General features: G+C 67.3%; 41 protein-coding genes and 2 pseudogenes (1 of these 43 running past the window's edge). 21 read left to right on the top strand and 22 right to left on the bottom strand.

All coding sequences use genetic code 11. The features are described 5' to 3' along the window. The 9 genes from ABZ910_RS31205 to ABZ910_RS31165 all read right to left on the bottom strand — a co-directional run. Nucleotides 1–2,405 carry the 5' portion of an ATP/GTP-binding protein gene (locus tag ABZ910_RS31205; RefSeq protein ID WP_361371632.1) on the bottom strand. 223 nt of this gene lie to the left of the window's left edge, so the window shows 2,405 of its 2,628 coding nt (coding positions 1–2,405); it begins with the start codon at nucleotides 2,403–2,405; its stop codon lies beyond the left edge, outside the window. Then, nucleotides 2,381–4,138 carry a bifunctional lytic transglycosylase/C40 family peptidase gene (locus ABZ910_RS31200; RefSeq protein WP_361371629.1) on the bottom strand — a complete coding sequence of 586 codons (1,758 nt, stop codon included), beginning with the start codon at nucleotides 4,136–4,138 and terminating at the stop codon, nucleotides 2,381–2,383. The genes ABZ910_RS31205 and ABZ910_RS31200 overlap by 25 nt, the downstream gene beginning before the upstream one ends. A gap of 35 nt (nucleotides 4,139–4,173) precedes the next feature. After that, a complete protein-coding gene (locus ABZ910_RS31195; RefSeq protein WP_361371626.1) occupies nucleotides 4,174–6,867 on the bottom strand; it encodes a hypothetical protein in 2,694 nt (897 codons plus the stop codon). Between the two features lies 1 nt (nucleotide 6,868). Then, nucleotides 6,869–7,213 carry a hypothetical protein gene (locus ABZ910_RS31190; RefSeq protein ID WP_361371623.1) on the bottom strand — a complete coding sequence of 115 codons (345 nt, stop codon included), beginning with the start codon at nucleotides 7,211–7,213 and terminating at the stop codon, nucleotides 6,869–6,871. Then, the gene (locus tag ABZ910_RS31185) at nucleotides 7,213–9,903 is read right to left on the bottom strand and encodes an ATP-binding protein (protein WP_361371620.1); all 2,691 of its coding nucleotides are present in this window, start codon (nucleotides 9,901–9,903) and stop codon (nucleotides 7,213–7,215) included. The genes ABZ910_RS31190 and ABZ910_RS31185 overlap by 1 nt, the downstream gene beginning before the upstream one ends. Then, complete coding sequence (locus ABZ910_RS31180; RefSeq protein ID WP_361371617.1) at nucleotides 9,900–10,484, bottom strand: hypothetical protein; 585 nt, start codon at nucleotides 10,482–10,484, stop codon at nucleotides 9,900–9,902. Before ABZ910_RS31180 ends, ABZ910_RS31185 begins: the two co-directional genes overlap by 4 nt. Further along, the gene (locus ABZ910_RS31175; RefSeq protein ID WP_361371614.1) at nucleotides 10,481–10,822 is read right to left on the bottom strand and encodes a hypothetical protein; all 342 of its coding nucleotides are present in this window, start codon (nucleotides 10,820–10,822) and stop codon (nucleotides 10,481–10,483) included. The genes ABZ910_RS31180 and ABZ910_RS31175 overlap by 4 nt, the downstream gene beginning before the upstream one ends. Next, on the bottom strand, nucleotides 10,819–11,751 hold the full coding sequence (locus ABZ910_RS31170; RefSeq protein WP_361371611.1) for a conjugal transfer protein: 933 nt from the start codon (nucleotides 11,749–11,751) through the stop codon (nucleotides 10,819–10,821). Before ABZ910_RS31170 ends, ABZ910_RS31175 begins: the two co-directional genes overlap by 4 nt. 801 nt (nucleotides 11,752–12,552) lie before the next feature. After that, nucleotides 12,553–12,693 carry a hypothetical protein gene (locus ABZ910_RS31165; protein WP_361371608.1) on the bottom strand — a complete coding sequence of 47 codons (141 nt, stop codon included), beginning with the start codon at nucleotides 12,691–12,693 and terminating at the stop codon, nucleotides 12,553–12,555. Between the two features lie 430 nt (nucleotides 12,694–13,123). On the opposite strand from ABZ910_RS31165, the pseudogene ABZ910_RS31160 reads away from it, so the two are divergent. Next, nucleotides 13,124–13,564: pseudogene (locus ABZ910_RS31160) on the top strand (transposase); the annotation flags it as partial. A gap of 277 nt (nucleotides 13,565–13,841) precedes the next feature. After that, nucleotides 13,842–14,081: a hypothetical protein gene (locus ABZ910_RS31155; protein WP_361371605.1), complete on the top strand. Its 240-nt coding sequence runs from the start codon at nucleotides 13,842–13,844 to the stop codon at nucleotides 14,079–14,081. A gap of 391 nt (nucleotides 14,082–14,472) precedes the next feature. Here the strand turns inward: ABZ910_RS31155 and ABZ910_RS31150 are convergent. The 5 genes and pseudogenes from ABZ910_RS31150 to queC form a co-directional block, all read right to left on the bottom strand. After that, nucleotides 14,473–14,640 (bottom strand): annotated as a pseudogene (locus ABZ910_RS31150) (DUF6233 domain-containing protein); the annotation flags it as partial. Nucleotides 14,641–14,985: 345 nt separating this feature from the next. After that, entirely contained in the window at nucleotides 14,986–15,759 is a 774-nt protein-coding gene (locus tag ABZ910_RS31145; protein ID WP_361371602.1) for a GTP cyclohydrolase, FolE2/MptA family, read from the bottom strand. Between the two features lie 6 nt (nucleotides 15,760–15,765). Continuing rightward, complete coding sequence (gene queD, locus ABZ910_RS31140; RefSeq protein ID WP_361371599.1) at nucleotides 15,766–16,125, bottom strand: 6-carboxytetrahydropterin synthase QueD; 360 nt, start codon at nucleotides 16,123–16,125, stop codon at nucleotides 15,766–15,768. After that, nucleotides 16,125–16,760 (bottom strand): 7-carboxy-7-deazaguanine synthase, encoded by a 636-nt coding sequence (gene queE / locus ABZ910_RS31135; protein WP_361371596.1) that lies wholly within the window; start codon nucleotides 16,758–16,760, stop codon nucleotides 16,125–16,127. The genes queD and queE overlap by 1 nt, the downstream gene beginning before the upstream one ends. A gap of 2 nt (nucleotides 16,761–16,762) precedes the next feature. Further along, nucleotides 16,763–17,458 (bottom strand): 7-cyano-7-deazaguanine synthase QueC, encoded by a 696-nt coding sequence (gene queC, locus ABZ910_RS31130; RefSeq protein WP_361371593.1) that lies wholly within the window; start codon nucleotides 17,456–17,458, stop codon nucleotides 16,763–16,765. A gap of 123 nt (nucleotides 17,459–17,581) precedes the next feature. Here queC and ABZ910_RS31125 point away from each other — a divergent pair, with 123 nt between their 5' ends. From ABZ910_RS31125 to dpdD, 12 genes are all read left to right on the top strand, one after another. After that, entirely contained in the window at nucleotides 17,582–18,478 is an 897-nt protein-coding gene (locus ABZ910_RS31125; protein ID WP_361371590.1) for a hypothetical protein, read from the top strand. Further along, nucleotides 18,475–19,608 carry a DGQHR domain-containing protein DpdB gene (gene dbpB, locus ABZ910_RS31120; RefSeq protein WP_361371587.1) on the top strand — a complete coding sequence of 378 codons (1,134 nt, stop codon included), beginning with the start codon at nucleotides 18,475–18,477 and terminating at the stop codon, nucleotides 19,606–19,608. Before ABZ910_RS31125 ends, dbpB (ABZ910_RS31120) begins: the two co-directional genes overlap by 4 nt. Nucleotides 19,609–19,637: 29 nt before the next feature. Further along, nucleotides 19,638–20,825, top strand: a complete 1,188-nt coding sequence (dpdA, locus tag ABZ910_RS31115) for a tRNA-guanine transglycosylase DpdA (RefSeq protein WP_361371584.1) — start codon at nucleotides 19,638–19,640, stop codon at nucleotides 20,823–20,825. 48 nt (nucleotides 20,826–20,873) lie between these two features. Then, nucleotides 20,874–21,974, top strand: a complete 1,101-nt coding sequence (dbpB, locus tag ABZ910_RS31110; RefSeq protein WP_361371581.1) for a DGQHR domain-containing protein DpdB — start codon at nucleotides 20,874–20,876, stop codon at nucleotides 21,972–21,974. A 793-nt stretch (nucleotides 21,975–22,767) separates the two neighbouring features. Continuing rightward, on the top strand, nucleotides 22,768–26,103 hold the full coding sequence (dpdE, locus tag ABZ910_RS31105; protein WP_361371578.1) for a protein DpdE: 3,336 nt from the start codon (nucleotides 22,768–22,770) through the stop codon (nucleotides 26,101–26,103). Continuing rightward, nucleotides 26,096–28,690, top strand: coding sequence for a protein DpdF (dpdF, locus tag ABZ910_RS31100; protein ID WP_361371575.1), 2,595 nt, complete (start codon nucleotides 26,096–26,098; stop codon nucleotides 28,688–28,690). The genes dpdE and dpdF overlap by 8 nt, the downstream gene beginning before the upstream one ends. Then, the gene (gene dpdG / locus ABZ910_RS31095; RefSeq protein WP_361371572.1) at nucleotides 28,690–29,580 is read left to right on the top strand and encodes a protein DpdG; all 891 of its coding nucleotides are present in this window, start codon (nucleotides 28,690–28,692) and stop codon (nucleotides 29,578–29,580) included. The genes dpdF and dpdG overlap by 1 nt, the downstream gene beginning before the upstream one ends. Continuing rightward, nucleotides 29,573–32,641, top strand: coding sequence for a protein DpdH (gene dpdH, locus ABZ910_RS31090; RefSeq protein ID WP_361371569.1), 3,069 nt, complete (start codon nucleotides 29,573–29,575; stop codon nucleotides 32,639–32,641). Before dpdG ends, dpdH begins: the two co-directional genes overlap by 8 nt. Beyond that, complete coding sequence (locus ABZ910_RS31085; RefSeq protein WP_361371566.1) at nucleotides 32,638–33,327, top strand: hypothetical protein; 690 nt, start codon at nucleotides 32,638–32,640, stop codon at nucleotides 33,325–33,327. Before dpdH ends, ABZ910_RS31085 begins: the two co-directional genes overlap by 4 nt. After that, entirely contained in the window at nucleotides 33,324–37,838 is a 4,515-nt protein-coding gene (dpdJ, locus tag ABZ910_RS31080; RefSeq protein WP_361371563.1) for a protein DpdJ, read from the top strand. The genes ABZ910_RS31085 and dpdJ overlap by 4 nt, the downstream gene beginning before the upstream one ends. Further along, on the top strand, nucleotides 37,799–38,356 hold the full coding sequence (dpdK, locus tag ABZ910_RS31075; RefSeq protein ID WP_361371560.1) for a phospholipase D-like domain-containing protein DpdK: 558 nt from the start codon (nucleotides 37,799–37,801) through the stop codon (nucleotides 38,354–38,356). The genes dpdJ and dpdK overlap by 40 nt, the downstream gene beginning before the upstream one ends. Continuing rightward, nucleotides 38,353–40,437, top strand: a complete 2,085-nt coding sequence (gene dpdD, locus ABZ910_RS31070) for a protein DpdD (RefSeq protein WP_361371557.1) — start codon at nucleotides 38,353–38,355, stop codon at nucleotides 40,435–40,437. The genes dpdK and dpdD overlap by 4 nt, the downstream gene beginning before the upstream one ends. A gap of 464 nt (nucleotides 40,438–40,901) precedes the next feature. Here dpdD and ABZ910_RS31065 read toward each other — a convergent pair whose 3' ends face one another. Further along, on the bottom strand, nucleotides 40,902–42,008 hold the full coding sequence (locus ABZ910_RS31065; RefSeq protein WP_361371554.1) for a hypothetical protein: 1,107 nt from the start codon (nucleotides 42,006–42,008) through the stop codon (nucleotides 40,902–40,904). 381 nt (nucleotides 42,009–42,389) lie between these two features. Between ABZ910_RS31065 and ABZ910_RS31060 the strand changes: the two genes are divergently transcribed. Then, complete coding sequence (locus ABZ910_RS31060; protein ID WP_361371551.1) at nucleotides 42,390–43,604, top strand: hypothetical protein; 1,215 nt, start codon at nucleotides 42,390–42,392, stop codon at nucleotides 43,602–43,604. Between the two features lie 257 nt (nucleotides 43,605–43,861). After that, complete coding sequence (locus ABZ910_RS31055) at nucleotides 43,862–49,126, top strand: hypothetical protein (RefSeq protein WP_361371548.1); 5,265 nt, start codon at nucleotides 43,862–43,864, stop codon at nucleotides 49,124–49,126. A gap of 660 nt (nucleotides 49,127–49,786) precedes the next feature. Here the strand turns inward: ABZ910_RS31055 and ABZ910_RS31050 are convergent. The 3 genes from ABZ910_RS31050 to ABZ910_RS31040 all read right to left on the bottom strand — a co-directional run bounded on the left by ABZ910_RS31050 (nucleotide 49,787) and on the right by ABZ910_RS31040 (nucleotide 51,490). Then, complete coding sequence (locus ABZ910_RS31050) at nucleotides 49,787–50,452, bottom strand: hypothetical protein (protein ID WP_361371545.1); 666 nt, start codon at nucleotides 50,450–50,452, stop codon at nucleotides 49,787–49,789. A gap of 274 nt (nucleotides 50,453–50,726) precedes the next feature. After that, the gene (locus ABZ910_RS31045; RefSeq protein WP_361371542.1) at nucleotides 50,727–51,167 is read right to left on the bottom strand and encodes a DUF6415 family natural product biosynthesis protein; all 441 of its coding nucleotides are present in this window, start codon (nucleotides 51,165–51,167) and stop codon (nucleotides 50,727–50,729) included. 50 nt (nucleotides 51,168–51,217) lie between these two features. Next, entirely contained in the window at nucleotides 51,218–51,490 is a 273-nt protein-coding gene (locus ABZ910_RS31040) for a hypothetical protein (protein WP_361371539.1), read from the bottom strand. A gap of 267 nt (nucleotides 51,491–51,757) precedes the next feature. On the opposite strand from ABZ910_RS31040, the gene ABZ910_RS31035 reads away from it, so the two are divergent. From ABZ910_RS31035 to ABZ910_RS31020, 4 genes are read left to right on the top strand one after another with little or no spacing between them, the layout of a single operon-like run. Next, nucleotides 51,758–52,159 (top strand): hypothetical protein, encoded by a 402-nt coding sequence (locus tag ABZ910_RS31035; protein WP_361371536.1) that lies wholly within the window; start codon nucleotides 51,758–51,760, stop codon nucleotides 52,157–52,159. After that, entirely contained in the window at nucleotides 52,137–52,661 is a 525-nt protein-coding gene (locus ABZ910_RS31030; RefSeq protein WP_361371533.1) for a DUF6879 family protein, read from the top strand. The genes ABZ910_RS31035 and ABZ910_RS31030 overlap by 23 nt, the downstream gene beginning before the upstream one ends. 6 nt (nucleotides 52,662–52,667) lie before the next feature. Further along, entirely contained in the window at nucleotides 52,668–53,522 is an 855-nt protein-coding gene (locus ABZ910_RS31025) for a helix-turn-helix transcriptional regulator (RefSeq protein ID WP_361371530.1), read from the top strand. Nucleotides 53,523–53,533: 11 nt separating this feature from the next. Then, nucleotides 53,534–53,716 (top strand): DUF397 domain-containing protein, encoded by a 183-nt coding sequence (locus ABZ910_RS31020; protein ID WP_361371527.1) that lies wholly within the window; start codon nucleotides 53,534–53,536, stop codon nucleotides 53,714–53,716. Between the two features lie 392 nt (nucleotides 53,717–54,108). On the opposite strand, the gene ABZ910_RS31015 is transcribed toward ABZ910_RS31020, so the two are convergent. Continuing rightward, on the bottom strand, nucleotides 54,109–54,264 hold the full coding sequence (locus ABZ910_RS31015) for a hypothetical protein (RefSeq protein ID WP_361371524.1): 156 nt from the start codon (nucleotides 54,262–54,264) through the stop codon (nucleotides 54,109–54,111). A gap of 80 nt (nucleotides 54,265–54,344) precedes the next feature. Continuing rightward, nucleotides 54,345–54,641 carry a restriction endonuclease gene (locus ABZ910_RS31010; RefSeq protein WP_361371681.1) on the bottom strand — a complete coding sequence of 99 codons (297 nt, stop codon included), beginning with the start codon at nucleotides 54,639–54,641 and terminating at the stop codon, nucleotides 54,345–54,347. Here ABZ910_RS31010 and ABZ910_RS31005 point away from each other — a divergent pair. Beyond that, a complete protein-coding gene (locus ABZ910_RS31005; protein WP_361371687.1) occupies nucleotides 54,543–54,815 on the top strand; it encodes a hypothetical protein in 273 nt (90 codons plus the stop codon). The two genes, ABZ910_RS31010 and ABZ910_RS31005, sit on opposite strands and share 99 nt — an antisense overlap. Before the next feature lie 1,055 nt (nucleotides 54,816–55,870). Here ABZ910_RS31005 and ABZ910_RS31000 read toward each other — a convergent pair. Both ABZ910_RS31000 and ABZ910_RS30995 read right to left on the bottom strand, forming a co-directional pair. Further along, nucleotides 55,871–56,776: a hypothetical protein gene (locus tag ABZ910_RS31000; protein WP_361371521.1), complete on the bottom strand. Its 906-nt coding sequence runs from the start codon at nucleotides 56,774–56,776 to the stop codon at nucleotides 55,871–55,873. Nucleotides 56,777–56,884: 108 nt separating this feature from the next. After that, on the bottom strand, nucleotides 56,885–57,238 hold the full coding sequence (locus ABZ910_RS30995; RefSeq protein WP_361371518.1) for a hypothetical protein: 354 nt from the start codon (nucleotides 57,236–57,238) through the stop codon (nucleotides 56,885–56,887). Between the last annotated feature and the right edge of the window lie 433 nt (nucleotides 57,239–57,671).

The raw sequence follows: 57,671 nt of genomic DNA, 5'->3' as shown, positions 1-57,671 counted from the left end.
CGGACGGGACCGACGCGACGGCCTTCGACGGTCAGCGACATGTAGTGCTCGAAGCGGTCCAGCGCGGCGACGACATCCGGACTGGGACGGTCGCCCCACTCCGCGGTGATCGGGGAGACCGCAGACTGCGAGCCCGCGGTGGACGCCAGGGTGGAGGCGTTCTGCAGCAGCGACAGCCGCACCGGGATGGGCAGGCGGGCCAGCAGCTGGGTCATGCCGTGGACGTGCACGCGGTATTTGCGGAAGTCCTCGAACATCGCGGCGATCGTCTCCGGGGCTGCGCCGGTGAGGGTGATCAGCTCGTCGAAGTACGGGCGGAACGGCACGCGCCGGCCTTCCGGGGTGTCCCTCCTCGAGCGCACGGCCCGCAGCAGGTCCCGGGCGAGCAGCGCGGTGATCAGCCGGTCGGTGGGCCCGTTCCCACCCGGGCACACCCACACGATCATCCGCGAGTCCATCGCGGCCCGAATGTTGTAGACGCCGGCCGGCTGCCCGAGGAAGGCACGGGTGACGGGGTTCGCGGCCAGGCGGGCGATCGGGTTGAGGACGACGGCAAACGCGTCGGTGGGCAGCGCCGGGAACACCGTCCGCCACCAGGAGCGGGTCTCCTCGTCCAGGCGCCCCTCGACCGCGGTGAGCGCAGTCGTACGGAACACTGGGTCGGTGAGCAGGGACCGCAGGTGAAAGACGGTGGCCTGGTCTTCCGGCTGCCCGGCCTGGCAGGCGGCCTCGTTGACGGCCACCAGCACCGCCAGACAGGCGGTGAGGATAGTGAGCGCACGGGGAGCGGTGGCGTCGTCCCAGCCGAGCACGGACGCGTAGGCGTCGGCGGTCGCTTCGACGACCTCGTGGGCCACCTGGCCTTGGTGCATGCCGATTGGGTTCCAACAACTGACCTGTGGGGCAGGCCCGTTGGCGTTGAGGTCGATGAGTGCGATCCGCTGCATCAGGTGGTCGTGGGCGAGGAACGGCAGGGCACGTGGCCAGGAGTCGCGGTGCGGGTCGACGAACATGATCCCGCCGCCGGCGTGCGCCCAGCCGATCGCCTGGGCGAGGGCGCGTTCGGTCTTGCCGCCGCCCGCCTTGCCCACCCCGACCTCGAACAGTGTCTCCTTGGCGTAGGTGGCGACCAGGCGTCGGCGGCCATCCGGGCCGCGGTAGATCCCCTGCAGCAACAGCTCCGGATTCTCGAACTCGAACGTCGGCAGGTCTGAGGCGAGCAGCGGCAGGCGGCAGTGCGCCGTGGGCGGCTTGAGCAGCCCGGTCAGCTCCTCCAAGCGGACCCAGTTCGCACGGGGCGGTTGGCAGTGCCCCAGGTCCCAGCGGCGTTCGAAGCCGCGCCGGGAGGGCCACCGGTCCGCCCCGAAACGCCACGGGCCCACCCTCCAGCCCCGCATCGCCCACCGGGAGCCACCGCCGAAAACATCGAGCGCGGCCTGGAGTTGAGCCAGCCTCGCCTCGGCGCGGCCCTCGGTGTTCGACGCGCACATCACCAGCAGCTGCACGCGCACGAGGTGGTCGTCCTCGGCCAGCTTGCCCAGCGCCTCCTCCGGGTCCACCCGGCGGGGGACTGGCGGCATGACCAGTCGGCGCCCGCCCCCGCCCTGTTTGCCGGTTACCAGTTGCTGCAGCTGCCAGGTCAGCGAGTCCTCGATGCCGGTGGCGTCCTGTCGCACCCATCGGGTGGCCCGCTGGGCTTCGCGCCGCTCCGCGCGGCGTGCGTTGGCCATCAGCTGCAGACGGCGTGCGCGCAGCGACCACTTGGGGGCGCGCTGGATGTCGAGCCGTATCTCGGCGAGGTCTCCAAGTTCGGCACGGAGGTCCGAGACGGCGTCGATCAGCGGCTGCAACGGGTCGGGGTTCAGCGGGACTTCACGCAGGGGTGCGGTCGGCTTGCCGCGCAGGATGAACTCCGCCCGCACCACGTGGTCACGGGCCTTGTCGATGAGGGGCCGGGCCCGGTTGACGGTGAGGGCCGGACCGAACGGCGTGATGGAGAGCAGGCGTTCTCCGCCGGCGGGGCCTTCGATGCGGTAGCGCAGCGGGCTGGAGCCGTCGGCACGCAGCCTGATCTGCACCGTCTTGGATCGGCGCGGCGCCCACCACGGCATACTCGTCGAGGCCCGGGCGAGCTGCACACCCCGGCGGAAGATCTCTTCCAGGTCGGGGTCGAAGTGCCGCGAGGGGACGAGCTCCAGGGCCATCCGCTCGGCGGAGGCCTTCCGCGCCAGGTGGCGTACGAGCGCCTCGCCCGCGGCCCAGAGGACGACGGCGGCCAGGGCCACCACCCACCAGTAGGTGATCACCCAGCCGACGGCGTGAACGATGGCAGAGACGAGGCCGAGTACCGGGCTGGATGCCGACGCGGACGCCTGGCCGGTCAGGTACGGGGCTGCGGTGTCCACGTGGACGCCCCCTTCTTGGTGATGGTGCGGGTGAAGTGCCAGTCGGTGATGCGCAGGTCGGTGAAGGTGCCGCCGCGGTCGGTGCCGGCCCACACCAAATGGACCACCGCCTTGTTGGGGCTGCCGTCGCGGCGGGCGATCGCGCCCTGGATGCGGAAGCGCGCGGTGGCGAACGCCGGAGCCACCGCCTGGCCCGAGTCGCCGAAGACGGTGGGCCACTTCGCGCGGCCGACTCCGGTGGCGTCGGCGCGCAGCAGAGCGCGACCGGCGGTGAGCAACGCCCGTTCGTCGGCGGTGGGAAGATCGGCCGGCCAAGCTGCCTCCAGGTTCCGCTGGATCGCCAGGTCGCCGGCCGTGCCCTCGCCGTGCGGTGGCAGAGCGGACTCGACGGCCGACGGTGTCGGTGTGGCGGGCGTCGCGGTGGCAGTCGTGCTCGGGGTCGGCTTGCTGTAGGGAGACAAAGCGGCCACCGAGGATGAATCTGTGGTCGCGCGCACGGTCGGCGCCGCCGCCGGTGCTGGTGGGTCCTGACCGTGCGACACGCCCAGCAGAGCGACACCGGCGACGGCGAGGATGGCAGTGTTCAGCAGCAGCAGGCGCGGTGAGCGGGGGTTGGTGGTCATAGCACTCGTACTCCCCCCCGCGTAGCCGGACATCGCGTTGACGGCGTCCAGCCGGACGACGGTGCCTGGGCGGGCGGCGTTGACCATCTGCCCGCTGCCCAGGTAGATCCCGACGTGATAGATCGTGGGATCGCGTCCGGGAGCGGTGGCGTAGAAGACGAGGTCACCCGGCTTGAGTGCGCCCGTGCCGAGGCTGGCCGGGATGCGCTGGCCGACGCCGGCCTGGGAGGCCGCGACGCGTGGCAGGGTGATGCCGGCCTTCGCGTACGCGTACTGGGTCAGCCCGGCGCAGTCGAAGCCCCGGATGCTGGCGCCGCTCTTACCGCTGGGCGAACAGCAGAACCCGTACGACGGGCCCTTGGTGCCGCCCCCACCCCACGAGTACGGCACCCCCCGCTGCGAGAGCGCCGCATCGATGACGGTGCGGGCCTTCCCGGAGACGTTCTTCAGGTCCAGGTCATTAGCGGCCGCTGTGTACTGGTCGATCCAACCCAGCACGTTGGCCACGTACTCGCTCGAGTGGTTGTACTGCAGGATCGCGGCCTTCAACTGCGAACGCTTCGTCAGGTCACGGCCCTTGCCGCACAGGTAGATGGCGGCACCGAGGGCGGCGTCCTCGGCGTTGTGCGGGTCGGCGATTTTGTCGCCGTTGGCGTCCTTGCCGGTCGACTCCCAGGTGGAGGGCATGAACTGGAACGGCCCGACGGCGCGTTCGCCGTTTGCGGTGCCATCCCACTTGCCGCCGTCGGTGTCCGGGAAGACGGTGGTGTTGCCGCCGGCGCCGGAGCCGTTGAGGAGCACCCCGTAGATCTTCGGGCGGATGTCGCCGTTGTCAGCGATGCTGTGGCCGATGGCGTGGTTGGACTCGACCTTGGCGATCCCGGCCAGGATCGGCCAGCGCATGCCCTCGCACTTCGGCACGTACTTCCCGGCCTGTTGGACGGCCTTCTTGTAGGCGGTCAGCATCCGGGGAGGGATGTCCGCGGCGCTGCCGCCCTCGGCGATTCCGCCGTTGTCCTGCTCGCCCGTCTTCAGCGCGACGTAGGCGCTGATCGCGTTCCCGACCGGCGCGGCGCAGCACACGGCAGCGAACATCAGCAGCGCCACCATGCATCCCCACCACCGGACACGGCGTCCCGGCGGCGTCACCCGTCCTCACCGTCCTCGTCCTCCCGCCACCGATCCCGCACCTTGCGCAGGCGGTTGAGCTGGTCAGCGTCGGGCTCGGTCCGCCGCAGCAGCTCCCGCATCCGGTCCCGTGCCTCGTCCCGCGCGTTCCCGCCTCCGGGACGAACCGGCCTGCCGAGATCGGACCGAGGCACTGGGGGTGGGCCCTGCCGAGGCGGGAGCGGTGCCAGCGGCGGAGCTGCGGGACGGTCCGCTGGGGGAGCGGGTCGTGCAGGCGCAGCCGGGCGTGGGGTGGCGGCCGGTGTGGCTGCGGCTGGCAGGCGGCGGTTGGCGAACGGACCGGGACCGCCGCTGTCGTCAGTGTGGTCCCGCAGGACCTGGGCCACGTGTCGCCCCGTGTCGCCCCAGGCTTGGCCGTCCTCGCGGACGGTGTTGCCCCATACCCGTACCTGCTGGCGGGCGTCCTGGGAGTAGCGCGAGCCCCCCGACCGCGCGCGGCGCACATTGGCTGGCAGACCGACGGTCGCCCCGTACGCGGCCCGGCCGCCTCGGTTGAGGATGCGGTAGCCGCGGAAACGGACCAGCCGGTTGTGGGCCCGGGTCGACAGCAGCGTGCGGTCGGTGTTTTGGTCGTGCAGCACCTGGCCGGTGTTGCGGTCGACGATCTGCCCGTCCTCGTGGCGGTACCGGTCGGGCGGGCCTGAGGGCCGACGCGGGCCTACGCCGCCGCCTGAACCGCCGTCCCCGCCGTCCGACGGGCCGCCCGTGTTTGGATCGCCGTCGGCGGTGGGCTTGCGCCACTTGGCCAACTGCTCCCGGTCGGGACGCCGTCCGGTCAGCAGCCAGCCGGCGCCCTGGACGCCGAGCCGTGCGCCCAGCCCGCCCACGGCCGCAGCCGCGGTCAACGGGGCCAGACCACGCCCGGCTTCGGCCGTGGCATCGCCGAGGATCCCACGGGTGTCCACCGGCATGCCCGCTCCGTCGAACAGCGAGGTGAGCGCGCCCATCAGCCGCTGCCGGGTGCCCAGCATCCCGAGCCTGCCGCCACCCCAGCCGGTGAAGGCGCGCAGCCCGCCGCCGTATCCGCCCATCGCGGCCGGGGAGTTCATGGCGAGCGCGGCGCCGAGCTCGGAAGTGTCGCCGGGCATGTGGGTGCCGCCGACCTTGGCGTAGCGCATGCGCATGGCCATGCGCCGGCCGAAGGAGGCGATGCCGGTCAGCAGTCTGCGGTGTCCGGCCGCGCCGGCGATGGCGAGGACGTCGATGAGCAGGATCCGCTCGACCATCAGGTCGGGTCCGTTGGTGATGGTGGCGTCGACGGCGATCCCGAAGAACGGGATGAACGCGCAGATCCCGACGACGGCCAGGACCGAGATGCCCCATATGGACAGCCACTTCCACACGCTCTGACGTGCGGGTCCGGGCAGCATGCCCGCGACGAAGGTGACGCCGCCGACGGCCGCGGCTCCAGCACAGATGCCCTGGGTGCCGAGCAGCACGATCGCGCTGGACAGCAGCATGCCGCAGATGAACAGCGCGGCGATCAGCAGCAGGAAGGCTCCGCCGACCCGCCACCAGGTGGGCTTCTCGGCGTAGGCGGCGCACGACGTGCCGACCGGGCCGGCCTTCTTCATGTCGGCGAGGAACGCGGCGAACGCCTGGTCCTCGTCGGTGACGACCGCGTTGGAGGCGTCGAGGAGCTCGCCGCCGGGTGTGAGCGCCGGGAGATCGTTGCTCGTGCCGCTCGGCGCCCCGTCGACGCCGCGCTGGCAGAACTCCTTGGCCGGCCCATGGACCAGGCTGCAGGCGCCCTTCGCCTTGTCCGTGGGGGTCGAGCTGGGCATATACCCGCCGGTGATCCACTTCAGGTGGACGGCATAGGCCTTGCGGTCGGAGTCCTTGGCGGGGTCGAGGATGCGCCCGTACTGAAGGAGCATGTACGGCTTGACGATCAGGGCGTTGGTGAGGGAGTCCTGGATCGGGCGCGCCACCTCGGCCGCGGAGACGGGCCCCTCACCTTCCCGCTCCTCGCACTTGAGTTCGGCGTTGCCGGCCACGCCGTCGCACGGCCCCTTGCTGGCGATCTTGCCGCCCCAGTCGTAGGAGTTGACGCTCTGCCGGGCGACCTCGGCAGCCACCTGCTGGGACTGCCCCAGCGGACCGTCCGGGCCGAGCAGGGTGTCGGGCCGGATGAGAGCCGAGGCGGCGATCGCTCCGATGAGCAGGGTGAGGAAGATTTCGCCCAGACCGCGGCCGACCCGGCCACGCACGATCATGAAACCGGCGAACACGAACGCCCAGGCGAGCAAGAGCCCCTTGATCCCGAGCGTGTCGACGACCACCGTGTCGTAGGTGTCGGCGACCTTTTGTGCCGGGCGGGTGAGGAGCTTCAGCAGCGGGAACCGGAAGGCCACCTCGATCGCCCACCCGGCCAGCCCGACCAGCAGCCGGATCAGCGTGAACAGCCCGGACAGGGCGAAGGCCAGGGTCTGGCTCTTGAAGGCGACGATGGAGCCGCCCTCGGCGTTCAGGTCGTACCCGTCGATCGGCACACCCTCGGACGAGTAGATGTTCAGCGGGGCGAGCAGGTCTCCGGTCTCGCTGTTGCTGCCAGCCGCGTAGACGACCTGCGTGTTCACCAGGAGGAACACGCCGGTGAGCAGTACGACGAAGCCGGCTGAACGCAGTCTCGCGCGGTCTGGACGGGACACGTCAGCGCCGCCTTTGCCCAGCGGCGCTGCGCAGCCGCCACACCACGAGAGCACCCACACCTGCACCGGCAGGCAGCAGCCTCCAGGCCCCGTCGGCCATCTCATGCTGGCCGGAGGCGGAGCTCGCGGCGTCGCGCTCGCAGTACGCCTTGGCCGGGCCCACGATCAGCGCGCAGGGATCCCGGTGGGCGGTGTCGGCGGCGAAGGCCCGTCCGGTGTGCGGCCAGCACGCGTCCGGCACGCCCGCCCCCAAGGCGAGCACGACCGCGGCAACCACGAAGGCGATCACGGTGAGGACGCTCGCGGCGGCGAGGCGCCGCGAGCGGTCCCAGGAAGAAGTAGTCATCAGAGGGTTTCCTTCGGACGGGTCTGTGCGGCTTCACCGGCGAGCGGCTCCGGCACGGAGGGGGAGACGGCGCTCGTGCGGCGTCCTGGCGTGGTGGTGATGGAGGTGGTGATGCGCGGGATTCGGGGGATGACGGCCTTGATGCGGCCGGTGTTCTGCCGCGGGCAGGTGAGTAGGAACTCGCCCTCCCGGCCCTTTTGGCCGACGGGGGACAGGCCGGTGGTCACCAGCCGCAGCAGTTCGCCGTCGTTCGGGTCGAGGCCGACGAACTCCAGGCCGCGGCGGGCGCGTTCGCGGTCGGCGGTGCGGGCGAGTGCGCGGTAGGCCATCAGTCCTCGGTCGGGGCCGAGTTCCTCGGCGTCGTGCGAACCGGCCAGGAGCCCGGCGCCGTGCTTGCGGCCGTCGTGGAGGATCTCGTGGACCAGGGCCGTGCCTTCGGCGGACGAGGTGAGCCAGTACAGCTCGTCCAGGACCACGGCGGTGAACCGCTCGGGGTCCTCGAACGCGGTCTGCCGGGCGATCGCGGCGATCAGGTAGAGCACCGCACGCCCGATCAGTGCCTCCAGCGGCTGCTGGTGCAGGATCTCCGGCTTGTCGAACGCGGCCTTCGGCGGCAGCTTCAGCCCTGTCGTGGTGATCACGATCATGTCGGAGGCGCTGGAGGCGTCCAGTCGCACCGGCGGCAGCGTCGGGTTGAAGACCATCGCCGCCAGCGAGTTGGTGGCGACGACGCGGATGAGGCCGGCGAGGGTAGCGGCCGCGTCCTGCCGCTTGCCCGCCTCGCTCGTGGCCATCTCCTCGAGGACTGCAACGACACGGTGCATGGACGGCTGCGTGCTGGCGGCGACCTGCTCGACTGCGTGATGCAGGACCTCACCACTGGTGCTCATCGGGCCGATGCCGAGCTGCAAGGTGAGGTAGGACAGGGCGTAGTGGCGGCCCTCCGGGCCGTCGAACATGCGCAGCGGGTCGATGGACACTTCGGCTTGGGCGGCGTCGATGATCTGGACGCGCCCCTTGGCTGCGGTGCGGGCGAAGGTGGCCCACTCGCGTACGGGGGTGCGGTCGATGCAGATTGCGCAGCCGCCGCGCGCCCACACCGCCTCCGCGATCAGCTTCTGCAGGACGCTCTTGCCCGCGCCGAGGTCCCCGACGATGCCCATCGAGGCGGACGCATCGACCTTGGGCGCATCCGCCACGTTGATCATGACGGGGCGGGTGGTGCCGCAGTCCAGGTCGATACCGAGGAACATGCCGCCTGGGTCGCCGACCTCCGCAGCGGTGAACGCCCCGGACAGCGCCCAGTCTTCGGAAACCTGGTGCTGGGTGAACTCCCGCACGACACCCGGCCTTACGGTGCCGGGCAGGCCGAGCGTGAACAGGGCCTCCTGCAGGCCGGCCGGGCGCACGGCCCGGTAGTCGGCGCCGCCGAGCAGCGCGGCCAGGGCGCGGGCCCGGGCGTCGCAGACGGCGGCGGTCGGACCCCACACCGTCAGCACCGTGACCGACTGCACCTCGACCTCGACCGACGTGCGGGACAGACGGGCGTCGAGCTCGCCCAGGTCGCGGGCGGCCTCGGTCAAGGAGGCGGGCATGCCGGTGGGGCGGGCGTCGTACTGGTCGGCCTGGTCGATCAGTTCGTTCTTCTTGCGGCGCACCTGGTCGCGGGCCTTCTCCGCGGGCACGAGCGTGAGGTCGACGGTGTAGTCGACGGGAAAGTCGAGCATCTCCAGCTGGGCGAACAGGTCGGCGGCGTCCTGGCCGACCGCGGGCGGGCACTCGGCCAGCGCCAACTGCGCCTGGTAGCCCACCCCGTTGTCGGACTCGACCTGCAGCCAGCGCCGCCCGAGCGGCGAGCCGGTGTTCAGCCGCCACCAGGTCGTGCGGCCCGACCGGGTGATCCGGCCGGCGCTCTTGAGCTCGTCGACGTCGTCGAGGTCGGGGTCGATGCCGCCTTCCTGCAGGCGGACCTGGCCGAGGTCGGCGTAGCTGGGGGAGCGCAGGACCCCGTCACGGAGCTGCCCGCCGTACATCTCACTGGTCTCGGCCTCGGCCAGCAGCGGCTCCGCGAGGCCGCGGTGGAGGGCGTGCTGGATCATCCACACGATCTCCGCCGGGCGGGCCGGGCGGAAAGCGATGCCACCGGCGAGCGCGGCCTGAACCCGCGAGGCCTGCTCGCGATACGCGCTCACCTCGCGCCGTGCCACCGGCGCCGGGCGCATGCCCAGCATCGGCGCGACCTCGGCCCACGCCGCGCCGAGCGACGCCGACACCTGCAGGCTGCCCGTTTCGGTCTGCAGGGGCACGGCCAGCCACAGGGTGCGGCGGTGCATCTCCTGGTCGTCCAGCAGATCCAGCGTGGCCTCGACGTTCTCCACCCACGGGTGCCGGCCCGCACCGGGTGCTTGCTCGGCTGGCTCGATGCCCTCGATCATGCGCAGGGCGATCTCGCCCGGGTCGACCTGGGCGCACATGCCGTACAGGCGCGGGGCCCCGGACAGGGAGCGCACCAAGTGGGTGATCTGTGCCAGTTGTTCGTCGCGGACGGCGGCGGGCACGTAGGTGCCCTGGACGGTCTCCTCGCGGCGTCCCTGCGCGTCCGGGCCGGGGTGCAGGCGGTAGATCGCCCACACACTGCCCTGCGTCGACCACACCAGGTGCCCGGCGATGTGACGGATCGCAACCCTCATCGCGCACCCCCTTGCTGGGCGAGCGCGAGCAGCTGCTGCACACCCGACACCGGCCCCGCTGCCACGGCGGGAGTAGCTGGCTGTGTGCGGCGGGGTGCGGACGAGCGGTCTGCGGCCGGGCGCGGGCTCGGGTGCGGCGCCCGGGCTGGACGCCGCTGAACCGCAGGGGAGGGTGCGGTCTGCGCTGCGGGGCCGGGCGCGGGCGTGTCCTCGATGGTGAAGCCGCCGAGCAGCGGGTGGGGAGCGCGGTCGCGGGCGGCCCGCCCGCCGATCCGCCCGCCTCGGGGCTGCCAGCCGAGCAGCACCCAGCCCAAAGCGGCCTGCATCGGCGCGCGGCCCCGGATCTTCGGCCGGCGCGCCATCCAGATGACCAGGACCCACCCGATCAGGGGGACCGGCCCCATCCACGACCACCAGCCGATGGTCTTGGCCAGAAGGAAGCCGCCGCCGACCGCGACCGCGATCTGCGCGGGCGTGTACGGGCCGAGCGGGATCTTCCAGTCGGCGACCTTGCCCAGCACCCAGGGATGGCGTCGGGCGGCGGTGTAGAAGCGGCCCACCCGCGCGGCGGCCGCGGTCACAGCCAGCCTCCGACACCCGGCGCGTGGTCACCAGAGGCCGGGAGTTCGGACCGGACGACCCCAGGAACGGCGGGCGCACCCTTGGACGGGTTCTTCACCTCGTCGGTGAACATGTTCGCCAGGTCGTTGCGCGAGTTGTACAACCCGAGCGCGATCACCATCAGCAGCAGGGCACCGATCCCCGCCTTGAGGCTGAACTTCTGGACCATGATGACGACGACGAGGCAGATCAGACCGGCCTGCAGGCCCTTGGTCGCCCAGTCCTTGAACATGTTGATCCACGAGTTGCCGAGGTCGTCCAGCTGCCCGGCGAGCACCAGCCCGTGCACGGTGTTCATCGGGCACCTCCGTTTCGGGCAGTCCCGGACTCCAGCGCGGCGACTTCCCACCGGCCCGAGCGGGCCTTGAGCGTGAGCTCGTAGGCGAGCGGCCACCGGCCGGCGGTGTCGCGGGCTTCCACCGAGGCGAGGACCCGCACCTTCGTGCCGTCGGCCGGGACGCGTTCGGCGGCCGCGGCATCCTCGACGGCGGACACCTGCTGGACGGCGACCGCTGTGTACGGGGCGGGGGAGACCGGAGCCAGCGTGACGCCAGGCGAGAGGTAGCGGTCGACCTCTCCGGCACCAGCCAGGTAGGAGGCGAGGAACTCCCCGACAGCGGAGGACAGATCACCGTCGGGGACGGTCACCCGGTACGGCGACCTCGCCACCTCGGCACGGGCCGGACCGGCCACCACGCCGGGCGCACCGGTCACCGAGAACGAGGCGCCATCGCGGGCGGCGGCCACCGGCACCGTGTAGTACCGCAACCGCCCGTCCGCGTACTGCGCAGCCACCGTCACCGACCACGCACCGCCGTCACGCTGCGCGCTGCGCACCGCCGTCACGGACTTGGGCGCCGACTGCGCATCGGAGGCCGTCTCGGGCAGGTCGACACCCGGCGCCATCGACTGCACAAGACGCGCCTGCGCACTCGTGGAGTCGTCGGCGCTGCTGCGCAGCCACGCGCCGATGAACAGCTGCGCATAGCCCGCCGGGTCGGCCGCGGCGGCTGCGGTGCGCACGGCCGTGGGCTTGGCCCCGGGGGCGGCCGCAACCGTGGTCGGGCCGGACATCACTGCAACGCCCAGGGCGACGGGCCCGGCCGCGATCGCGGTGAACAAGGCCAGACGCGACAGGCGCACGCGCCGGCGCATCTTCTCCAGCCGGGCGCCCGCGGCCATCGAACCAGCGGCCTCGCTCTCCAAGGCCTGCTTGCCAGGAGGCATGGTCAAACTCCCAGGTCAGAACGTGTACTTGCTGACCTTGAGAAAACCCGCAGGCCCCGACCCGACCACCGACCATGAAGGCCCGACCACGGTCACGATGGGGACACAAAACCCGTGGTCGGGCTCATGGTCGGGCCGACCACAGCCCCGACCACGCATCGGACACAGGGGCACGCCTGAGCCGACGGCCGGGACGGGGAATTGGTGCCCGAGCCAGCCAGGGCCGGCACAGACGACAAGCCGCCGACGGATCCGGGGCGCCCCCACCAGGAGGCAGCCGTGGCGGACCGGTTGGGCACGCTCTGCCGGGTGCGCAAACCCAGAGCCGACGGCGCCTACCCCTATGCGCAGTCGACTGCACATGCCGGCTGCGCAGGACGCCGGCGTCGTTGCGCAACCGCCTGCGCAATGAGCGCCGCCGTCGCTGAGCAACCGCGACTGCGCAACCTTCCCGAGCCCGGAGAAGTCCCGTGGTCGGCCCGACCATGAGCCCGACCACGCCAGCCCAGTACGCACGTTGCCGGATCGTGACCCGTGGTCGGGGACTGTGGCCGTCGGCCTGGTCGGGGGCGCCGGGTCAGCTGACGGGCATGGATCTCGCGCACGTCACCTCACTCCACGGCCCCGGCCACCGCACTCCCGCTCCAGGGCATCGGCGGCCGCACGCACACGGCGCGCGAGGGCCCTTCGCGTTACGGGAAAGACTCAGGTCACAGCCGCAAACCCAGTCCACCGCAACCAAGCCGTCCACAACTGGTCCACGGCCTGGCGGTGACAACCGCGCCAGGCCGGGCCGGGAGCTCAGAGCAAGAACCAGTAGTTGCCTCCAGCGACACCCACGGCAACAGCCAGGAGGGTGAGGAAGGCCGGCGAGACCGACACGGACATGGACAAGTTGAAGTGCTTGCCGACGGTCACGCGCACATATCGGGGCGTGCTCACGGGATGGACTCCGGGGTTGACCGGGCCATCCTGGCTCCCGTTGACAGACATGTCATGCTGGTGGTTCATGGGTAACCCCCTTCGTGGTGGGGCGTCGCCGCTCTCGCGGCCTAGGAACCTGATGACGGCGACGCTCCCGCCCACCCCTACTGCCTGTGCAGAAGAGGACATAAAAAGGGCTCCACCTTGGCAAGCCATGGTGGAGCCCCTTAACGCTACTGAGACGGTAGCGAGTTACCGATTGGTAGGTCAACTAGCCTTTTGGCGGGACAATTGGCGCCCTCTAAACGGCGAGACCGCTTCGTCTCGGGCGCCGGATGGCTTCGACCAGCCTCCTGGCGTGCCGTCCGGGCCCTGTAGCTCGCACGTGCTTTTGTCCACACAGCATCTGCCCCTTGGTGCGCTGTGCCGGTCGTAGCGACGATGCGGACGTCGAAATCCGGGGGCCCAGTTGAGAATCACGGACGCGGATGGCATGCGGATCACCTGCTTTGCCACCAATACCCCGGGCCGTCCGATCGCCGAGCTCGAGCTCCGTCACCGGCTGCGGGCCCGCGCGGAGGACCGGATCCGGGCCGCCCGGGCGACGGGCCTACGGAACCTGCCCCTGCACGACACTGTCCAGAACCAGGTCTGGCTGGAGATCGTCCAGATAGCACTCGATCTGCTGGCCTGGATGCCCATGCTCGCCCTGATCGGCCAGGCAAGGCTCTGGGAACCGCGTCGCCTGCGGTTCCGCCTGTTCTCCGCAGCCGGCTAGCTGGTCACCACCGGCCGCCGCCGGATCCTCCGCCTTGCCCGTCACTGGCCCTGGACCGGTGAGATCACCACCGCCCTCGAACGACTCGCACTCCTACCCAACCCAGGCTGACCAGCTGCTTCACCTGTCCTCACGAGAGAACGGTCCAGCCCGGAGCAGTGGAACCCGGCGTCCACCCGAGACGACACCCGGACCCTCAGCCTGCCCGACCCCGGCCACCGGCAACGAAAAGGGCCGTCGACTCTGTCGACGGCCCGTCAAGAAAGATCGAGGCTAGCCACGCGCCGCGATGGCCGGCCTGGAGTGTGGGCCGGGGCATCGCGGGCTCAGGACCACTGACGTGTGCGCACTGCTACCGTCAGTGTTCACTTCGCTGGCAGGAGTTCTCATGCCCACAGGCCCAAAGCACCAGCGCTTCGTCTTCGTCGAGTTCAACGAAGACGGGCAGGAGAGCGGCTATTGCGAGGATTGCCGTTGCATGATCGGCGAAGACCATGACGACGATGGAGGCAGCGAGTCGATAAGCGTGCATGACGCGGCGGACATCTGGCTGTCGAAGGGGATGGACGAGGACTACACGTTCGGCTACAGCGAATCTGAGTTGAGGCGCGCCGCCGGTCTCAGTTGACCTACGACTCGCTGCGCCGGCCTTCGGTCCCCCCACTGGCCTGCGTGCCGCTCCCATGCGGGCAGTCACCTGAGAACACTGCTTCGAGGCGAAGCCCCGTCCTCAATCACGGTGAGGATGTGCCTTCGTCATGTTTCTGATGAAATTAGCAATATGCCCGCCTCCAACGCGCGGTGGCGTGCGGCCCGGTGCTTAGAAGAGAGTGATCTTCTTGTGGGTGATCAAGCCTGTGGCCTGCGGTGGAGCGGGATGAGGGCCGTGTAGGCCAGTCAACGTCACCGCGTATTCACCGGAAGCGACCATTCCGCCGTCCCTGGGGTGTCTGATGTGGGAGCGCGGACGGCCGGATGGCTCGCGGGCGACGCACCCGTCAGGGGAAGCCGGGTTCCGTCTAGTCCTGCGTGATCCCGAGGGCGTTGTCTGGTCGGCAGTGTTCGCAGGAGCGGTGGAAGCCGCTGTCTTTGACGAGTGCGTGCTGGGCCGTGGTGGCGTCGAGGGCGGCGGCTGGGTGGTCGATCTTGGCGCAGTCGGCGACATGGATTGTCGCTCCCGTAGGTGGGCCGGCGCGGCACCCCGCTCACTGACGTAGCCGTCGGTCGCCCGCACTCGCCGCTCGCTCGTCGATACGGACTGCGAGCGACCCATGGCGGGTGGGCCCACTCGACCACGACGCCTGAAGCCTGTTTGCCGAAGAGGCAGGGCATCAAGGCTTCGATGCGTTCGCCAACTCTCGCCTGAGCTTCACACACGAACGCGCCGTCTGTGGTGAGCAACGCCGGATCGGGTGGTGTTAAGGGAGGTATTCCCAAAGTGGTGCTGCCTATATTTCGCTCGCATCGGGTGGAGCTCCCCGGCCCGCCCAAACCTGCAGCAGACCCAGCAGCCTTTCCTGGCCTGTTGTTACTCAGGGGGTGTAAATCAGGGTGGCGACGGCGTCGTGGCTGTGGATGCTTTCCAGGTTTTTCGCCCTGACTGTATGGTTAAGTCCCTTTTCTCGACAGGCAAGGCTTATGTCGCGGATGGTGTCTTCGACGAAAGCGGGGTGGTCATAGGCTTGCATGGTGACGACGCGCTCGTCGGGTCGCTTGATCAGGGGGATGACGGGAGCAGATCCGGCGGCACGCAGCAGGGCGACCATTTCGTGGACCGGCAGCGGGTAGGGGGCGTCGGCGGTGCCGGCGACCTGCAAGGTGATCTCACTGCGCTGGTTGTGGGCGCCGTAGTCGGAGATGGCCTTGGAACAGGGGCACAGGGTGGTGACGTCGGTGGTCACTGCGGTGGTGACGGTGCACCCGTCTCCAGCAATGCGGCCGGTGACGATGACGTCATGGGTCTGCCAGGAGGTCTGGCCGCTGGCAGGCGCGGTCTCGGACGTGGCGATGGGCAGCGCCAACGTCAGGGTCAAAGAGGGGGCGTCCAGCAAGGTGAGGCCTCGCTTGAGGGCGATGGGCAATTCCTGCGGAGTGAGCGTGGCGACCTCTTCATGGATGAGGGCGATCATGCGGCTCATATGGGTGCCGCGTCGCTGCGCCTGCAGGCCGACAGTGACGCTGATGTCGGCGATGCCTTGCTGGCGGGTGTGGCCGTCGTCGAAGGTGAGGGGGTAGCGCAGGTTGCTGATCCCGACCTCGTCGATGGCAATGCCGCGATGGTCGATCTCGTTTTGGATGTCGTGCATGGCCTTTTACTCGCCGCCTCGGTAGGTGCAGCCGGAGGTGCAGGTTTCGCGCACGGTGATCGCGGACAATTCGGAGAGTTCGTTGATCATCCGGTCCCAGATCCAGCGGGCCAGGTTCTCGCTGGTGGGGTTTTCAAGGCCTTCGATGTCGTTCAGGTAGTAATGGTCCAGTTGGGCATCAATGGGCTTAAAGGCCCGCTTGATGTCGCCGAAGTCCATCACCCAGCCCGCCTCTGTGTCGACGGGTGCTTCGACGTGGACCGTGACCTTGTAGGAGTGGCCGTGCAGGCGGGCGCACTTGTGGCCTTCGGGCACGCGCGGGAGGCGGTGGGCTGCTTCGAAGGTGAACTCGCGGAAGATTTCCATTACTGAATTCCCAGATACTTGTGCGTCTGGAGGGAGAGCGTCCAGCGCGGGTTCTTCATGCAGTACTCGACGGTGGCGCGGGTGTGGGCCTCGCGGTCGGCGTCATCCAGCGGTTGCAGGCGGAAGTGGCGAAAGTCGAGGTGTTCGAACTGGGCGGGGTCGCCGCCGGCCTGGGGGTAGACCAGTTTGAGTTCGTCGCCGCTGGTGAGGACGAGCGTGGAGCCGATCTTCGGGCTCACGCACAGCCAGTCGATACCGCGGGGAGCCGGCCGGGTGCCGTTGGTTTCCACCGCGATGTCGAAGCCGCGGCCGTGCAGGGCCTCGATGGCGGCCTCGTCCAACTGCAGCAGGGGTTCTCCGCCGGTGCACACCACGAACCGGTGCGCTTGGTCGGTGGTGGGCCAGGCGGCCTCGACGGCGTCCGCCAACTCCTCGGCGGTGCGAAAGCGGCCGCCGCCTTCGCCGTCGGTGCCCACGAAATCGGTGTCGCAGAACTGGCAGATCGCGCGGGCGCGATCTTGTTCCCGGCCGGTCCACAGGTTGCAGCGGGAAAACCGGCAAAACACCGCCGGGCGGCCGGCGTGGCCGCCTTCGCCCTGCAGCGTGTAGAAGATTTCCTTGATCAGGTAGGTCATGCTCAGGCGCTCTGGTACTGGACCGGGTCCTTCACGCCGGCTTCGGCGAAGCCTTTCAGGCGCAGCAGGCAGGTGTCGCACTTGCCGCAGGCCCGGCCCCGCTCGTCAGGGTCGTAGCAGGAGGAGGTCAGGGAGTAGTCCACGCCCAGGCGCAGGCCCGCGCGGACGATGTCGGCCTTGGACAGCGCGATCAGGGGGGAGTGCAGCGTGATCTTGGAGGTGCCTTCGGCGCCGGCCTTGGTCGCCAGGTTGGCCATGGTGGCAAACGCCTCCATGTACTCGGGGCGGCAGTCGGGGTAGCCGCTGTAGTCCACGGCTGTGACCCCGGTGAAGATGTCGCTGGCGCCGACGGTCTCGGCAAACGCCAACGCGAACGACAAAAAGATCGTGTTGCGGGCCGGCACGTAGGTGATCGGCACCCCCGCATCCTCCACGTCCGCGAGCGACTCGTGCTTGGGCACCTCGATGTCGGCCGTCAGAGCAGAGCCGCCGAAGACCCGCAGATCGATGTCGGCGATGACGTGCCGGGCCACCCCCTGGGCCTCGGCCACGCGCTGGGCCGCCTCCAACTCGATGGAGTGCCGCTGACCGTAGCGGAAGCTGAGCGCGTAGGGAGTGAATCCCTGGTCCTTGGCGATGGCCAGCACCGTGGTCGAGTCCAGGCCGCCGCTCAGCAACACGATCGCGGGACGGTCCATGCTGTCACTCCCTTATCTGAAGTCCAGTTGCCTCCGTTGAGGCAGTGGCAGCCTACCGTCTTAACTACCGGCTACAGTAACCACAATCAGAAACGAGTTACGGAAGCCAGAGGTCGAACCGCAGTGAACGAGTTGCCCATCGTGGTCACGTGCACGGACCGGAAGACCTCACCCCCCGAGGCCACCCTGCAAGCCCGCGCCCTGCCCGCAACGGACCTCGCCGAGCGGGCCGCGGAATGGGCCCGCCGCCTTCACGCCGCGCCAGGGCCGCGCATCGCGCTGGAGGACCTCTATCAGGGGGACCAGTGGCGGCGCGCGCAAGTCCTCACAAAAGCCGCATCTCGGGCTGGTTTTGTTCCCCGCCTCTATGTGGCCTCGGCCGGTCTGGGCCTGCGACCAGTCTCCAGTCTCGCCCCCTCGTATGCAGCGACTTTTCTGCCCCGACACGCAGATTCCGTGGCTTCCTCCAGCGCGCAGGCCACCGCCTGGTGGGATCATCTGCAACGCATGGACGAGGCCCATCCGTTGCCCCGGATCGCAGCCACCGCCGGCCGGGCGCTGGTGGTGCTGTCCGAGACCTATGCAGGGGCCATGCACCGCGACCTTGCCGTGCTGGCGGCCACGGGAGTCGAGGTGGTGCTGATCGGGGGAGCCTGCGATCTGGACGGCATCGTGCGCGTGCCAGCCAACGCCGCCCTGCGGCACGCCCTGGGCGGCACCCGCACCAGCTTGAACGTCCGCATGGCGGCCTCCTGGCTCGAGCACTGCACGCCCGGCCACCTCATCACCCCCCGCGCACAGGAGCGTTGGAAAGACTGGGCCGACCAGGTCGCCCGCCCCGAACGCTACGAGCGCCGGCCGATGACGGACGAAGCCGTGATCGACTTCATCGAACAGTCGAAGGGCAGCCACCCCAGCTACTCCCGCACCCGCCTGCTGCGCCTGCTGCGCGACCAGGGAATGGCCTGTGAACAAAAGCGCTTCGCGGACCTGTACACAGCGACGATTGGCCCTCGATGACCTCCCTCGTGCTTAAGCGCCGGGCCCTGCGGATCGAGCAGCACCCCACGATCCCCCTGTACGTGTTCACCCTGGCGGCAGAAGAGGTAAGCCAAGTCGCCGACGTGGCACGCATCTCGAGGGACGAGGCCGGCAAACTGATCGGCTACCAACGCCCCGAGAAGAAGCAGCACGTGAAACAGATCCTCGAGTACCTCGACGGCGAGGAGGTCCTGTTTCCCAACGGGCTGATCATGGCGCTGCCCTCGAGCGTACGGTTCAAGTCCAGCCCAGGCCCCGGCAGCAGCGATGGCCTATGCACCTCGGGCACGCTGGAGATCCCCCTGCCCGACGCCCCCGACGCCCCCCGGCCCGCCTGGATCGTCGACGGCCAGCAGCGCAGCCTCGCCCTGGCCCGCACCCGCAACACCCGCCTGGCCGTGACCATCGCTGGCTTCGTCGCCGAAGACCTGGAAACCCAACGCGACCAGTTCCTGCGCGTGAACACGGTCTCCCCGCTTCCCACCAACCTGGTCACCGAACTCCTCCCGGAAGTCGGCACCCTGCTGCCGACCAAGCTCTCTGCCCGCAAACTCCCCGCCGTCCTGGTCGAAGCCCTCAACCACGACAAAGACTCACCCTTTCGAGGCCTGGTGCGCCGCCCGTCCACCACGACCGAGCAGAAAACGGACGCCGTCGTCACGGACAACAGCCTCACCACGGCCATCCAGGAATCCCTCAACTCCCCGTCAGGCGCCTTCTTTCCCTACAAGAATCTGTCCAACGGCACGGTCGACACGGCCACCATCCGCCAGATCCTCGTCGTCTACTGGACCGCGGTGCGCGACACCTTCCCCGACGCATGGGGGCTGCCGCCGACCCGGTCACGGCTGATGCACGGCGTCGGCATCCGCTCCATGGGACGCCTGATGGACCGCGTCATGATGGCCATCGACCCCACCTCACCTCATGCCGTGGAGCTGGCGCGGGCCGAACTCGCCCTGATCGCCCCGCACTGCCGCTGGACCCAGGGACGCTGGCCCGACCTGAACACCCCCTGGAACGAACTCCAGAACAACCCCCGCCACATCAGCACCCTGTCGAACTACCTCCTCCGTATCTATGTGCAGGAAAAGGCAAAAGCCGCGTGAAATTCTATTTCCCTGACAGTCAGGACCTGGTGAGCCCCACCTACGACTTCATCAACGACGAGTACTCGCCCTACCGAGTCCGTCAGCGCGATGACGTCTACGCCCACCAGGCCGTGACGCCGATTCCCTACGACGGGATCCTCGTCAGCAAAGCGGTTGTCGACGGATCCATGAAGGGCGCAGGGAAATATTCCGCCCCGCAGCGTGAGCGCCTCTACCGCCTGGGCGTAAGGAACTTCTTCCGCCTCCCTGACGCATGCTCCACCATCGGCGACTGCGGCGCCTTCAACTACATCGACGAAGAACGCCCACCGTATGAGGTAGACGAAGTCCTCGATTTCTATGTGCGCTGCGAATTCGACGCCGGCATAAGCATCGACCACATCATCTTCGGCTACATCCCCGATGAATCCGATACCGAACCCGAACCTGCGTGGATCAACCGCCAGCAGATCTCCCTCGAACTGGCCGAAGACTTCCTAGGCGCCACCACCAAACAAGGCGCCCGGTTCGAACCCGTCGGCGCCGCCCAGGGATGGGGACCCCAAAGCTACGCCCACAGCGTCGCCCAACTGCAGAAAATGGGATATCGACGCATCGCCCTGGGCGGCATGGTCCCCCTCAAGTCCCACGAGATCCTGGCCTGCCTGCGCGCCATCGACGAAGTCCGCAACCCGGAAACCGGACTGCACCTGCTCGGTATCAACCGAGTCGACAGCATGGAACAGTTCGCCCGCCACGGAGTGACCAGCTTCGACAGCACCTCCGCCTTCCGCCAGGCCTTCATGGACGACCGCAACAACTACCACACCGCCACCGACGCCTATACCGCCATCCGCGTCCCTCAAGTCGACGGCAACCCCGCCCTCAAGCGGCTCATCCTCTCCGGCAGCGTCTCCCAAGCCGAAGCCATCATCGCCGAACGAGACTGCCTGCGCGCCCTCCGCGCCTACGACCGAAAAGAGACAGCACTCGAAGACGTCATGAGTGCCCTCGCCACCTACGAAGCCCTCGTACTCGGCCCGAAAAAGAAAAGCTACCTCGAGTACTACGAACGCACCCTGGCCGACGCACCCTGGCGCACCTGCCCTTGCGCCCTGTGTAAGAAGCACGGCATCGAAATCGCCATATTCCGCGGCAGTGAACGCAACAAGCGCCGCGGATTCCACAATCTCACCGTGCTCGAGGCGAAGATGAGACAACTCACCTTCGGATAAACTTCCACACCACATCTAGCTTTTTTAAAACCCCGTCAGGAGATACGAATGGCCGACCGATATGAGCTGAGGCTTCCCGCCCTCGAAGTACGCCAAGGCAACCGAAAAATCTACTGCTTTGCCGTCGACGGCAAGAAACTCCACAGCTTCGCCGCCGTCTCCCGCGTACGCCGCGACGACGCAAGCACCCTTCAGGGCTACCAACGCCCTGAGGTCCTCAGCCATATCCGGGGCATCCGCCGCTACCTCGAGTCCGACAACGCCATGCTCCCCAACGCCCTCGTCCTGGCCTTCGACGACTCCGTCCGGTTCGAAACCGGCGCCCGCCCACGGGCATGCGTCGACTACTCCGTCCCCGGCGAGTTGGTCATCCCTGTCGACGAGTCCCTCCCCGATGAGGACAAGCCCGCCCTGATCGTGGACGGCCAGCAGCGCAGCGCCGCCATCCGCGACGCGGACCTGGGCGAGTTCCCCGTTGCCGCCGTCGGCTTCATCGCCGACACCCAAGAAGACCAGCGCTCCCAGTTCATCCTGGTCAACTCCACCAAACCGCTACCCAAGGGCCTCATCCACGAACTGCTGCCCGAAACCAGCGGACACCTTCCCCCCACCTACGCCCGCAAGCGCCTGCCCGCCCAACTGATGACCCGCCTCAACACCGGCAATGGCCCCTTCTACGGCCGCATCGCCAGCCCCACCTCACCGGACGGCAACATCAAAGACACCAGCCTGCTGCGCATGCTGGAACACAGCCTCTTCGAGGGCGCCCTCTACCAATACCGCAACCCCGAAGACGGCTCCGGCGACGTCGAACGCATGCTCAAGCACCTGCGCAATTTCTGGACCATCGTCAAGGACACCTTCAGCGACGCCTGGAAACTCCCGCCCCGCCAATCCCGCCTCACCCACGGTGTCGGCATCCAGGCCATGGGCTTCGTCATGGACACCCTCACCGAGGGCATGGCGGCCGAGGACGTCGACTGCGACGAGGTCCGCAACGCCGTCCTGGGCCTGATGCCCATCACCGCCTGGACCTCGGGCATGTGGCGCTTCCCCGACGGGGAGCAGCGCCGCTGGAACGGCCTGCAAAACACCCCCAACGACATCCGCCTGCTCACCGACCTGCTGGTACGCAGCGTGCGGGGCTGACCGGCCGACCGCGTTCACCGTGCCTGCAAGGGCGCGGTGAACGGCTTCAAGGCATCTCCTTGCCCACTGCCCAACGAGCGGTGGGCTTCGTTGCGCGTTCGGCGGTGGGCGCTGAGCGGGGCGAAATGATGAAGCCACCTCGTCAAGGGGCTGGAAGGGAGCGCACGTTCGCTCAGCGAGGCCCCGGCGGCGAAGACCGAGAGGGGGCGCGCCAGCGCAGGTTCAGGAGGACGCAGGACCTTCTTCGAACCGGCAGGAGAGCGCCCCGCTTCACGCGCTGGCGGCTCAGCGGTGCGTTTTCGTCCGTCCACCCGCTGGCATGGCTGCCCGGTCGAAGCCCGTGGCTCCCTCCCTGGCATGCGCCGGCGTGCCGTGGGTGAATGCGTGCTCTTCACCGAGACCGGATCCGTGGACTGCAGTGCTCCGCCGCCACTCCTCCGTCCACCCGCAGGGGCAGCGATCCTCTCGCTCAGCTTGAGCGATACCCCAACGTCGCGGCCTCTGGCGTCTGTTGCCTCAAATTGAGCGCAGCATCTTGGGCGTAACGCATTGACCGGACCAACTGCATGCATTATGAACGTTCACGGTCATTGTTATCGCGAGCTCATCCTCCGTGCCCAGGAGCAGAGCGCGGGGGCAGTGAGCTGGTACAAGTCGTCCTGGGGAGGGCGACGGTGGGAGGGCAGGCGCGATCTTCTAGCGGGTGATCGGGGGCTTCGTGCCTGGTGATCGCTGTAGAGCGTGTACCGGACCGGCGGTTGTCGGTGGTGCCGTTTACTCTTCAACCGGCTAGATGTGGGCGCCTTGTGAAGGAAGTGCAATGTTAGGGCTAAGGGTGGGGGATTTTGTCCGCTTTGCCGGTTCTCCGGGGGTGGGGCGAGTCGCAGCAGTTGAGGGGGAGAATGTCCAGGTTGATTTTTTTGAGTCGATAGCGGAACCCGTTGCGCAGACGCAGCGCGTCGCCGCGCGCCTGTGTACGCCGGTGCCTTTGCCGGAGGAGACCCGGGTCTACCGGCGTGATCCCAGCACCGGCGTGTGGATCGTGGGACGGGTGCGGGGGAGTGACCCGGGTGTGTACTACGTGCAGTTCCCCAATCATCCCGATGTGCACCTCCCTGTTCGGGCAGCGGAGTTGCACGTGCGCTGGGATCAGCCCGTCAAGAATCCGGTAGCGACGCTGGGGGTTGGCGGGAACGAGTCTGGCTACTTCCGCGATGCCCGCCTGCCCATGCTGCACAGCCTCATGGCTCAGCGTGGCGCCAGCGGGAGCATCCCGGCCCTGCTGTCTTCTGCGGCGGAAATCTACCCGCACCAGGTGCAGGCCGCTTTGACCGTCCTGTCCGACCCGGTGCAGCGCTACTTACTGGCCGATGAGGTCGGGCTCGGCAAAACCATCCAGGCTGGCTATGTCATTCGTCAGACCCTGATCGACAACCCTCATGCGCGCGTTGTCGTCATGGCACCGGCGCCCTTGGTGAGGCAGTGGCGTGGCGAAATGCTCGAGAAGTTCTTCATCGACGATTTCCCCGAGGCACGCATCACCTTCACCGCCCACGACACGCCGCACGAGTGGGCGCCCTATCGCGACGCCGACCTGCTCGTCGTCGACGAGGCGCACCTCCTCGTCCACGACATCACGGAGCCGACGCAATCGCCCTACCGCGAACTGTGCGGCATCGCCCACACGGCCACGCGCCTGTTGCTGCTGTCGGCCACCCCGGTGACCTCTCACTACGTCACCCACTTGGGTCTGCTGCATCTGCTGGACAAGAACCTGTACCGCTGGGACGACCGTGCCTCCTTCGAGGAGCGCTACCGGCGGCGTAAGGACCTTGCCGACGGCATGTTTCAGTTGGACGCCTATCTCCCCACGCTGCTGCCGATGACCATCGCAAGCCTGCGAGGACTCCTGCCGCTCGACGAGCGCTTTGAGGCGTTCGCCACCGACGTGCTGGCCCTCCTCACCGACGAGGCCGAACTGGCGGACGAGGATCAAGCTCCTGAATTGGGTCTGCGCGTCGAGGCTTTGAGGGCTCATCTCAGCGAGACCTACCGCCTGCACCGACGGGTCATCCGCCACCGCCGCGTCTCCGTGCTGCGCGACGACGAAGAGATGGAGCTTGTGCCCTATGAAGTGAGAGGACGCACCCGTCCGCGCCTGCTCGCGGTGGATTTCGGGGAGCACCACCTCGGTCAGGCGCTGCTGCTGGAGTGGCGCACGCTCATTGCCGACCACTTGGTGGACACCGCAGCCGACGACACCCAGCACACGGCCTACGCCATGGCGCTTGCGGTGCTTGCCTCTCGGGCCGGAGGCCTGGTGGAAGATCTGCTATGCGCGCTGCGTTGGCGCACCCACCACGACCGGGAAGCCGCCGACCGGGCCGGACTGACCGAGCAGGAACGCCTTCTGCTTGCGGCACCGGCAACCCTTTCCCGGGAAAGCGAACTGGGGGAGACCTACAGCAAGCAGCGCGCTGACTTGTCCCCCACCACCGCACCCACGGCCCTAGCCAAAGCGTTGCTGCCGGTAGTGCGTCCCGGAACCAGGACGGTGATCTTCTGCGGCCCGGGAACCTTGGCCGCCCAGGTAGCGGCGGCGCTCAGCGCCCAGGCCCCCGCCGCCGTGGTGGGCCTGCACACCACAGCCACCAGCGCGGACGCCTGCGAGCAGGTCGTGCAGATCTGGCGTACTCCGCAGAACGCCGCCCTGTGCCAGGTGCTCGTCGCTGACACATCAGCCGAGGACGGGTTGAACCTGCAAGTTGCAGACGTGGTGGTACACGTACGGCTGCCATGGTCCCCTAACCGCCTGGAACAGCGAATCGGACGGGTGGATCGCTACCGGGGAGTGGAATCGCTGCGGCAGAACCGACCGGCGCAGCAGTTCCGCATCGGCGACCGTGAAGGGAACGAGGCGTTCTGCGGGGCCTGGGCCGGTCTGCTCCACGAGGGATACGACCTGTTTACCGCGTCCGTCTCGACCCTGCAGGACACCATCGCCGAAGGGCTGACCCGCGTGTGGCGCCAAGCCCTCGTCGACGGTCCCGTGGGGCTGATGACCCTGGCGCCCAGCGTGCGCGAGGAACTGCGCCAGGCCAAGCGGGACATCGACACCATGGACATGCTGGAGTCCATCCACGAGACGTCTGAACAGGCCCGTCAGACCACGAGCGCGCTCGATCACCTGGAGCAGGACTGGCGCCGCTTGCGTGAGAGCCTGGTGCACTACGCCGATGACAGCAGTGGCGGGCTGCGCTTTCGGCATGACACACGCACCGTCGCCGGCCACAAGCGCGACCGGTTCGACGTTGCCTCCTCGCATCCGCTGATCGACCCACGGCGCTACGACGCAGCCGCCGAACGCATTCATCCCCACATGGCCCAGGGTGTCTTCAACCGCTCCACCGCCCTGCGCGCGCCGGGAACCCGGCTCTTCCGCTCGGGCAACCCCTTCGTGGACATGCTCGCCGACATTGTCTTCGCCGACGAACGCGGTCAGGCGACGGCCTTCCGGCGTTTTGACCCGACCTGCCGCACAGGAGATGAAGCCTACTTCGGGCTCGAGTACCTCGTGGAAGCCGACATCAGTGCCGCCCTACGGCGTGTCGATGACGTGCCCGAGGCCGGGCGAGCCCTGCGACGCCAGGCTGACCGCCTGCTTCCCCCGTTCACCCACAAGGTATGGGTGCCTGCCGGGCACCGTATCGCTCTGACCGATCCGAAGGCCTGCGCCTGGCTGGACGCTTCCTACGGCGGGCAAGGAGATCAGAACTACAACGTCAAGAACCACGGCGAGCTGGTTGCCGTGTTCGGAGGGTGGCAGGAATACCGGCAGGCAGCAGAAACAGCCGAGGGAGTGTCCCGTGCCCATCTCGTCCAGGCAACCGACCTGATGAGCAAGTGCGCTAAGGCGCAGGAGCAGGCACGGCAGCAACTCGCGATCGCGACCGCGCAGGCGCAGGCGCGCAGTGCGGCCGGCCACCTGCTGGGCGACACCGAAAGCTACCTGCTGGACGTGGCCGTGGGACGGGATCTGACGGAGGCACTGAGCCGTCCTTCGGTACGCGTGGTCGCCGCCACCTGCATTGTGCGCGGGGGATACCGGACGGTGAAGCGCGATGGGTGATCTGTGGGCGCACGCCCAGGAACTGTTTATGGCCTGGCCCCAGGTGCCGACGTCGATGGCCACTGGCACCCTGCGGCGGCTGGAAGACGCCTTGGCCGACCGGGCCGGTCATCGCGCAGACGCGGTCGGCTGGCGCGACATCGCGGCCCTCACCCGACAGATCCTGCTGGAGGCCGCCGTCCGGGGAAACAATGCAGGACTGGAGGTGCCCCTGGATCCCGCGTTGCCCAGCCGTGAACAGTGGGAACAGATGGCGTGCCGGACGCTGCCGACCGAACGGGGATTGCGGGTCTTCGCCCTGCCATGGCACCCGCGGGAGCTGACGCCCGAAGCACAAGAAAGCGCCCGGGAGGACCTGAAGCAAATTTATCTCGGGGTGGACTCACCGCATCGGAGACACCTCGAACCCCGGTCGGCCGACCCCTATTGGACAGAGGCCCTCGGCTACCAGGAGTACGTCTCCGTCGGGCAGCAACAAGCCGCGCGAGCCGTTGCCCTGGCTCCTGCCGGCAGCACGACGATCGTGTGCCTGCCCACCGGACACGGCAAGACCGCGGTGGCCCAGGCCTCGGCCCTGTTGGCCGGCGCCCGCGGGGGGGTGTCCGTCGTGGTCGTCCCCACGGTCATTCTTGCCCTGGACATGGAGGCTAGAACGCAGGCCACCCTTGAACGGCAGGGCAGACGGAGCCCGACCGGCCGTTATGCCTACACCGGTGGCATGCCGGAGGAGGTCAAGCGGCAGATATGCGAGGACGTCCGCACCGGTCGCCAACGCCTGCTGTTCGCCTCCCCGGAAGCGGTGGTGACGGCGCTGAAGAAACCTCTGGAGGACGCCGCCGAAGCCGGACTGCTGCAGTACTTCGTCATCGACGAGGCGCACCTGGTCGAGCAGTGGGGCACGGGGTTTCGGCCCGAATTCCAGACGATGGCCAGCCACCGGCGTACCTGGCTGCGCAAGGCCCCCAAGGATCAGGCGCCGGTGACGGTGGCGATGAGCGCCACCCTCACCCACCAGCAGGTCACCCTCCTGGAGCAGCTCTTCGCCGAAGAAGGCGAAGCACAGGTGGTCTGGGCCTCTCAACTACGGCACGAACCCAGCTACTACGTCGACACTTGCCCAGACGCCCAGACCCGACAAGAAGCCGTCATCGAAGCCGTCGCTATGCTGCCGCGGCCACTGGCGTTGTACACCACGCGGGTGCAAGACGCCATCGCCTGGGCCGCACGGCTCCGCCAAGCCGGCTTTGAGCGTGTCACCCACGTCACCGGCAAATCCAAAGATGACGAGCGGCGAGCGGCCTTGGAGGGCTGGGCAGGCTCCACCTCCGCCGGGCCCACTCCGACCCGGTTCGACGTAGTCGTGGGCACCTCAGCCTTTGGCCTGGGAGTCGACCTGGCCGACGTGCGCACCGTGGTCCACGCCTGCCTCCCGGAGACCACTGACCGCTACTACCAAGAAGTCGGCCGCGCAGGGCGCGACGGAAACCCCTGCATTGCCTACATGGCCACCGCTCCCGGAGACGAAAAACTGGCCGAAAGGCTCAACCGCAGCCCGCAACTGACGGTCGAGCGCGCCTGGATCCGGTGGCGGGCCATGTGGGTAAGCCGCACACCCACCGCCAGTGGCGCCTACCGGGTCAACCTTGACGCCCTGCCTGCCGACATGCCCGAAGGCTTCAACCGGCATCGCAGTTGGAACGAGCGCATCCTCAACTTCATGGTCAGAGCCAACCTCATCAAGGTGACCATTCCCGAACCTCCGGTCCGTGGCGACGGGGAAACCGAAACGGCATGGCAAGAACGTTCCGATGCGTTCTACGCCGCCTTGGGGAAGCAATTTGACGTCTTCCTCTCAGACAGCCAGACCAACGACCGTGCTTACTTCCGCGAACGCTTCAACGAAGTCCGCCAACGGATCATCGCCGACCAACGTGCCGCAGCAGGACGGCTGCGGGCAATCCTGCGCAGCGACCGCTGCTGGGGGGAGGCACTGGCTGAGCACTACCGCGTGCCTTACCGCGGGGGCACCTTGACCACAGGAGTCACCTGTCGTGGGTGTCCACACTGCCGCAAGGACGGTCCTCCACGAGCCACCCCCGAGGGCTACTACCGACTGGCGGTCGAACCCTGGCCCCCGGTGCCGTCGTGGCCGACCCGATGCGAAGACCCCCTACGGCGCTTCCGGGGCGACCTGCCGTGCCTGTCCATCTACTGGGAAACGGAGCGAGAGTTCACCGACCTGATCCCGGAACTGCTCGAACGGTTGGTGGTGCGGGGGATGTCGGTGATAGGCGGGCCGGGACTGAACCACATCGCCACACGACGACTCCAACGCGACGTGCGCCCCGGTCCTCTCATCCTGGATACCGACGAGGACCTCATCGGCCGCTACACCAATCCTATGGTCTGGCTCCTTGAGCCTTCCATCTCCCACATGGGAGACGACCTGGCGATGCGGTTCGATTCCCAAGATGTAACGTACTTGCTGCATCCACGGGCCCTGGCGCACCCGGATCGTTCCGATTCCCCTCTTGTCGCAATCCACCGCGCCCACTTGTGGGTGCGTACTGCCTTGGAGTCGTTCTAATGGCCCTGCTCAATGTGGAAGCATCGATACCACCATTTATGTGGGCCGTCGTTCGCCTCCTTGCCGCAGAAGGAAAACCGCTGCCTGCAGACCGCGCACGCGCCCTCTTGGCCCCGCCCTCGCTTACCGAGGGAAAGGAGAACAAGGCCTTTGACCAAGCCGTGCGCAGCCTGCGTGAGTTGCGGCTGATCGCGGAAGAGGACAGCCGACTTTCGCTTATCGGCCACGCTCTTGAGGTGGACGGCACCGACTTCGGCACGTTCGCCGCGGCCCTGCGCCAGGCTGTCCTGTCCAGCGACCTCAATGCGGGACTGGCCGAAGGCAATCGGCAGACCGGTCCGAGAGATCTGACCCGTACCCTCGTGTGGTTCCTTTCCAGAGACCCGCTCGACGAGCCTGCTACCTGGGACATCGCCCAACTTGAGCAGTCCATCGACCTCAACCCCGAAGCCGGCACTGCTTCAAAAAACGACACCCGGTGGAACCGCTTTGTGCACTGGGCCCCTGCGCTAGGCCTGGGAGCGGCTCCGTTGCTGCCCAGCGGCGGAAAGGGACCTCTCTCACCGGACTGCACAGCAGCCGTCAAACAGACTGTGCAATCGCTGTGGGCCGTCGGGGACCGAGTCAACGCAGTCGACGTCGCCCGTGCATTGCGCACCGCCCTGCCGGTACTCCCGGGCGGCGAATATGCCAACGCCTTGGGCATCCCTGACCCGGGCGCACAATCAGCCGGGCTCGCATTGTCCTTTGCCCTACTACGTGGCGAAGACGAGGGCTGGCTCATCATGCAGCAAGACGCCGACGCTCAGCGCATCCTGACCGTCCATGATCCTGACCGTCCGTCCCACTACGTGTCCGACATCGTCATCTCGGAGGACCAGCATGGCTGACTTCCGTGGCTTCCTTTGCTGGACGCCCGAAACCGCGGCTGCGACCATCAACACCGAGGCGGTCAGCCCTTCTCGTGAGGTCTTCCTAGCCACGCATGCGCCGCTGCGCATTCGCCGATCCCGCCTGGACGGACGTGCTGTCCTTTCCGACGGCCCGCTCATCGATGAGGAAACCGTCCGTGATGAATTCCTCGCCCTAAAGTCCGACACCGGTGCGCTCTTGTTGCCGATCGTCGGTGACTCCGGCACTGGAAAGTCTCATCTGGTGCGCTGGGTGTACGAAAATCTGCCGGACTCGGACAGGTGCAAGGTCATCTACCTGGAAAAGGCCAAGACCAGCCTGCGTGCCGTGATCGACGCTTTGCTTGCCGACGCGGAAGACGGCACCCTGGCTCAGTTGCGTGCCGAGATCCACCAGTTCACCGACAGCGTGGACGCTGCCACGCTCAGCAGGCGACTGGTCAACGCCCTGAGCGAGTCCCTGGCCGCCACGACCCCGCGGGACGTGCCTCAGCATGCCCGTCCGCTCGCTGGCCCCCGCGGCCTGACGGTTGTTCTGCAAGATCCTCATGTGAGCGCTTACATGCTTGCACCGGGGAAGTTCATTCCCAAGTTGGCGGAGCAGTTGCTCCGGGATCGTGCAGGTGGCGAACCGGATCGCCCCATGGCCTTCACGATCGAGAACCTGCCTACCGACCTGCTGGATCTCCACCAGGCCGCCCAGGTCACGATCAAACTGATCCGTGCAATCTCGGGGAATACAGAATTGCAGCAGGCCGCAGTCGACCTGCTGAACCAGCACTTGGAGACAGCTGTCAAGCGGGTGGCGAGCCTGGGAGCCGGCCGTCTGCAGGATGCCATGCTCCAGGTACGGCGGGAGTACGCCCGCAAAAATAAAGAGATCATCCTACTCATCGAGGACTTTGCGCTGATCCAGGGCGTGCAAAGAGAGCTCCTTGATGCCGTCATCGAGGCTGCCAACCGGTACGGCCGCACGAGCCTGGCCCCGATCCGTACCCTCATGGCGGTCACCACGGGCTACTTCAAAGACCTGCCAGAAACCGCACTCACCCGCGTTCGCGCCACGGCCGGCTACATCTACAACCTCAACGTGCCCTTTACCAGGGATCACCAGGGCGAGTCTGAGATCACCACCTTCGTCGGACGCTACCTCAACGCTGCACGCCTTGGACGCGACGTCCTGGAAGGCACGCAAGACGGACAGGTCCCCAACCGCTGCGATAGTTGCTCCCTGATCTCCCAGTGTCATGAGCAGTTCGGGGCGACCTCCGACGGAATTGGGCTGTATCCGTTCAATCAGTCTGCACTCGTACGCGCGATCCATTCGACGGCTCCGCGCAATGATCCCTATGCGTTCGTCCCCCGCACCGTGCTCGGCAGCGTGATTCGTCCTGTTCTGGTCGAGCATGCCAACGCGCTCAGGGAAGGAACCTTCCCCGACGCTCGCTTCCGCGCGCAGTTCCCCACGGCAGACGTTGATGAGCCGCTGTCCACTGAGGTGCAGGAAGTCGTAGAAGCAGAGGACCTACTCGACGCCGACCGCCGAAAGATCGTTCTCGAGTTCTGGGGCGACGCTCCGGACTATGCCGGTGCGTTGCCTTCCGCTGTCGTTGAAGCCTTTGGTCTAGAGTCCCGCACGTTCTCCGGTGAGGGTGCAGTGTCTCAGAAGCGGACCAGGACAGGGGAGAAGGGGGGGAGCGATGAGCCGGTACGGGATCCTGAAGACACTGGGCAGAAGGCCATTGCCGAGGCGAGACTGCCAGCATCCCTGAAGGCCAAGCTTGATGCGGTAGAAGACTGGCTTACGCGAAAGCAGGTTCTCTTGCAGGGCGTCGCGAGTGATCTGCGTACCGTACTTGTCACTGCGGTGGTGCAGCGATACCGCTGGGTTGATCCGCTCATGCTGGAACAAACGCAAGGAACTATTCGAGCGGCTTGGCCCCCCAACGCCCGTGTGGTCTCCATTGAAGGAGCAACGGAAAACGTGCAGGGTGCGGGTGCGGCACCCATTCGGATCAAGCGAACGGCGCGAAACAGTCGCTATCTGCGCAGCGTGCTTCTGCTGAAGAACGGCCAGCCTGCCCAGCGGGCCGAGCACGTACGTCGATTGAGCACCGAGGCCGACCGCTACGGTGCGTCACTGACCGCGGCGCTGCAGAAGAACCTGGAGATCACTGACGACGAGTTGGTGCTCGGGTTGAGAGCTTCTCTCATCGGTGCAGCCCTGGCTGGGCAGGCCTGGCCCGGCATGGACGAGTCCGAACTATTGTCGGCGGCCTTTGCTGAGGGGCGCTCATGGGCACGTCAGGACACCGCCGACTGCGATGCGGCCTGGAGCAGAGCACTGGAGTCCCACCTCCAGTACAGGCGATCCCTAATCGAGCGGCTTCGCACCAGTCTGGGCGTGGCTCAGGGCGCCGGGGCGCCGCGGCTGATCGATGCCGCCCGGGCGCTGCCACTGCTGCGCCGGGCGACTGCGCAGTGGGACTGGCAGGTGGCCGGGTTGGAGGTGCCGGAGTGGGTGAGACCGGCAGTGAAGAACTTCGCCAACTGGATGGACGTGGTGAACGCGCAAAACACGTCTTTGCGCCAGAAACTCGACGAAATACGGCAACACCATTCACGCGGTTCGACGGGGGCGCAAGTCCTGGCAGCGGTTCGCGACGCGCTTGCCGCAGCCGAGGACGCTAGTATCCCGGTTCCCCTGGCTACCCGGGCACAGATCACAGACCTTCTGAAACGCTCCCAGGACGTCGACTGGAAGGTCCTCAACCAACTTGAGGATGATCTGCGCAGGACGGATGATCCTGAGTCTTCCGACACTGTGCGGCGCGCGGCGTGCATCACAGCGGCTGTGCGGGATCGAGGCCCCACCTTGCAGGTGGTACGCGCCTTGCTACTGGCGAGCGATGCATGGTTGACCGCCGCGTTGGAACATGCAGCGTCCCGTGCGAACTCCCATGGCGACGAGGCGGCTCGGGGTGTCCAAGAACTCTTGAGGGAGTGGCAGGGGCTGAACGCAGAGGGGGAGGAACGATGAGCGGGCCATTGTCCGTCCTGCAAAAGGCGGAGCGTCTGCAGGCGGAGGCGCGCCGACTCAGCGAGGGAGAGAAAGGCGAGGAGGAGGCCCGGCGCATCAGCGAACGCATCAGCGTTCTGCGTAACCAGTTGGTGACCTTGCAGCGGCGCATCCGCATCGCCCGCTCCTTGATGGCGCAACCGGGAAGCCCCGACATCGACCTGTCCGGGATCGACACAGGTTTGGCCGCGTTCGCCCGCCAATGCGAGGGCGGATTGCCCCCCAATCCGGCCTTTAACAAGGCCTCGCAGGCTGTGAAGAAGGTCGCCGAACTCATAGCACAAGACAGCCAGGAAGCCTGGCAGCAGTGGACGCAAGCCCAGTTGACGGCGCTGGAACTCGCGCGGCAAGCCATGCTCTCCCTGGAGGAACAGGCACGGGCCAAGACGCTGCACCAAGGCCTCGTCCGAGCCGCCCGCGCCTCCGAATTCGATGTAGCGGCGATTACCTTGTTCGCTAACGCACACGCTGAGCTGACGGAACTGCTCAATACCGCACCGCCGCCTCCGGAAGGACTGCAGACGCTGCTGGACCGCTTGGCGTCCGGTACCGCACTGCTGCTGCGTGACATCACCGACGAGGAGATCGCGCTGCTGCGCCGCGCCGCTCTCGACGCCGACCTGGAGCTCCGTAGGAGGCGGGCGTGATCGCACCGTCCCTTGCGCGTTTCTACAACCAGGTCCTCAATAACCTCGAAAGCCGCGAACTGCCCCTTGTATCGTGGGGCATCGCCGACGGGGCCCTGACGGAGAGCGAAGTCCTCGAAGTCATCGACCAGTGTCTGTCGAACGCCCCTGAGGCGGCGGCAGGTATGTCGAGCGAAGACCTGCTGTACGAGTTCCGCGATCGCGCCTGGCTCTTCAAGGTGCCCGACAGTTCACCCCCGCAGTACCGCACGCGGCTCGCCGAGACCGTCCGGCTAGCGGCGCAGTTGCGGCAACTCTTCACCTGGCAGGCCCGCGATGAGGCGGCGCGGTGGTGGCAGAGCGGCAAGCGACTCGTGGCCGACTACCGCCTGCACACCGCGCCGCGTCGCTACCCCCAGCGCAATATCCCCGCGGCGACCGCGCTGAAGGAACTCGCCACTCTGGCCGGCTGGGGCCCCCTTCAGCACCTCGTGGCCCAAGCCCACATCGGGTCTCGTGACCTAGCCCGCTTCCAGGTTGACGCCACCGCGGCGGTGACCAGCGCGCTGCAACGTCCGCACTCCAGCGGCGTGATCGTGGGTGCTGGCACCGGTAGCGGCAAGACGCTGTCTTTCTACCTGCCGGCTTTCGCCGCCATGGCCGAGCGTGCCCGACCGAACAGTTCCCGCCTGCACACGCTGGCGCTGTATCCGCGCAAGGAACTGCTGCGCGATCAGTTGCGGGAAGCGCTGAGCACCGCCCGCACGCTGGAGCCCACCCTGCAGGGCTCCGCGCGCCGGCCGCTTCGACTGGGGGCCCTCTACGGAGACACGCCCTATCACCATGAGGACGACCGGCTCCAGCCTGGCGCAAGCGGCCGTACTGCCTGGAAGCGGACGCGAGAGGGTGCCATCTGCCCCTATTTGACCTGTCCTGCGTGCGAGCGCGGTGAACTGCTCTGGCGTGATCTTGACCGTCGCGGCGATAAGGAGCGCCTGGTCTGCCTAGCCTGCCCGGCCAGCATTCCGGAGGGCAGCCTTGCCCTGACCCGTCGATCCCAGCAGGACGCGCCCCCTGACCTGCTGTTCACCACGACCGAAATGCTCAACCTGAACAGTGCCGGAGGCGGACTCAGCCGACTGCTGGGCTGGCAGGGAGGCGCGGTCCCGTCTCTGGTCCTGCTTGATGAGGTGCACACCTACTCCGGGATTCACGGAGCCCAGACTGCTTTGCTGCTGCGCCGCTGGCAGCAGGCCGTCCGCAAGCCGGTCGCTTTCGTCGGTCTGAGCGCCACCCTGCGCGACGCTGGTGCGTTCTTCGCCCGCCTGGTGGGACTGCGCGACAGCCACGTCGAGTACATCCAACCCGCCGACGACAGCATGGATGAGGAGGGGCGCGAGTACGCTCTGGCGCTGCGCGGCGATCCGATCGCCGGCAGCAGCCTGCTGTCAACCTCCATCCAAACCGCCATGCTTTTTGGGCGCATGCTCGACCCGGAAGAAGACGCCGCACTATACGGGTCCACCGGATTCCTGTTCACCGACGACCTGGATGTCACCAACCGCTTCTACGACGACCTGCGGGACGCTGAGGGCGGGCAGAACCGCTACGGTCAACCGGGTCGGAAACCAGCCCTGGCCGCGTTGCGCGCTCCGGCCCGCGCCCACCACCAAGCCCGCTACCGTGACGGCCAATCGTGGGACCTGATGGAAAAGATCGGCCATGTGCTCGCCCCGGGGGCTGGCCACCGCGGCGCTCTGCGGATAGCGCGCACGTCATCTCAGGACGTCGGTGTCGATCTGCAGGCCAAGCTGACGGTGGCGACCGCCTCGCTCGAAGTCGGTTTCAACGACCCTCGTGTCGGGTTGGTACTCCAGCACAAGGCCCCCCACGACGCGGCGGCCTTCATCCAGCGACGCGGCCGGGCCGGCCGTCAACGCGCCATGCGCCCCATCACGGTCATAACCCTGTCCGACTACGGCCGGGACCGACTGGCCTACCAGGCCTACGAGACACTGTTCCAGCCGGAAGTGCCCGTACGTCACCTTCCGGTCAACAACCGCTTTGTTATCAAGATCCAGGGAGCGCAGTCTCTGCTGGACTGGGCAGGACGCAAACTGCGCTCCCGCCACCTGTGGGCCGACCCCAGGACGCTGTTGACCGCACCAAAAGCAAAGAACCGCGACAAGGACAAAGCCCCCCGCCTGGACTTGGCGCAGGTGTTGGAGAGCCTCTTGACCACTACTGCTCTCCAGGACGATCTGGCGCGCCATCTCAAAGCGGCACTGCAGTTGACCGCCGACGAAGTGCAAGCCTTGCTCTGGGAGGAGCCGCGCTCTTTGTTGCTCAGCGTGGTTCCCACCGCGGTACGCCGCCTGAAGAACAACTGGCAGACCCTCCAGGAGAAGGATCCCGGCGCCGAGCCCCGTGCCATGCTGCCGGAGTTCGTCACGCGAACGCTGTTTGATCCGCTCAATGTGCCCGAGGTCGGACTGATCCTTCCGTTCGCTTCGCGCACTACTGCCAGCAGCGCCGACCAGGACAGCACCGACGAGTTGCTGCCGATTGCCAGGGCCCTGAGGGAAGCCGTACCTGGCAGGGTCAGCCGCCGCTATGGCTACCAGCGTGACGACCACCGCACTTGGCTGCCGATTCCCCCACTTGGCCAGGACACCCTGGAACTGGACGAGAGCCTTGTACCGGGCTCGATGCCCGAAGGCCTCTGGGTCCCCCTGGGGCAGGATTCGGCAGGTCTGGTCGTGCTGCGCCCGCATCGTCTGCAGCTCAGCGAGCCGCCCAAGGAGGTCGCCGACCGGTCACAGGGATTTCCTCTGTGGGGCTCGCAGATCGTTGTCGATGCAGGCACCCAACTCCTGCCGGGTGACGTTCCCCGTCCCTCGTCGTGGGAACACCGCATCACCTCCGTCGGCTTCGCCCTGCACGCGGCGGGCAATCCGATCGAGGTGCGCCGCATGACTGCCGGTTCGCGCTTTGAAGTGAGCTACGAGGCAGGCGCTACGGACGCCCGCACCGTGCGCTACACCCGGAACGGGGAACCGGCCGCGCTCGGTTTCCGGCTGAACGTGGACGCAGCCTCCTTCACCCTCGCCCCACTGGACACCACGCGTCCCGAGGTCGCGCGTTACCTCACCTCGCCCCAGTGGGGCACCCTGGCCTTTTTCCAGGCAGTGGCGGACGATCCTGCGCTGGGGGAGGTGACCAACCAGTTCCAGCGCGGCTGGCTGGCGCTGGTGTACCTGACGTCGTTCTCCCTGCGCGGCCTGATCGACAACGGTCCCGACCCGTCGTCGATCCGCTCAACGCTGGCGGATGGCAGCTGGCGAGACGACCTGGCGGAAATCCTCAGCGTGCTCTACCGCGATGAGCCCACCGGCCAGCCCGCCCACAGCAACGAACGTCTCATCGCCACGCTCACCGAACTCAGCGACGTGCCCGCTGTCATCGACGCCCTGGACCGGGCCGGGCAACTTCTGGTGGCTTCGGACGTCGCCATCCGCAGCGCCGACCTGGCACGGCGCGCCTACACCGACACCGTGGCTGCGGCCATCCTCGCCGCAGCCCTGCGCGCCTGCCCGGATGCTCAAGACGGCGATCTGATCGTGGACGTGGTCCCCGCAGCCAATGAAGGGGATCCGGCCGTGGTGTGGCTGAGCGAAACCTCCATCGGCGGCCTAGGCGTGATCGAACAACTGTCCCGCTACTATGCCGAGGACCCGCGGCGCTTTTGGCGCCTGGTTGAGACGGCTCTAACCCCCAACGACTACGAGTACGTCGACACCACCGTGACCCGACTCCTGCGCCACGTGACGGCCGAACCGACCGGAGTCGCAGCACGGGCAATGGCAGTCCTGCGCGCCCACACCTCCGCCGCCGACTCCAGCCAAGCGCTCACCGACCTTCGCGAGGCTTGGAGCAGACTCGACGGTCCGCCGCGGCACAGTGCGGTGGCAGCGCTGTCCACCCGACTGCTCCGCCCCGGCAGCAGCCCTACCACCGACGCCAGCGCACTGGCTTTGATCGAAGGGTGGCAGGACCTGGAACGTCGCCTGGGCGTGGAAGTCGACGCCCGCGTCATTGCCTACGCCGTCGGCTCCGGGCGCCTGCCCACCGGCCCCGGCCCGCGCCTGTCGGCCGACCAGGCCTTCAGTCTGCTCTGGCCGCGTGGCCGCGATGCCCGCACCCACCACCTTCAGCACTACCAGCCCTACCTCGACCGTCCTCCCGTCCTGGACCGCCTCCTGGCCGCCGCGGCACACGATGAGCAACTGCCGCGCATCGACGTCACCGAAGAGGGCTGGGAGCAGCGCTATCAGACCGCGATAGCCCAGCATGCCGCCGTGGAGTTGACAGCCGACACGAACGCCACGACGGCTTTGTCTGACGCCATCGTCCGCGTGCCAGCTCTCACGGTGGACTGGGACGTCCTGCGCCTGTACGGGGAGATGCAAGGAATGAGCCGTGACGGCCAGCAGTGGCGCGTGCGGGTGGACATCCGGGAGGCGACACAGTGAGTCGACTCGAGCGCCCCGTACGCACCGGGGGGCACACCGGCGTGCGCGCCGACTCGATCCTGGCGACGGCGCTAGTGGGGGAACTCGTCTGGCCTGGGCCCGTGATGTGGCTGGTCTCGCCGTGGATCAGTGACGTGAAGGTCTTGGACAACAGCCAGGGAACGTACGACGACCTGTTTGACGACAATCCCCCCAGCGCCTGCTCGCTGTCCGACCTGCTCGCCCGGATTGTGGCGGCCAGCGCCTCCCTGACGGTGGTCACCCGCCCGGACCCGCACAATGCACAATTCCTCGGGCGTCTGCGCCGCTTGACCTCGCAGCACGCCGTGCGCATGGTGCAGGACCCCGCCGTGCACGAAAAGACCATCTGCGGTCGGGATTGGCTGCTCACCGGGTCCATGAACTTCACGGTGCGCGGCCTGATGGAGAACGACGAGGCGGTGAGCTACAAGGTGGGAGGCAGCGACGCGGCCCAGGCACGCCTGGAACTCGCCCAGCGATGGAAGGAGCATCAGTGATCGCCGCGCGCCAGGCTGCCCCCGTTTGGACCACTCAGGACCTGGAAGCCTTTTTGCTGCGCTTCTTCGGCCCGGGCAACGACGCGTGGCCAGACATGGATCCCGACCCCCGCAAAGGCGAACGGGTCCGGCCCTTCGTCGACCTGCTACGCAGCGGCAGCGACATCCCGGTCATGCTGCCGCGCTACCAGCAGGCCCAGGACCGCTTCGCGATCTACGTCATCGCCCGCGACGAGGCACACGCAGCCCTCATTGGCAACGTCATCACCGCCTTCGCCGGGCCGACCTATCTCATCGGCTCCGGTGTACGCCCCAGCACGCTGGACGCCAACGACCCAGTCGAAGCAGCAGTGCAGGACTTCGCCGGAGCAGAGACGACCTTCAGACTGGAAACACACCCGCACCGCCGCTACCGCCAGAGACTGACCGACGTGGCCCTGCTCATGCAGCACACCTTGGCCCATCGTCCCCCTCGACTGTGGCGGGCAACAAAGCCCACGGGGCGACTGCTGGCCGAGTTCGACGCTGCCCTGGCAGCCGGTGGCCAAGCCGCTTCCCAAGCCGCCCTCGACCAGTTGGCCGGGCAAGGAGGCATTACCGCCGCCAACCTCGCCCACCTGCACATCAAACGACTCTCCCGGCTCGGCCTCGATCAAGAACTACTCGATTACCCGGGTCTCAGCGACGTTTTGCGGCAAGATCCGCCCACGCCGGTGAAGGCGGCGGTGCTCAATGCTGCCTTCACCTGCGACCTGCAGGACCCGCTAGACCGCGGCGACCTGTCAGCTGCGCAACACGCCCTACGCGATCGGGGCTTCCTCGCCCTCGCTCCCTTCGAAGACAGCGCGGAGTCCTACTCCATTGAGGCACTCCTGGTCTTGCTGCTGGCCGCGGTGACCCGGGAAGATCCTCAGAGTACCCAGTACATACTCACCACCATCGAGCGCACCGCATCCCACGACGCCCTGCCACCTGTTCTTAGGGAAGCGGCCGCGGCCCTCGCCGGCCCACAAAGCCCTCCGCAGCAGGAGGCGCCCACCCACCAGACCGGCACCCTCGCCAACACCCCGGAACCGTCGCCGTCTTCGTCTGCAGCGCAAGCCGCCGAGCCGGCCACGACGGAGCAGGTCCTTGCCTCTTGGCCGGAGTTGATCCGCGCGATCGCCGACGGCTATACCGGCCTGACCAGCATCCTGGAGCAGGAAGTCTGGACAGCCTGGCCCTCGCCAGCCCTGGACGACCGAGACATCGCCGCCTTGCTGGAAGGGCTGCACGACGAGGGTCAGGCAAAGATCTGGCGCTGTGTGGGCGCCTTCATCGAAAGCGTCGGTTACGACCAACCTGCACCGCTCAGCGCCCGTGCTCTGATCACCTGTGCGCTGGCCTACGACTGGCTTGGACCGGGCGACCTGTTGGCCGTGCAGGCACTGACCGAGATCGTGCTGCGTTCCGGTCCTTCCGCTGCCGTCTACGGGCAACTGCTGGGAGAACTTGCCGACACGTGCGAGCGCTGGGTCGCTCCCGAGCGGGCCGCTATCGCGTTGGACTTCGCGGACCGGCTGGTCATGGAGGCACACCCCGACCCTGATGCACGTGAATCCTTCGCCTTGGCAATGCTGCTGCCGCTCAGCGTGCACCAGGGGCGCCTGGATCCCGCCGATCTCGCCATGGCACGGCGCCTATCCGTGGAACTCGGCATCGAACTGGACTGGCACGATCAGCCTGGCGAGGGGCAGGCACAAGACACCGCAACTGGCCTGCGGGATGCGGCTGGTCGCAACCTGCTGCTGTACTCCCTTGACCAGCGAGTGTTGGATCGGGTTGGCGAGGCGCTGCAGCAGCTCGCCCCCGGCGTCAAGGTTGCCGTCGCTCACGACAGCGTGGGCAGTCCGCAACTGCGGCAAAAAGCCAGGCAGGCGGACGTGGTCGTATTGGCCACCCGCTGTGCCAAGCACGCCGCGACCGGGTTCATCACCCAGCACGCGAAAGCAGCCGTCATCGACTACGCCGACGGCAGCGGCTCGGCCTCCCTTCTACGCGCCGCAGTACATGGCCTTCTCCGAAGTGTGCCGGGCAACTGAGCCCGGATCCACCGGTCTGATGCCTGTGGATGACCTTTCGAGAAACGAGGAAGTGCCTTGCGACCTGCGAGGCCAATACGGCTCCACCAGACCAGCGACGCGCTGATCGTTGTGCGTGAGCTTGCACCCTTGGTGCGGAGCCGGACGGTGGCGAAGGTCGACTTGATCGGATTCGTGTGCGCAGGCGGGTCCAGGCAGGTCCTGACCGTCGGTGATCTTGGCTCCGTAGAGCTTGGCGACGGTCTTGATGGCCCGTTCGGCCGCTCACGGTCCTCGGCGTTGTGGATGTCCTGGATCGCCTTGTTCACTGCCGGCTGGGCCGACTTCGACATGGCGTCCAGGAGGTTGGGTCTGTTGATGCGAGGCCTGAGCTCGTACCGGACGGACCCTGGTCCGGCTTCGGACTCCACGGCCTGAATCACCGCCGGGCCGCACCGGTGGCCGCAGCGAGCCGAATTGTGCCGTCACTGGCGCAGTTCGGTCGGGGCGTAACGAAGCTGGAAGGTGAGGGTGTGATCGCCGTCCAGCCAGTAGATTGTCATGGTTGACAGTACATTTCGCTTGATCCAGCGGGCCCGGTCGTTGACGGTTTCCTCCTGCGCCCGGATCCAGGACTCGACCTGCTCAGGCAGGCTGAATGTCATGGCGTAGGCACCGGGGCTCTCGGCCGGACGGACCTGCCACACCGGATGGGATGCGGTCTGCGGGAGCCTGCGCAGGTGCACGGTGTGGGTGGGGTGCCGACAGGCGTAGTCGACGAAGGCGTAGAGGTTCTCGGACGTCAGACCGAGGACGAAGGGGCCCGACGGAAAGGCGAGCACCAGCCCCGGCGTCTGCCGGCTGCTCAGGTTTTGGGCAATGTCGTCGAGCGGCTGTGTGACGCTCCGGGGCAGTACGGGCACGTCATCCCCGTCCATGAAGTAGCTGTAGTCGTCGACGACTTGGAGCAGTCGACGGCGCAGATGTGTGCGTAGCTGGTGTACCCGGGGCCGCTGCTTTGCCGGGAGCGGGTCGAGTACCTCATGGACGCGCCGCGCTCGCGTCGACACCAGATTCCGCAGCCCCTCGAAGTCGGGCATGGACAGGTCGATGAGCGAGATCTGGTGGGCGAGTGCGTACTCCTGGGCGTCCCGGCTGAAGCCGGCGGTGGAGAAGATGGCGTAGCTGTAGTGGTAGCGCGGCCTGGGCCGGCTGGGGGCGGCTCCGTGTACCGAGGTCACTACGTTTTCGTTGACGTCGTGCACCACTCCGTGGCCGTTACGCACCGTCGGCAGCCCGACGTTCGTGCCGGTGAACTTTGCCTCCACGAAGAGCCTCACCGGGTGTGAAAATGGCGGTACGTAACGGAACTCCCCGAGCGCGTCGGCCTGGTGCCATGCTCCTCTGCCGCGCACGGCCATCCCATTGTGCCGCTGTTTGAGGACGCGGTATGCAGGGTTCTTCTCCTGATCGTGTGCCGCGGAGAGCAACTCGTAGCCGCTCGACCGCAGAAGCCAGGCAACGACCTCTTCCAGTAAGTATCCGCGCAGGACCCTCTCATGAACCATGCCCAGACTGTAGGGCGGGACCACGACGCCCCGCTCCGCTGTGTCGGCGACGGATGGGTCAGCTGCCCGTAGGTGATGAGGGAGGCGGCCTGACGTCGGCTTCTCGCCAGTGTGCGACTGCGGGCGTCTGCGAGAGGTGATGGCTCCAACAGCCGCACTGTTCTGCGTGTCCGCCCACGAATCCGTCCCCTGTGAAAATCCCAGACGTACAGAAACCAGAACTCAAAATCTGCGCCCTAAGTACCTTTATCTAATGCCGCTTCTCTTGGGCGGACGGGCAGGACACGCCGCCTTGCCAAGGCGTGACCTCCAGTGCCAGGATCCTTACCGCCTTGATGCTTCTCCCATCAGAGGGAAGCTTCTGCGTGATTCGCAAGTGATGAGATTCGGCAATGAGGGGGATGTGTGGATATCTATTATGTCGTCAGGTCGAAAGACGGAAAAAATGGGGCGGAAATTTTTCCCGACCATATGCTGCGGCGCCAGGAAGCGCTGTCGCTGATGCGGGCAGGAGTGCGGGATCGTATCGCACTGCAAGAAGCCCTTTCTTTAATCCGCCTGGGGGTGGCCAGCCACTTGCGTATCCCGAACGAGACTCATCTAGGGGACGCCGTGACACGCGCTGTCGCCTGTGCAGAAGCCATGGCGGTAGACAGGTCCGTCACCGTCGGACAGCAGTTGATCACAGCTGATCCCGAGCCGGGTAGTCCGCAGCATCTGGCCTGCGAGGCGGCCCGCGAACGGCACCGCTTGCTGCCCCCGGCTGCAGGCAATCTGGTGGGCGAGACGTACATCTCTCGTGGCTGGCCAAGCGGTGAAGAGTGCGCCCGACTGGCGCACAAGCTCATCTATGAAATGGGATATTCCCAAGCGCATGTCGCCCGTATCTTCGAAACCGTTGACGACTACGAGCGTCCTGCCGTGTGGACCCGGCAGGGTATCAATAGACTTCTCGGGGAAGACGACGGCGAGGAGAGATACCCTCGCTACCATTACAGGGAAAAATCTGGCGATGAGTCACGCCTCGAAGGGCGCACGCATCTTCTCGGTGCCTCTGTCAGTGCTATGGCGGTGCTTGGTGATGAAGGCGCGGAGGCAGCAGCGAAGACATTCGACGACTCCCTTGACACGCCTCACCACTTCGTACTTCCGGTCGACCCTCAGCATCCGGAGCGGGGCCTGGCCTATCTCGCCGCGCTGATCATGGACTTGGGTTGTGTCCGTACCCTCTACGTGACCAGCCCCGACACGGTCTTCTCCAGTCCCGCGCAGCGGCGGGTCATGTACGACCTAGCCCTCTTCCGGGGCGTACAGGTAGTCGAGAACGGCACCCGAATCGATGCCGTGGACGACAACCCTCACCACAACCGCCTTCTGCGCGAAGGCACAGAACTGTTTGCGGGCCTCCGAGTACGCGAAAACGCCACCATCGTGGAAGAAACCCGATCCCTCGCTCACGCCCGGCAGACAGCCGCCGGACTGCGCGACAAGGGCCTCTCGCTCCGGAAGATCGCCACCCGGCTTGATGAAGAGGCGATTCCGACACTCAGCCGCCAAGGAACCTGGAGCGCCAGCGCCGTCCAGAAACTGCTAAACCCAAAGCAGGAATCCGACCGATGAGGAGACGAGGGCGCGCGGAACGCTAGCGTAGAGCACTGGAACGACTGCGCCACCAGGCAGGCGTCACCCTCTCTCGACAGCCATAGATCGGCTCCGTGATCGCGTCACTTCACCACTCTGCAGGTCGCGATCGGTGCGGCGAAGCCTGCCCTTGAAGGTAGGAGTAGGATCGCGAGACTGCCGTCCGCAGCTGTAATGAAACCCGGAACTGCCCGGCGACCAGCGACGGTTGACCGAGGTTGGGGGTGGTTTGGGACATGGATGGGGCACGCCACGACGGGAAGGGGCGGAGCGAGCCCACTCCTGGAAATGACTGGCAGCGGCAGGTCCGGGAGCAGGCCGAGGGCATCGCTCAGCTCTTCATCGAGGCCGAGCGATTGGGGCAACCGGTCACCCGTGAACTCAAAGAGATCACCGAGGGGACCATCGCACCTGACTATCACGGCCGCACCCTGGTGGAGTTGCTGCAGAACGGCCATGACGCCCACCCCGCGGACCGGGCCGACGGTTTGGTCGAACTGGCCCTCTGTGCCGATGAGGGTGAGCACGGTGTGCTGTACGCAGCCAATGGCGGTCTGCCGCTGACCGGCGCCAATTTCGAAGCACTGTGCCGGATCGCTCGGTCGACCAAGAGTCCCGAGGACGGCATCGGCCACAAAGGAGTGGGGTTCAAGAGCGTCCTTCACCTCTGCGACAGCCCCGAGATTTTCAGCAAGGCCCATAGCTCGTCACAGGAGTTCGACGGGTTCCGCTTCCGGTTTGCGCAGTCCGCCGATTTCGACGTACTCGCCGCGCGCGTCGTCCCAGAACGCGCGGGTTTCGCACAGGAGTTGCGGGACAACGTCTCCGCCCTGCAGGTGCCAGTCGTCATCCCTACGGTTCCCGACGCGGTTGTGCCCTACGGGAGGCGGGGCTTTTCGACCGTCATCCGCCTTCCCTTGCGCTCGCCGGCGGCCCGGGAGGAAGCCGAGCGCCAACTGCATGCCCTGGCCCAGAGCGACGCGCCTTTTGAGCTCTTCCTGGACCGACTCGAGTCGATGACGTTGGTGCAACGTACAGATGGGGAGGAGAGGCGTCGCACCTTCGGCCGGAAGGTGACAACGCTGCATACCACGGATGGGCTGTGCGTCCAGGAGATCCTCCTCAGCCGTGGCTCCCAGTTCATCATGATCAGCGTGCAGGTGAGCGAAGCCATGGTGCACGACGCGATCGCATGCAGTCGGGCCGAGCGCACCATGAGTTCCGCGTGGGAGGCATGGCAAGGTGATGCCACCGTGAGCGTGGCAGTACCCGTGGACAAACCGCTCAAGGGCCGGATGTACACGTTCCTGCCTATGGGAGCGGGCACAAGGGCGCCATTCGGCGGATACCTGAATGCGCCGTTCTTCGCCGGCCTTGACCGCCGCACGCTCAACCATGACATCCCGTGGAACCGCATGCTGCTCGACCAGGCCGCCGCCGCGTGTGCGCGGGCAGCGCAACTAACATCCGATGGCACCCTGACGCTGCCCGACGACGTGCTGCTGGACCTTCTGTGCTGGTATGCCGACGCCGTGCCGCGCCTGGCGCAGGCGTTCACCGATGCGGGAGTTGACCTCGACAGCATCCCCTTCATCCCCGTTCTCGCTTCCAGTCAGGGGCGTACCTCACTAGACCGGGCCCGGCTGTGGAAGCCGGCCTCCACCACCCAGTTCACCCCGCAGGCCACCGCGCAGGCCGGTGTCGCCGACATCATCAGCCATGTCGGGGTCAACGCAACCCGCCTCTCCCGCCTGGAGACCCTCGCCAAACATCGAAAGTGTGACCTCAAGCCGCGACCACCGGAGTTGGCCGCCTGGGCCGAACGGTGTGCGATGGCCTTGGCCGAACAGCTCGCTACCCCCTCAGTCTGGGCCGACTTCTACGACGATCTCTCCAGGACCCTGCGCGCCGAGGACTGCGCAGATCACGCCCTCCTCCTCAGCAGCCACAACACGCTCGTGCGACCATCGACGCCGGGCGCCAAGGTCTTTTTCCCGCCCGAACTGCGGACTACGGCAACGGCGGCATCCTCCGCCCTGCCGGGCGGCCTCAGCACCCGCCTCCTCTTCCTGCACCCCGGCATCCCGGCGACGAACCCGGCGACCGGTCGCCCCCGGCCTGGGCGCGCGTGGCTGGAAGACAAGGGTTTGGTCCACAGCTACCGTGCCGAGTCCATCCTGGACCTGATCGCCGAGGCAATGGTCGAGGCCCAGGGGCAGCCGGAGTTGCTCTCCGCCTGCCTGGCTGCTGCTTTCCACGCCTGGCGCGACAGTGCGCCAGCCGCACCCGGCACACCCATCACCGCCAGCCTCCTGGTCCCCACCGAGGGCGGCTGGGTCCAGGCCGACCGGGCCGTCTTCGGCCCGCATTGGCCCGGTGCTGTGACCCGCCGGATTGACCATGCCCTGGACGGGCTCCTGCGGTCCCGCCGCACGCGGTGCCCCTCCCTGCAAGCTGTGCGAAGCAGCATCCTTGCTCCTCCGGCGCAGTTGTTTCCGGAGGCCGTGGAGTCGCTCGAGGACCTGCTGTGTTTTCTGGAGTGCTGCGGTGTTACGCACGGGCTTCCTCTCCAGGAACTCACCGCGCCGAGCCACGTGCCAGGCGCGCATCTGGCCGACCCTTCTTCCATGCCCTGGAGCTACGAATGGGGGCTGTCGCAGGAGGAGTTCCAGCAGTGGCTGGCATGCGTGGGACATCTGTCGCCCCGGCGGCCACACCCCCTGAGCTCCTACCAGCGGCGCACCCCGCTGTGCCGGATCCCGGGGCAGGAGGCGTTCGCCCGCCTCGACGACACCAGTCGCTGTCTGTATGCCGAGTTGATCACGTATGGGCTGCAGACCTGGCCCGAGACGGCGCTGAAGGTTCTCTTTACTGCCGGCAATGCCAAGATCGTGTGGCCTTCCCCGCTGGCCGGATTCCTCAGGTCGGCCTCGTGGTTCCCTCAGACCACACCCGGTCACCGCACCGCCGTGGTCTGCCGTCGCCTAGACGAGTCATGGTTGATGCCCGCCGGGACACGCGCCCCGGAATTCCTCAGCGCCCAGCCCGCCGCTCACAACGAGTTGCTCACTCAAGACGCCCTGCATCGGCTGCGATGGCTCGGCATCCGGCAGTGGAGAGATCCGGCATCCGCACCGGACCGTCTGCGCCACCTAGTGGCGCTGGTGCGGGACGTGCCAGCCACGCGCCATGCCCGTTCGGCGCATGCCTTCCGCAAGGCATACGAGGAAGCATGGGCTGATCTTCTGCCACGTGGCACAGAGCAGCCTGCAGCGGTGCCGCTCACGCTCGATGTTCTGGTTCAGCGCTCCGGAGCGCTGAACATCGCCGCCTCCGACGGCGCCGAGCACATCTACTTGCCCGACGCGCTCGGCTCCGCCCAATACGCCCTCCTCAAGCAAACCCCAGCACCTCTGCTCCCACTGCGCGACCTTGACCTGGCCGCACGCGTCGAGCAGTACCTCGCGCGCCACGGCGCGACCGCGCTCAGGCGTGCGAGCACCGCAGACGTACAGGTCACCGTGGATGACCTGCCCCTGGACCAGACCATGGGGCATGGATTGCTGGATACGGTCGGGCGCTGGCTGGTGCTGACCATGGTGGGACTTCTGGAACTGGCTCCGAAGCGAACACCGCGCGATCCGGCCCCGATCGCTCAAAAACTGACTGCAGTAAGGTACTTCGTCGCGGGCCGAGCTGAGACCCTCGTCGAGGGCCACCCGACCTCGTCTCCCGACCGGTCGCACTCCCTGGTCGTGACGGACGCGACAGGCGCGTGCATCGTCAGCGTCCCGGGCCCTGGGACGGGCTCCGGACCCTGGTCGTCGCTCCAGGCGGCCAGCACCGCCATTACTACCCTGTTGGACCTCCCGCACCTGGCCGACACCCTACGCCTGCATCTCATCGACCTCGCGCAGCGCTGCCCCGTGCCCCAGGATGTCACCCCCGCGGACGTCGCCCACGTTCTGGGCCTGGACCTGGCCGAACTCCACGCCCTGGCGCCCGGGTACGAGGCCGCAGGCGCCGACATCGGCCGACTGCTGCCGCTGCTGGTCTGCCTCGATGCCGACATGGCCGAGCAACTCAACCAGCAGCGCGACACCATTGCCACCCGGCAGGAACTCGTGGACTGGCTCACCGGACGTCTGCCCGATACCCGAGTCACTGCGGAGCACCTGCTCTCCCTCGCGGACACGGAGGATCTGCGTACCGCTCTTGAGGCTTTGCACATCAGCCTGCAGCAGGCCAACCGGCTCTGGCGCATCTACCAGTACCCGCTCCTGCACAGTACGGAAGGACACCGACGTCAGTTCAGTGCTTGGCTCCAGCGTAACCGGGGAGCGGTCGACGACCGACTTCGCGATGTCTTCACCCCGCTTTACCAGGCAGGAGAAGACCTCCGGCGCTACGTCGAACTGTCCGAGGCCCTCACCTGCCTCACCCCCGATCCCGCCTGGCTCGACGTCTACTGGGACCTCGATGAGAGCCTGCTCCAGGCGCACACAGACGCCTGGGTGACTGCGCACACGCCGCCCTCGGCCCCTTCGACACTGTTGCTCGCGCTGCCGTCAGTTGCTGAACTGCGCCACACCAACCGCGACCGCATCCGGCAATGGCTGGAGCAGCCCGAGATCCACTTCCCGGTTTCCCTCTCCGACGGCGCCGCGCCACAGCCCCGTAAGCTTCCCTCCTCACACAGGATCCTGAGGGCCCTCCAGGCCCACGGGCTGCTGGACTTCGAGGAACTGACTCCGCAGGTCACGGAGCGTTTCCTACGCCGGCTGGGCCTGTGGACCACCCAGGACAATGCGGTCGCATCAACCGTGGAAGAGGACGGATTCGCCCACGTCCCCCAGAAGGCGCCGACCGCGTTGCAGGTCACTGACAGCGCCACTTTGATCACGCCGGAGAGACTGCCGGCCTTCGCTGAGACATTTGCCCGCCAACTCGGAACGGTCCGGTCGACAGAGACGTTCGTTCCGGCTCCCCGCATGCCCCAGACCCCTCCGAAATCGCCAGTGGGTACGTCGCCGCACGTGTGGGTGAATTCAACTCCTTACGACACCGCCCGTGCCCAACAGATCGGCCTCATGGGCGAGATCGTGGCCGGAGCCTGGCTCCAGAACCAGTACGGTGTTCCGCTCGAGGAGAGCTGGGTCTCGGGATTCCGCAGCAAGGTCTTCAACGATGGACGAGGAGACGACGGACTGGGCTACGACTTCATGATCACCTCAGCAGATGCCCGCCACTATTTCGAAGTCAAGGCTTCAGAAGGCGACGACTATGAGTTCGAACTCGGCGTTTCACAAGTCAGCCGGGCACGCGCTCTGGAACCGGATGAGACATACACCATCCTGTACGTCTCCCACGTGACCGACGAAGTACGTCGCCTCCTCACGCGCCTGCCCAACCCTTTCACCCCGCAAGGCATGCGCGCGTACCAACTGGTAAGCGAGACACGACGACTCCGTTTTACTCCCACTGCACCACCAGACGCATGACCGGAAGGCCGCAGAGGTCTCCCGAGTCCCGAAGACCAAGCCGCCCTGGTCTGGAACGAGCAGGCCGCCGGGCTTGGCGTTGCGGCTCTACATCGACACGAAGGGCTCGGGCGGTGAACCCCGGTGACGTCCCACCACCGTCACATAGCCGTCAGGGTACGGAACAGGCTGCCACCACCCGCTTCCGCCGTCGATGGCGTCGTTGGCCCGGATGTTGCGCTGCACGATCCGCGGCCGGCGGGAGCGGTGCTCTCCGGTTCGGGCTGCGGTGCCTTCTGCGGTGCTTGGCCGATGGGTGCCGGGAGCAGAGGTGACGGCTCCATGTCCCTGCTGCTTGTGCTGCGTGTGGTGGAGCGGTGGCTGCGCACTCGGTGCGCTGTTGCCCTCTTCGGGCCTGGCCGCCCGGGCGGCGTCGTGATGGTGTTCGGGATCGTCCGGGCCGGGCGGCGGGTGGTGCCGGCGGGCCCTGCTCGTGCCGCCGTAGCGTGCCGGTCTGCCGTGGTCGGGCTCATGGTCGGCCGCCGTTCAGCCGAGATGCGGGTTTGAGGAGACCCTCAGCCCCGATTTCTCGAAGCCGTGCTCCGGCTTCATCCGCGTTCACCCGGCCGACGCGCCGGGCGGGCACGGTCGGGGGTGCTCGGGAGTGGCTGGCCGATGGGGCTATGCGGGGGGCAGGTCGTCGATGCTGATGATGGTGTAGGCGCGGAGTCTGCGGACCATTTGGGAGGCGAGGAACCAGCGCAGGCCCGGATGCCCGTAGGGGAGTGGGGTGTCGGTGGCGGGCAGGGCGTTGAGTCCGCTGTTGCCCCATTGGTAGGGGGTGCCGATCACCCCGTACAGCGGGGCGCTCTGCGCCAGGAACACCGTGGGTCGGCTGGCGAGGTGGGGGCACTGCCGGGCTGCGACCCGGGCGTGCTCGAGGCAGACGGGCGGTTGGGCGGTACGTACCACGGCGTCGTCGGGGCTTACCTCGTTCGGGCCGGCGAGGAAGATGACGCCGTGGCGGGTGCGGGCGGGCTGGGCGCAGACCTGGCAGCGCAGCTGTTCCATGCTTTCGCGTTGCCGGGAGGGGTGGACCATGCGCCAGCGCGGCCGCCCGGTGGGCAGGCCGTCCGTGCCGATGGCCTGGGAGCAGCGTCCCCACAGCACGCCGCGCAAGTCCCGGTCCTCGGGCAGTTCGTCCCAGTAGCCGAGCTGTAGGTGCCCGTCGGGGCCGTGGATGCCGCACAGCGATAAGTACAGGTCAGGGTGTTCGCCGTCGCGGCTGGTGATGTAGGGCACCAGCCGCACGTCGGGGCCCGCGGATCTGGTGGTGACGGAGCTCATCGGACGAGGCTTCCTATCGGTGTAAGGGGCGGGTGGACGACGTGGCAGGGGCGTCGGCCCCCGGGCACGACCTGTCCGGGTGGGGGCCCGAGGGCGGGCGTCTCGGGCTCGGGCTTCCTGCAGACCTGCAAGCTGCACGTGCAGCGGTGACGGCGAAAAGGCGGTGCGTCGCAGTCCTGAGGCCCGGAGGGGCGGGATTGGACGCGGCCCCGCCCCGGTGCAGCGCCACTACGGGGCCTGTGGCCGTTGGGCTCGGGTGCGGGCGCCGGGTTGTTCAGTGGCGGCGGACGGTGTTGGCGCACCGAGTGTGGATGCGGCCGGCTCCGGTGGCTTCGCCGGAGGGGCTGACGTGGCCGTACGGCAACGACTCCTCACCGCCTCTGACCGGCTGGTCGCAGGCCAGGCACATGACCACACCCGTCAGCGTCTCGTAGTGGTCGCACAACGCCGCAAGGGAGCGGGCCAGTTTCCGGGCGTGGACGACATCCCCGTGCCAGCGACCGGCGGTGGCGGCCAGCTTCCTGCGGGCCTCGCCGACGCAGGCGAGTGCGCAGTACCGGGGCACATCATCGGCGGGCAACTTCAGGGCCGCTTGCTCGACCCTCGGCGTGATCAACTCGATGTGACTGCGGAGCAGACCGGTCAGCGCCGTCAGTTCCTCTGCGTCTGGTGCTTCGACTCCGGGCCCGATCATCCGGCCGACGCTTGCCCGCATCCCGTCAACGTGCACCGGTTGCGTCCCGTCAGCCGTATCCACGATGCCGTTCACCGTTCGGTACCTGCCGTGCGGTGGATGGGGCAGGCGCAGGGCGGCAGCCGGGTGCCAAGAAATTCGAGTGCGGGTTCGAAACCATACGGGACGGTCACCGTGGCACGCGGCGGCGTGACGGTGCCGTCGCGGGTGACGGTGTAGACACGCATCCACATCTTCGCGTCTGGCGGGCGTTGCGAAGGCGGATCGCTGCGGTTCGTCACCTTGGTGCCCTCTTGGGTCGTGTTGGCGGGTACGCCGGTCGCACTGGGCTGTGCGGTCGTCATGGTCAAGGGATCCCTTCCGGCGACGGGCGCCCGGCCCTGGCGGGGGCACAGGGCCGGGCTCTCCTCTGTGTCGCCGGTTGGGGAGCCAGGACGCAGGTGGAGTTGCGTGTGGCCGTCCGGCGACTGATGACGACCGTAGGGCGGCTGTCACTCAACGCCCAAGGAACTTGCGCGAGTTTGCAGCAGACCGATTGACGGGCCCGTATGGCTCGTCGACCATCGACATGTCACGCAAACCTGAGCAAGGTTGAGGACAGGAGACGGACGATGAAGTTACGGTTCCTCGGCACCAACTCCACCAGCGGCGACTGCCCGACGCTGTATGCGACCGACCAGGACAGCTACATCGTCCAGGGCTGGCAGCTCTTCGCGAACGAGCTCCTGATGCAGCTCGAAATCCCCGAAGGCGAAACCGCGGTGGAGGTTCCGACCGAGCTGTTCGAGCATCTGAAGGAGGACGGACTGCGGGCCGTGGGCATCAAACGCTTCCAGGCCCCGGTCATGATCCTTACCCCGCAGGGTACGTGCGTCGTACAAGGCAAGGCGGTGACCGACCCAGAAGCCCTGGCCCAGATGGCGATCCCGCACTACGAAACCTGCGTCGAGGTACCGAAGCCGGCCATCACCGCCCTCCTGGAGGAACCCCATGGAGCTGATCTCCAGCGCTGAACGCAACCGGCTCTTCGAGCGCTTCCAACAGGACGCCTTCCACCTGGAGCTGCGGGACGACTACTCCGTACCAGGCGAAGAGGGACCGTTCCACAGCTGGCTCAAGGACAGCGACGCCGACTACTCATACCTTCAGCCATGGACCCAGCTCATGCAGCAGACAACCGGACGCGGCATGACGGTACGTCGCGTCCGGGTCGTGACAGAGCCACTGAGCCCCTACATCCAGTGGGAGCACGACACCACGCCGCTGAACGAGAAAGCCGGCGAGGACATTCGCTGGCTACCCCGCCACCTCCTCCCAAACGGCGTCACCTTCCCCTTCGACGCCAAGGACTGGTGGCTGTACGACAACCGTCAGTTGGCTGTGGGCCACTTCGATACGGACGGCCGCGTGCTCGGATCAGAACTCATCGACGACCCAGACACCGTCGCCGAGTGCATAGCCTTGCGAGACCAGCTGTGGACACACGCCATCCCCCACGCCGAGTACAAGCCCTGAACTTCCGTGAGCACACAAGTAGATGAGGCACTGCAAGCGCTCGGTGCCCGGCTGCGCGGCTTCCGTAAGGACGCTGGATTCCCGAGCGGCCGGGCCTTCGCGCATGCCGCCGCATGGCACGAGTCGAAAGTTTCACGCATCGAGCACGGCAAGCAGCGCCCGAGCGAGGACGACATCCGCCTCTGGTGCCAGATCACCGGGCAAGGCGAGCAACTGGGCGACCTGATTGCCATCGTCCGCCACGTCGATGAGCTGTGGCTCGAGTGGGGTCGGCAACTCCAGGCCGGGGCCGAGAAGCGCCAGCACAAAGCCATTCCCGTCTATGCGAGAACTAAGGTGTTCCGCGTCTGGCACCCCACGGTCGTATGGGGAACCCTCCAGACAACCGAGTACGCGGCCAAGGTCTTTGAGCAGGTCGTCAACTACTACGAGATCCCCGACGACTCCGAGGCAGCTGTGGCCAGGAGGCTGGAACGCCAGCAGTACCTCTACCAGGGCGAGAGGATCTTCAACGTCCTGCTCGGCGAACAGGCGCTTTACACCAACTTCGGCGGCCCGGACGTGATGAAAGGACAGCTCGACCGCCTCCTGGCGGTGATGCGGCTGCCCAGACTCAGCCTCGGCATCGTCCCCCGCTCGGCGCCTGCCGCGATCTGGCCCGGTAACTCGTTCTCAATGTTCGACAGCAAGCTCGTCCTCGTCGAGACCTACTCTGCAGAGCTGTCCGTTTCTCAGCCTCGAGAGATCGAGTTGTACGCCAAGGCCTTCGCCCTGCTTCAGCAGTCAGCCGTCTACGGCAATGCCGTCCGGGACATCATCTTCACTGCCATCCAGCACTTTGACCGGATGCCAACCGACTAGAAGGCCACGCCATGCCCGAGAAGCCCAACTGGCGCACCAGCTCATACACCTCACAGGACACCTGCGTGGAGGTCGCCGACAACAACTTGCACACGGTCATGGTGCGGGACACCAAGGACCGCGGCCGCGGAGTCGTCTGTGTTCTGCCGACAGCCTGGGCAGCCTTCGTGCGGTACGCAAAGCAACAGCAATAGTCCGGACAAGCTGGCCCTCGGTTATCCCCCTGAGGTGGCTCGCGATCTCCTTCTCCGTGAACGTCGGCGGCGCCGCTGGGTGGCTCGCCGCATGCACTGGGATGGAGTGGGCCCGCGCGGCGCTGGTCGGTGGCGGGGCCGCTGGCAGCACCATGACGCTCGTATTTGCCGGGGCCGCGGCCTATCGCAGATCGCGCCGTACGGCCCCAGGCGGGTCTGCAGGACGGGCTGCTACCACTCCCACGTCTTGCGGCGCATGCTTGGGGAGTCGGCGGAGGCCGGCCACTGGCAGGCGACCTGCGCGCCGTACTGGGTGGGGAACCACACCCGTAGCCGCCCCTCTGGGGCAGGGCGATGCGGTCGATGAGGCCTTCGGCGCGCAGCTTGGTCAGTCAGCGCTGGGTCTGCTCGATGCGCACCCGGGGTGCCATCCGGTCACCGCTGCCCGCGTCCACGTCCGTCATCGGCAGCCCGTTCTTCCCATACAGTGCGGCCCGTCCCATCCGACGCCGCGCGTACGAGTCGGACCAGCCGAGGCCCCCGACCACAGCTGCGACCGTGAAGATCCGACCACGGTCACGAATACCGCTCCCGACCACAGTCGATGTACCGATTCGAGGGTTAGGGGTCAGTCGAGTGCGAGAGGGGTGCCCTGGCTCCACTGCCTCAGATCGCGCCCGTCCATGATCCGGATGCCGACCTGTTGGGCGTACTCTGCAGCGGCTCGGGTGAAATCCGTCGTAGTCACGACGAGCCCTACATCGGCATCGTGCACGGCTTGGAAAGTCCCTCCGAATCGCTGCAGTTCCGGGGAAGAGACCCGGCGATGAGCGTAGTTCTTGCATTGCACGACAACCCGTCGGCCTCCTGCGGTCAGGGCGACAACGTCTGCGCCCAGGTCCCCGGGGGCACCGGTGACCTGCACCGCTGTGAAGCCGTCGCGTTCCAGGAGCTGGGCGACGCGCTGCTCGAGTTGCCGACCGGCGTCAGCGGGGGCACCAGTGCGTGGTTCTGCCCGGGCCAGCCGGTGCGCGGCAAGTTCTCGTCCCACCCTCCACATCCACGCCTGGTGCGCTTCACGCGCCTCTCGATCTCGTGAGGCTTGAAGAGCCCGCTCACGATCCCGTCGCAACGCCCACATCTCGTCGCGTTGCAACTGCTCTTTGGCTCTGGCCAGTTCTGCAGAGGCTCTGCGGGCCTGCGCCCGCTGTTGGACCAACTGGCGCTGCATTTGCCTGCGCTTCCTCTTGCTCGCGCGCAACGGCCTCACGGTACTGAAGTTCGGCATACCTCTCGAGGGATGCCGCTGCGTATGCCGCCTGCCTGTGGACTTCATGTAAGAGAGCCCTGTCCCAAGCCCTCACCTCGGCGAGAGCACCTTTGTCACGGCGTGCCAGGTCCCATACGCGCCGGGCTTCTTCACGGCTCAGTGGTGCATCCGCCCTGCAACGGATTTCTGTCTCTGACAGGTGCGCGCAAGTTTCGGCCAGGGCGGCGTATTTGCCGGGCAGGTCCCGCCCGCGCCACCAACTCCACAGACCCATGGCTACAGAAACGAGGGCCATCAGTAGAAGAAGCGCGTTCTCGTAAAACCAGGCCGCTGCCAACAGCAAAGGTCCAGCTGCGATGAACTGGTGGCGCATGCTGTAGACGGCTCTCAAAACCATGCGCGCAGCGTACGCAGATGTGTTCTTCCCCAGTAGGGGTACCGGTTCTTGCAGGCCCACGAGCGGGTACCGCGTCGCGCATGGGATCCAAGCAGCGCGCGGCAGGCGGCAGTGCAGGGCTTCGAACCGGGGCGGTTCACAGCGACCTGTGCGCGCTGCCTGGGAAGGGACTGTGCAGCCCTCGAGCAAGGGCTGGCCATGCGTGGCCGGGTCTGTGGTCGGACCGACCACGGCCCTGGCCACGGGCAGGCGAGCCACGGTGTTCACGTCTGCGTTGCTTTGCCGGCAGTCGACTTGCCGCGCGGGCGGGTAGAAATAGCGATGGCCGGTTCCGCGGAGCCTTGGAGGGTTCGCGGGGGAGGGGTGGCTGGCCTCTCCATACCGGCCATCGTGCGGTGGTCTGGTCCGCCGGGAGTTCGTCGTTCCCTTTAACCAGAGGCCGCGGGTCTACGGTATCCCGCCTGCGGCGCGGTAGGTCGCGTCGCGGTCAGGAGGGTGAGGAGCGGCGGGCGGCCAGGTCCTCGAGGCGGGAGCGTTTCCAGCGCTGCTGACGGGGTCGGCCGGCGCTGCCGCGTCGGTAGGCGTATCCGTCGGGCTGCTCGAGGTCGGGCAGGAGCCCGTGCCCGAGGGCGCTGATGAAGCTGTCGGCGTTGCTGTATCCGAGGATTTGGGCTGCTTCGGCGGCGCCGACGAGGTTCTCGTTGTCGTCCTGGTCGGCGGCTGGCAGTACACCGCGCTGGCGGGCGGCGGCGATGATGGTGGACCGGCGCCATTTCTTGCGGGCCCTGCCGCGGCTGCCTTCTTCCTTCTCCAGGGTGTCCGGCTCGGGCAGTTCGGGGATGCGCCCCTGGTAGAGGGCGCTGGAGAAGGAAGCGACGCTGCCGTAGCCGAGCAGGCTCGCGACTTCGGCTGTACCGAGCAACTCGTCGGGGTCCCCGTCGACGGGCACCGCGGGCAGCGCGGCGGCAGGGGCAGAGGCGCGCCGGCCCTTTCCGGGGCGGCTGGTTGCCCAGGCGACGATCGTGCCGCGGCGCCACTTCGGGCCGTCGATGTCCTCGTCGGGCTCGGGGAAGTATCCGGGCCGGTCGCGGAAGTAGACGTCGATGGTGGAGGTACGGGTGTAGCCCAGGAGCTTGGCCACCTCCCGCTTGGGCAGCAGCTCGTCCTGGTCGGCCTCGAGTACGGCGGCCGGCAGCGTGCGCTTCTTCGGGGCGCGCTGCGCGAAGAATGCCGCGACCTCGTCGTGGCGCCAGAACCGCTTGCGGCCCTCGGCGTGTGCGACCTCGGGGAAGCCGCTGTCCGGGTTGTTGCTCCACTCGCTGATCCGGGGTTTGCTCGTGCCGAACTCGGACACGATCTGCGCGGTGTCCACGAGCCGCTCGGCGGGAGACATCTGGGCCCCTTTGGAAGGATCGGCAAGGCGTGGTGGCGCCCGGTCGAGCGCGACAGGTTCGATAATGCCAAAACTGGTGTGTTCGTGTCCAGCGCAGCATGAGACCGGCTACAGATGTTCCTCGCCAAGAAGACAGACACCGAAGAGCGTGGCGCGCTCCTCCAGCTCCGTGTAGGCCACGGCGGCCGGCGCAGCATCCCACGTCGCGAACGCCAGCGCGGAGACCGCCTCACCGCGCGTCATCTCCGCCTCCCACGGAGCGCCCGCAGCAGCGCATCGCGCGGCGAGCTGGGCGTCGGACAGGTTCGCGGCCTCCCGGCGGATGCCGGACTGGACGTCGGCGACGCCCTCGCACCAGGCGCGGTGGCCCGTGGCGAGAAGGCCCTGCAGCGCGTCCCGGTCGCTGAAGTCCTGGGCGCGGGCGGCGAGGTCGAGAAGCAGGGCGGTGGGGTTCGTGTCCATGATCATCTCCGCCATCCACTGTAAGGGGGCGTGTGCCGGGCCATCAGGCGGTCCTCGACCGCCCGCCGTACGCGTCGATCGTGTCGCGGCCCCGGCCCATGTTCGCTGTGAACTGCAGCCACCGGCGAGCCAGTTGATGCTCTGCAACAGTGGGGAATTTGCCCCGTGGTATGGGGGCCATGGCTGCAGGCTAAGCCCACCTTCGTCCTCAGGCTGCCACTATGCCACCCACCCCTTTGGGCCTGCGAGGTCCTGAGACCGACACGTCTGTTGTCCACGTTGTCTTCCTGACCGCCCAATACCAGCAAGCCGTGCACACAAAGGCCGCCCCTGTGAGCTGGCGGATTCAAGGGGTCGTTGCAACACGCGGTTGTTTGATCAGGCCGTGAGTAGTTTATGCAGGCGCTCGGCTGGGGTTTCCCAGTCGAGCGTT

This window comes from Streptomyces sp. NPDC046805 (assembly GCF_040645355.1).
Lineage (GTDB): Bacteria > Actinomycetota > Actinomycetes > Streptomycetales > Streptomycetaceae > Streptomyces.
Note: the sequence above shows the minus strand (reverse complement) of the source record. Positions and strands in the feature narration are given on the sequence as shown.

Excerpts from the sequence above, each read along its gene's own strand:
- ABZ910_RS31200 (WP_361371629.1), bottom strand. The coding sequence starts at position 4,138 with ATGGTGGCGCTGCTGATGTTCGCTGCCGTGTGCTGCGCCGCGCCGGTC.
- ABZ910_RS31190 (WP_361371623.1), bottom strand. The coding sequence starts at position 7,213 with ATGACTACTTCTTCCTGGGACCGCTCGCGGCGCCTCGCCGCCGCGAGC.
- ABZ910_RS31185 (WP_361371620.1), bottom strand. The coding sequence starts at position 9,903 with ATGAGGGTTGCGATCCGTCACATCGCCGGGCACCTGGTGTGGTCGACG.
- ABZ910_RS31175 (WP_361371614.1), bottom strand. The coding sequence starts at position 10,822 with ATGAACACCGTGCACGGGCTGGTGCTCGCCGGGCAGCTGGACGACCTC.
- ABZ910_RS31170 (WP_361371611.1), bottom strand. The coding sequence starts at position 11,751 with ATGCCTCCTGGCAAGCAGGCCTTGGAGAGCGAGGCCGCTGGTTCGATG.
- ABZ910_RS31155 (WP_361371605.1), top strand. The coding sequence starts at position 13,842 with ATGCCCACAGGCCCAAAGCACCAGCGCTTCGTCTTCGTCGAGTTCAAC.
- ABZ910_RS31145 (WP_361371602.1), bottom strand. The coding sequence starts at position 15,759 with ATGCACGACATCCAAAACGAGATCGACCATCGCGGCATTGCCATCGAC.
- queD (WP_361371599.1), bottom strand. The coding sequence starts at position 16,125 with ATGGAAATCTTCCGCGAGTTCACCTTCGAAGCAGCCCACCGCCTCCCG.
- queE (WP_361371596.1), bottom strand. The coding sequence starts at position 16,760 with ATGACCTACCTGATCAAGGAAATCTTCTACACGCTGCAGGGCGAAGGC.
- queC (WP_361371593.1), bottom strand. The coding sequence starts at position 17,458 with ATGGACCGTCCCGCGATCGTGTTGCTGAGCGGCGGCCTGGACTCGACC.
- dbpB (WP_361371587.1), top strand. The coding sequence starts at position 18,475 with ATGACCTCCCTCGTGCTTAAGCGCCGGGCCCTGCGGATCGAGCAGCAC.
- dbpB (WP_361371581.1), top strand. The coding sequence starts at position 20,874 with ATGGCCGACCGATATGAGCTGAGGCTTCCCGCCCTCGAAGTACGCCAA.
- dpdE (WP_361371578.1), top strand. The coding sequence starts at position 22,768 with ATGTGGGCGCCTTGTGAAGGAAGTGCAATGTTAGGGCTAAGGGTGGGG.
- dpdF (WP_361371575.1), top strand. The coding sequence starts at position 26,096 with ATGGGTGATCTGTGGGCGCACGCCCAGGAACTGTTTATGGCCTGGCCC.
- dpdG (WP_361371572.1), top strand. The coding sequence starts at position 28,690 with ATGGCCCTGCTCAATGTGGAAGCATCGATACCACCATTTATGTGGGCC.
- dpdH (WP_361371569.1), top strand. The coding sequence starts at position 29,573 with ATGGCTGACTTCCGTGGCTTCCTTTGCTGGACGCCCGAAACCGCGGCT.
- ABZ910_RS31085 (WP_361371566.1), top strand. The coding sequence starts at position 32,638 with ATGAGCGGGCCATTGTCCGTCCTGCAAAAGGCGGAGCGTCTGCAGGCG.
- ABZ910_RS31055 (WP_361371548.1), top strand. The coding sequence starts at position 43,862 with ATGGATGGGGCACGCCACGACGGGAAGGGGCGGAGCGAGCCCACTCCT.
- ABZ910_RS31050 (WP_361371545.1), bottom strand. The coding sequence starts at position 50,452 with ATGAGCTCCGTCACCACCAGATCCGCGGGCCCCGACGTGCGGCTGGTG.
- ABZ910_RS31045 (WP_361371542.1), bottom strand. The coding sequence starts at position 51,167 with ATGCGGGCAAGCGTCGGCCGGATGATCGGGCCCGGAGTCGAAGCACCA.
- ABZ910_RS31040 (WP_361371539.1), bottom strand. The coding sequence starts at position 51,490 with ATGACGACCGCACAGCCCAGTGCGACCGGCGTACCCGCCAACACGACC.
- ABZ910_RS31035 (WP_361371536.1), top strand. The coding sequence starts at position 51,758 with ATGAAGTTACGGTTCCTCGGCACCAACTCCACCAGCGGCGACTGCCCG.
- ABZ910_RS31030 (WP_361371533.1), top strand. The coding sequence starts at position 52,137 with ATGGAGCTGATCTCCAGCGCTGAACGCAACCGGCTCTTCGAGCGCTTC.
- ABZ910_RS31020 (WP_361371527.1), top strand. The coding sequence starts at position 53,534 with ATGCCCGAGAAGCCCAACTGGCGCACCAGCTCATACACCTCACAGGAC.
- ABZ910_RS31005 (WP_361371687.1), top strand. The coding sequence starts at position 54,543 with ATGAGCGTAGTTCTTGCATTGCACGACAACCCGTCGGCCTCCTGCGGT.
- ABZ910_RS31000 (WP_361371521.1), bottom strand. The coding sequence starts at position 56,776 with ATGTCTCCCGCCGAGCGGCTCGTGGACACCGCGCAGATCGTGTCCGAG.
- ABZ910_RS30995 (WP_361371518.1), bottom strand. The coding sequence starts at position 57,238 with ATGGACACGAACCCCACCGCCCTGCTTCTCGACCTCGCCGCCCGCGCC.